This is a genomic window from Streptomyces sp. NPDC059499, assembly GCF_042749285.1.
Lineage (GTDB): Bacteria > Actinomycetota > Actinomycetes > Streptomycetales > Streptomycetaceae > Streptomyces.
The window spans coordinates 1-56,442 of record NZ_JBHYTT010000002.1; the positions used below are offsets into that span (position 1 = coordinate 1).

53 protein-coding genes (1 of these 53 only partly in view) are annotated in these 56,442 nt (G+C 71.0%); 19 read left to right on the forward strand and 34 right to left on the reverse strand.

What is annotated here, in order from left to right:
- Positions 1-285: 285 nt before the first annotated feature.
- Positions 286-1,299, reverse strand: a complete 1,014-nt coding sequence (locus ACFW9O_RS05220; protein WP_384605280.1) for a GlxA family transcriptional regulator — start codon at positions 1,297-1,299, stop codon at positions 286-288.
- A gap of 73 nt (positions 1,300-1,372) precedes the next feature.
- Between ACFW9O_RS05220 and ACFW9O_RS05225 the strand changes: the two genes are divergently transcribed.
- Entirely contained in the window at positions 1,373-1,957 is a 585-nt protein-coding gene (locus tag ACFW9O_RS05225) for a cysteine hydrolase family protein (protein WP_384605282.1), read from the forward strand.
- A gap of 44 nt (positions 1,958-2,001) precedes the next feature.
- Here the strand turns inward: ACFW9O_RS05225 and proC are convergent, their stop codons facing one another.
- Genes proC through ACFW9O_RS05240 form a run of 3 tightly spaced genes read right to left on the reverse strand, consistent with a single transcriptional unit; the run spans position 2,002 to position 4,446 of the window.
- Positions 2,002-2,811: a pyrroline-5-carboxylate reductase gene (proC, locus tag ACFW9O_RS05230; RefSeq protein WP_351179221.1), complete on the reverse strand. Its 810-nt coding sequence runs from the start codon at positions 2,809-2,811 to the stop codon at positions 2,002-2,004.
- Between the two features lie 58 nt (positions 2,812-2,869).
- Positions 2,870-3,643 carry an ABC transporter permease gene (locus tag ACFW9O_RS05235; RefSeq protein WP_384605285.1) on the reverse strand — a complete coding sequence of 258 codons (774 nt, stop codon included), beginning with the start codon at positions 3,641-3,643 and terminating at the stop codon, positions 2,870-2,872.
- On the reverse strand, positions 3,640-4,446 hold the full coding sequence (locus tag ACFW9O_RS05240) for an ABC transporter ATP-binding protein (protein ID WP_384605288.1): 807 nt from the start codon (positions 4,444-4,446) through the stop codon (positions 3,640-3,642). The genes ACFW9O_RS05235 and ACFW9O_RS05240 overlap by 4 nt, the downstream gene beginning before the upstream one ends.
- Positions 4,447-4,594: 148 nt before the next feature.
- Between ACFW9O_RS05240 and ACFW9O_RS05245 the strand changes: the two genes are divergently transcribed.
- A complete protein-coding gene (locus tag ACFW9O_RS05245) occupies positions 4,595-6,049 on the forward strand; it encodes a SulP family inorganic anion transporter (RefSeq protein WP_384605291.1) in 1,455 nt (484 codons plus the stop codon).
- Here ACFW9O_RS05245 and ACFW9O_RS05250 read toward each other — a convergent pair.
- Genes ACFW9O_RS05250 through ACFW9O_RS05260 form a run of 3 tightly spaced genes read right to left on the reverse strand, consistent with a single transcriptional unit; the run spans position 6,030 to position 7,768 of the window.
- Positions 6,030-6,809: a class I SAM-dependent methyltransferase gene (locus tag ACFW9O_RS05250; protein WP_384605293.1), complete on the reverse strand. Its 780-nt coding sequence runs from the start codon at positions 6,807-6,809 to the stop codon at positions 6,030-6,032. The two genes, ACFW9O_RS05245 and ACFW9O_RS05250, sit on opposite strands and share 20 nt — an antisense overlap.
- A 52-nt stretch (positions 6,810-6,861) precedes the next feature.
- A complete protein-coding gene (locus ACFW9O_RS05255; RefSeq protein WP_384605295.1) occupies positions 6,862-7,410 on the reverse strand; it encodes a hypothetical protein in 549 nt (182 codons plus the stop codon).
- A gap of 34 nt (positions 7,411-7,444) precedes the next feature.
- On the reverse strand, positions 7,445-7,768 hold the full coding sequence (locus tag ACFW9O_RS05260) for an SH3 domain-containing protein (RefSeq protein ID WP_351179203.1): 324 nt from the start codon (positions 7,766-7,768) through the stop codon (positions 7,445-7,447).
- A 123-nt stretch (positions 7,769-7,891) separates the two neighbouring features.
- Between ACFW9O_RS05260 and ACFW9O_RS05265 the strand changes: the two genes are divergently transcribed.
- Positions 7,892-10,063 (forward strand): PQQ-binding-like beta-propeller repeat protein, encoded by a 2,172-nt coding sequence (locus ACFW9O_RS05265; protein ID WP_384605299.1) that lies wholly within the window; start codon positions 7,892-7,894, stop codon positions 10,061-10,063.
- Between the two features lie 31 nt (positions 10,064-10,094).
- Here ACFW9O_RS05265 and ilvD read toward each other — a convergent pair whose 3' ends face one another.
- The 4 genes from ilvD to ACFW9O_RS05285 all read right to left on the reverse strand — a co-directional run bounded on the left by ilvD (position 10,095) and on the right by ACFW9O_RS05285 (position 14,556).
- Positions 10,095-11,945, reverse strand: a complete 1,851-nt coding sequence (ilvD, locus tag ACFW9O_RS05270) for a dihydroxy-acid dehydratase (RefSeq protein WP_384605300.1) — start codon at positions 11,943-11,945, stop codon at positions 10,095-10,097.
- A gap of 127 nt (positions 11,946-12,072) precedes the next feature.
- Positions 12,073-12,705, reverse strand: coding sequence for a TetR family transcriptional regulator (locus ACFW9O_RS05275; RefSeq protein ID WP_384605302.1), 633 nt, complete (start codon positions 12,703-12,705; stop codon positions 12,073-12,075).
- The gene (locus ACFW9O_RS05280; protein WP_351179196.1) at positions 12,702-13,526 is read right to left on the reverse strand and encodes a sugar phosphate isomerase/epimerase; all 825 of its coding nucleotides are present in this window, start codon (positions 13,524-13,526) and stop codon (positions 12,702-12,704) included. Before ACFW9O_RS05280 ends, ACFW9O_RS05275 begins: the two co-directional genes overlap by 4 nt.
- Positions 13,527-13,608: 82 nt before the next feature.
- Positions 13,609-14,556, reverse strand: coding sequence for a Ppx/GppA family phosphatase (locus ACFW9O_RS05285; protein WP_384605304.1), 948 nt, complete (start codon positions 14,554-14,556; stop codon positions 13,609-13,611).
- Positions 14,557-14,597: 41 nt separating this feature from the next.
- Here ACFW9O_RS05285 and ACFW9O_RS05290 point away from each other — a divergent pair, with 41 nt between their 5' ends.
- A complete protein-coding gene (locus ACFW9O_RS05290; RefSeq protein ID WP_384605307.1) occupies positions 14,598-15,437 on the forward strand; it encodes a hypothetical protein in 840 nt (279 codons plus the stop codon).
- 127 nt (positions 15,438-15,564) lie between these two features.
- Here ACFW9O_RS05290 and ACFW9O_RS05295 read toward each other — a convergent pair whose 3' ends face one another.
- Complete coding sequence (locus ACFW9O_RS05295; RefSeq protein WP_384605310.1) at positions 15,565-17,358, reverse strand: hypothetical protein; 1,794 nt, start codon at positions 17,356-17,358, stop codon at positions 15,565-15,567.
- 143 nt (positions 17,359-17,501) lie between these two features.
- Between ACFW9O_RS05295 and radA the strand changes: the two genes are divergently transcribed.
- Positions 17,502-18,914, forward strand: coding sequence for a DNA repair protein RadA (gene radA / locus ACFW9O_RS05300; RefSeq protein ID WP_384605312.1), 1,413 nt, complete (start codon positions 17,502-17,504; stop codon positions 18,912-18,914).
- Between the two features lie 80 nt (positions 18,915-18,994).
- Positions 18,995-20,119 carry a DNA integrity scanning diadenylate cyclase DisA gene (gene disA, locus ACFW9O_RS05305; RefSeq protein WP_351178271.1) on the forward strand — a complete coding sequence of 375 codons (1,125 nt, stop codon included), beginning with the start codon at positions 18,995-18,997 and terminating at the stop codon, positions 20,117-20,119.
- Positions 20,120-20,172: 53 nt separating this feature from the next.
- Here disA and ACFW9O_RS05310 read toward each other — a convergent pair whose 3' ends face one another.
- Entirely contained in the window at positions 20,173-20,997 is an 825-nt protein-coding gene (locus ACFW9O_RS05310) for a hypothetical protein (RefSeq protein WP_384605315.1), read from the reverse strand.
- Positions 20,998-21,268: 271 nt separating this feature from the next.
- Here ACFW9O_RS05310 and ACFW9O_RS05315 point away from each other — a divergent pair, with 271 nt between their 5' ends.
- From ACFW9O_RS05315 to cseC, 5 genes are all read left to right on the forward strand, one after another.
- Positions 21,269-22,171 (forward strand): A/G-specific adenine glycosylase, encoded by a 903-nt coding sequence (locus ACFW9O_RS05315; RefSeq protein ID WP_329209815.1) that lies wholly within the window; start codon positions 21,269-21,271, stop codon positions 22,169-22,171.
- A 182-nt stretch (positions 22,172-22,353) separates the two neighbouring features.
- Entirely contained in the window at positions 22,354-22,938 is a 585-nt protein-coding gene (locus ACFW9O_RS05320) for a SigE family RNA polymerase sigma factor (protein WP_351178267.1), read from the forward strand.
- Entirely contained in the window at positions 22,926-23,618 is a 693-nt protein-coding gene (locus tag ACFW9O_RS05325; RefSeq protein WP_384605318.1) for a hypothetical protein, read from the forward strand. The genes ACFW9O_RS05320 and ACFW9O_RS05325 overlap by 13 nt, the downstream gene beginning before the upstream one ends.
- Positions 23,619-23,626: 8 nt before the next feature.
- The gene (cseB, locus tag ACFW9O_RS05330) at positions 23,627-24,334 is read left to right on the forward strand and encodes a two-component system response regulator CseB (protein ID WP_351178264.1); all 708 of its coding nucleotides are present in this window, start codon (positions 23,627-23,629) and stop codon (positions 24,332-24,334) included.
- Positions 24,331-25,665: a two-component system sensor histidine kinase CseC gene (cseC, locus tag ACFW9O_RS05335; protein ID WP_384605321.1), complete on the forward strand. Its 1,335-nt coding sequence runs from the start codon at positions 24,331-24,333 to the stop codon at positions 25,663-25,665. The genes cseB and cseC overlap by 4 nt, the downstream gene beginning before the upstream one ends.
- Positions 25,666-25,741: 76 nt before the next feature.
- On the opposite strand, the gene ACFW9O_RS05340 is transcribed toward cseC, so the two are convergent.
- A complete protein-coding gene (locus ACFW9O_RS05340) occupies positions 25,742-27,331 on the reverse strand; it encodes an MDR family MFS transporter (protein ID WP_384605323.1) in 1,590 nt (529 codons plus the stop codon).
- Between the two features lie 134 nt (positions 27,332-27,465).
- Here ACFW9O_RS05340 and ACFW9O_RS05345 point away from each other — a divergent pair, with 134 nt between their 5' ends.
- Positions 27,466-28,050, forward strand: coding sequence for a TetR/AcrR family transcriptional regulator (locus ACFW9O_RS05345; protein ID WP_329209808.1), 585 nt, complete (start codon positions 27,466-27,468; stop codon positions 28,048-28,050).
- A 26-nt stretch (positions 28,051-28,076) separates the two neighbouring features.
- Here the strand turns inward: ACFW9O_RS05345 and ACFW9O_RS05350 are convergent, their stop codons facing one another.
- The gene (locus tag ACFW9O_RS05350; protein WP_384605326.1) at positions 28,077-28,799 is read right to left on the reverse strand and encodes a M23 family metallopeptidase; all 723 of its coding nucleotides are present in this window, start codon (positions 28,797-28,799) and stop codon (positions 28,077-28,079) included.
- A 1,186-nt stretch (positions 28,800-29,985) separates the two neighbouring features.
- Positions 29,986-32,514, reverse strand: a complete 2,529-nt coding sequence (locus tag ACFW9O_RS05355) for an ATP-dependent Clp protease ATP-binding subunit (protein WP_351178251.1) — start codon at positions 32,512-32,514, stop codon at positions 29,986-29,988.
- Positions 32,515-32,943: 429 nt separating this feature from the next.
- On the opposite strand from ACFW9O_RS05355, the gene ACFW9O_RS05360 reads away from it, so the two are divergent.
- Positions 32,944-33,528, forward strand: coding sequence for an SCO3374 family protein (locus ACFW9O_RS05360; RefSeq protein WP_384605328.1), 585 nt, complete (start codon positions 32,944-32,946; stop codon positions 33,526-33,528).
- On the opposite strand, the gene ACFW9O_RS05365 is transcribed toward ACFW9O_RS05360, so the two are convergent.
- From ACFW9O_RS05365 to ACFW9O_RS05410, 10 genes are all read right to left on the reverse strand, one after another.
- Positions 33,507-33,842, reverse strand: coding sequence for an Lsr2 family protein (locus ACFW9O_RS05365; protein WP_351178245.1), 336 nt, complete (start codon positions 33,840-33,842; stop codon positions 33,507-33,509). The genes ACFW9O_RS05360 and ACFW9O_RS05365 overlap by 22 nt on opposite strands.
- A gap of 144 nt (positions 33,843-33,986) precedes the next feature.
- Positions 33,987-34,568 (reverse strand): amino-acid N-acetyltransferase, encoded by a 582-nt coding sequence (locus ACFW9O_RS05370; RefSeq protein WP_384605331.1) that lies wholly within the window; start codon positions 34,566-34,568, stop codon positions 33,987-33,989.
- A gap of 9 nt (positions 34,569-34,577) precedes the next feature.
- On the reverse strand, positions 34,578-35,012 hold the full coding sequence (locus tag ACFW9O_RS05375; protein WP_351178239.1) for a BlaI/MecI/CopY family transcriptional regulator: 435 nt from the start codon (positions 35,010-35,012) through the stop codon (positions 34,578-34,580).
- Positions 35,013-35,115: 103 nt separating this feature from the next.
- Positions 35,116-35,295, reverse strand: coding sequence for a hypothetical protein (locus ACFW9O_RS05380; RefSeq protein ID WP_351178236.1), 180 nt, complete (start codon positions 35,293-35,295; stop codon positions 35,116-35,118).
- A gap of 98 nt (positions 35,296-35,393) precedes the next feature.
- Positions 35,394-35,990, reverse strand: coding sequence for a hypothetical protein (locus ACFW9O_RS05385; protein WP_351165835.1), 597 nt, complete (start codon positions 35,988-35,990; stop codon positions 35,394-35,396).
- A gap of 140 nt (positions 35,991-36,130) precedes the next feature.
- The gene (locus ACFW9O_RS05390) at positions 36,131-36,928 is read right to left on the reverse strand and encodes a type III pantothenate kinase (protein WP_384605333.1); all 798 of its coding nucleotides are present in this window, start codon (positions 36,926-36,928) and stop codon (positions 36,131-36,133) included.
- The gene (gene nadC / locus ACFW9O_RS05395) at positions 36,928-37,977 is read right to left on the reverse strand and encodes a carboxylating nicotinate-nucleotide diphosphorylase (RefSeq protein ID WP_351165819.1); all 1,050 of its coding nucleotides are present in this window, start codon (positions 37,975-37,977) and stop codon (positions 36,928-36,930) included. The genes ACFW9O_RS05390 and nadC overlap by 1 nt, the downstream gene beginning before the upstream one ends.
- Positions 37,978-38,065: 88 nt before the next feature.
- Positions 38,066-39,934: an L-aspartate oxidase gene (locus tag ACFW9O_RS05400; protein WP_384605335.1), complete on the reverse strand. Its 1,869-nt coding sequence runs from the start codon at positions 39,932-39,934 to the stop codon at positions 38,066-38,068.
- Complete coding sequence (gene panC / locus ACFW9O_RS05405; protein WP_384605337.1) at positions 39,931-40,944, reverse strand: pantoate--beta-alanine ligase; 1,014 nt, start codon at positions 40,942-40,944, stop codon at positions 39,931-39,933. The genes ACFW9O_RS05400 and panC overlap by 4 nt, the downstream gene beginning before the upstream one ends.
- Entirely contained in the window at positions 40,941-41,909 is a 969-nt protein-coding gene (locus ACFW9O_RS05410) for a Rossmann-like and DUF2520 domain-containing protein (RefSeq protein WP_384605340.1), read from the reverse strand. The genes panC and ACFW9O_RS05410 overlap by 4 nt, the downstream gene beginning before the upstream one ends.
- Positions 41,910-42,075: 166 nt before the next feature.
- Here ACFW9O_RS05410 and ACFW9O_RS05415 point away from each other — a divergent pair, with 166 nt between their 5' ends.
- Positions 42,076-43,221 (forward strand): threonine aldolase family protein, encoded by a 1,146-nt coding sequence (locus ACFW9O_RS05415; protein WP_384605342.1) that lies wholly within the window; start codon positions 42,076-42,078, stop codon positions 43,219-43,221.
- 51 nt (positions 43,222-43,272) lie between these two features.
- On the opposite strand, the gene ACFW9O_RS05420 is transcribed toward ACFW9O_RS05415, so the two are convergent.
- Complete coding sequence (locus ACFW9O_RS05420) at positions 43,273-43,431, reverse strand: hypothetical protein (protein WP_351165808.1); 159 nt, start codon at positions 43,429-43,431, stop codon at positions 43,273-43,275.
- Positions 43,432-43,535: 104 nt separating this feature from the next.
- Between ACFW9O_RS05420 and ACFW9O_RS05425 the strand changes: the two genes are divergently transcribed.
- The gene (locus ACFW9O_RS05425) at positions 43,536-44,648 is read left to right on the forward strand and encodes a DUF5937 family protein (RefSeq protein WP_384606600.1); all 1,113 of its coding nucleotides are present in this window, start codon (positions 43,536-43,538) and stop codon (positions 44,646-44,648) included.
- Positions 44,649-44,656: 8 nt separating this feature from the next.
- Here ACFW9O_RS05425 and ACFW9O_RS05430 read toward each other — a convergent pair whose 3' ends face one another.
- Together ACFW9O_RS05430 and ACFW9O_RS05435 are read right to left on the reverse strand one after the other, a co-directional pair.
- A complete protein-coding gene (locus ACFW9O_RS05430) occupies positions 44,657-45,334 on the reverse strand; it encodes a response regulator transcription factor (protein WP_329209783.1) in 678 nt (225 codons plus the stop codon).
- 18 nt (positions 45,335-45,352) lie between these two features.
- Positions 45,353-46,561 (reverse strand): sensor histidine kinase, encoded by a 1,209-nt coding sequence (locus tag ACFW9O_RS05435; protein WP_351165806.1) that lies wholly within the window; start codon positions 46,559-46,561, stop codon positions 45,353-45,355.
- Positions 46,562-46,657: 96 nt separating this feature from the next.
- Between ACFW9O_RS05435 and ACFW9O_RS05440 the strand changes: the two genes are divergently transcribed.
- Entirely contained in the window at positions 46,658-47,668 is a 1,011-nt protein-coding gene (locus ACFW9O_RS05440; RefSeq protein WP_384605347.1) for an SAM-dependent methyltransferase, read from the forward strand.
- Positions 47,669-47,716: 48 nt separating this feature from the next.
- Positions 47,717-48,859: an NADH-quinone oxidoreductase subunit D gene (locus ACFW9O_RS05445; protein ID WP_329209777.1), complete on the forward strand. Its 1,143-nt coding sequence runs from the start codon at positions 47,717-47,719 to the stop codon at positions 48,857-48,859.
- A 66-nt stretch (positions 48,860-48,925) separates the two neighbouring features.
- Here the strand turns inward: ACFW9O_RS05445 and ACFW9O_RS05450 are convergent, their stop codons facing one another.
- From ACFW9O_RS05450 to ACFW9O_RS05465, 4 genes are all read right to left on the reverse strand, one after another.
- Positions 48,926-49,954, reverse strand: coding sequence for a hypothetical protein (locus ACFW9O_RS05450; RefSeq protein WP_384605349.1), 1,029 nt, complete (start codon positions 49,952-49,954; stop codon positions 48,926-48,928).
- 102 nt (positions 49,955-50,056) lie between these two features.
- Complete coding sequence (locus tag ACFW9O_RS05455) at positions 50,057-51,037, reverse strand: ABC transporter substrate-binding protein (RefSeq protein ID WP_351165797.1); 981 nt, start codon at positions 51,035-51,037, stop codon at positions 50,057-50,059.
- A gap of 50 nt (positions 51,038-51,087) precedes the next feature.
- Positions 51,088-51,762: an ABC transporter permease gene (locus ACFW9O_RS05460; RefSeq protein ID WP_384605353.1), complete on the reverse strand. Its 675-nt coding sequence runs from the start codon at positions 51,760-51,762 to the stop codon at positions 51,088-51,090.
- A gap of 3 nt (positions 51,763-51,765) precedes the next feature.
- Entirely contained in the window at positions 51,766-52,488 is a 723-nt protein-coding gene (locus ACFW9O_RS05465) for an ABC transporter permease (protein WP_384605356.1), read from the reverse strand.
- A gap of 130 nt (positions 52,489-52,618) precedes the next feature.
- Between ACFW9O_RS05465 and ACFW9O_RS05470 the strand changes: the two genes are divergently transcribed.
- Positions 52,619-53,800, forward strand: a complete 1,182-nt coding sequence (locus ACFW9O_RS05470; protein ID WP_384605359.1) for a betaine/proline/choline family ABC transporter ATP-binding protein — start codon at positions 52,619-52,621, stop codon at positions 53,798-53,800.
- 42 nt (positions 53,801-53,842) lie between these two features.
- Here the strand turns inward: ACFW9O_RS05470 and ACFW9O_RS05475 are convergent, their stop codons facing one another.
- Complete coding sequence (locus tag ACFW9O_RS05475) at positions 53,843-54,964, reverse strand: alpha/beta hydrolase (protein ID WP_384605361.1); 1,122 nt, start codon at positions 54,962-54,964, stop codon at positions 53,843-53,845.
- Positions 54,965-55,107: 143 nt separating this feature from the next.
- Here ACFW9O_RS05475 and ACFW9O_RS05480 point away from each other — a divergent pair, with 143 nt between their 5' ends.
- A protein-coding gene (locus ACFW9O_RS05480; RefSeq protein ID WP_384605365.1) for a phosphatidylglycerol lysyltransferase domain-containing protein crosses the window boundary here: on the forward strand, positions 55,108-56,442 show its 5' portion. 501 nt of this gene lie beyond the right edge of the window; only the first 1,335 of its 1,836 coding nucleotides appear in the window; its start codon is at positions 55,108-55,110; the stop codon falls past the right edge of the window.

The window sequence follows — 56,442 nt, forward strand, 5'->3', positions numbered from 1 at the left end:
GTTTCCCTTTCCGGCGAGTCCGACTCTATCAGATCCTTTCGGGCCTGATTCCCAGTCAGTGGGGCTTGTCTTCCCGGCTGTTGGGCCGTTCCGACGAGTGAGACTTTAGCGGAATCCAGGGCCCCGACGCTAATCGGGTCATCGTTCCTTCGAACGTGGATTCCTCATTCCGAACGTGCACACAGAAAACGTGCGACACAGGTCGCCGGTTTCTTGTGGTCACTACGGAATGGCTGTCCGGGGACCGACCGGGGTCGGCGCTCACGTCGGACAACTCGGAGCACACTACGGAGCCGTACGGGTGGTGTCAACCTCCGGCTCGGCCCCTGCGTCGCGGAAGGCCGTCCGGTAGCCGCGTGGGCTGGTGGAGAGGTGCGCCGCGAAGCGCTGGCGCATGGTGACCTCGCTGCCGAACCCCGTGCGGCGGGCCACCTCCGGGAGAGGGAGGTCCGTGCGTTCGAGGAGTTTCTGGGCTGCGGCGATGCGTTGCGCGATCAGCCAGCGCAGCGGGGTGGTCCCGGTCGTGGCCTGGAAGTGACGGGCGAAGGTGCGTGCGGACATGCCGGCTCGGGCCGCGAGGGTGGCCACGGTGTGCGGTTCCGCCAGATGGGCCAGCGCATGGGCCCGCACCGAGGCGAGCGTGTCGGCGTCCCGGTCGGACTCCGGGGTGGGGTGCTCGATGAACTGGGCCTGGGTTCCTGTCCGGAAGGGGGCCGTGACCATCGAACGGGCGATCGTCGCCGCGGCTTCGGCGCCATGGGTGATGCGGACCAGATGAAGGCAGAGGTCGATGCCGGCCGCCGTGCCCGCCGAGGTCCAGATGTTCCCGTCGTGGAGGAAGAGGGCGTCCGGCACCACGGTGACCTGGGGGTGATGGGCATGGAGGAGGTCGGTGAGGTTCCAGTGGGTGACGGCCTGGCGGCCGTCGAGCAGCCCCGCCTGCGCAAGCGTGAAGGCACCGCCGCAGAGCGCGGCGATGGGTGTGCCCCGCGTATGGGCACCGCGCAGGGCTTCGAGCACCGCGGTCGGGGCCGGGGTGAGGTGGTCGTCGAGACCGGGCACCACGATCAGGTCGCACCGGGACAGCCAGGTCAGCGTCCGGTCCGGGGTGAGGGACAGACCGCCGCGGAGCGGAATGGGCTCAGGGGCGGCGGCGGTGCGGCGCAGCTCGAAGGCGGGGACACCACGGTCGGTGCGGTCCACACCCCAGACCTCGGTGATGACGGAGACGTCGAATGCCCGGACTCCCGGGAACGAGACCAGGGCGATGCGGGCGGGGTGGTTCGGCGACGCGGTCACCTTGGCAGTAAAGCATCGATCGATGGCTTTCCCGGCTCTGGGAGACGGTCGCCCGTGGGCCGAGAGTGGAGGCATGGAGATCGCAGGGAACGCAGCGCTGATCGTGGTGGACGTACAACAGGGCTTCGAGCAGGAGGCGTACTGGGGACCGCGGAACAATCCGGATGCCGACAGGAACATCGCGGAGCTGATCGATGCCTGGCAGGCGAGTGGCCGGCCCGTCGTGTTCGTGCGGCATGACTCGACCCAGCCGGGCTCGCCCCTGCGGGCGGGCCAATCGGGCAATGCGTTCAAGGAGTACGTGGAGGAGCGTCGCGGAAAGGGGACCGGGGCGGAGTTGTTCCTGACGAAATCGGTGAACTCCGCCTTCTACGGGACACGGGACCTGGATGCATGGCTGCGGGAGGCAGGGGTACGGCAGATCGTGGTGGCCGGAATTCAGACGAACATGTGCGCCGAGACGACAGCGCGCATGGGCGGCAATCTCGGGTACGAGGTGTTCTTCGCCTTCGACGCGACGTACACCTTCGACACGGTGGGGCCGTGGGGCTGGGCCCTGGGCGCGGATGAGCTGGCGCGGGCCACCGCCGTGACGTTGCACGGCGGTGGGTTCGCGAGCGTGGTGCGCACTGCGGAGCTGGTCGCTGCGGTGCAGTAGGCCGGTGACGCGGGTGAGGTGGGTGGGCGGTGGGGTGGCCGGTCTCAGCCGTTGCCGGAGGCGAGCTCGCGGCTGCGGTCGCGGGCCGCTTCGAGTGCGGCGATGAGGGCGGCTCGTACGCCGTGGTTCTCCAGTTCCCTGATGGCGCTGATGGTGGTGCCGGCCGGGCTGGTGACGGCCTCGCGGAGCTTGACCGGGTGTTCTCCGCTGTCCCGGAGCATGATCGCGGCGCCGATGGCGGCCTGGACGATCAGGTCGTGGGCCTGGGCGCGGGGCAGGCCGAGCAGGATGCCCGCGTCGGTCATGGCCTCGACGAGGAAGTAGAAGTACGCGGGGCCGGAGCCGGAGAGCGCGGTGGCGGCGTCCTGCTGGGACTCCGGGACGCGGAGGGTCTTGCCGACGCCTCCGAAGATCGCCTCGGCGTGGGCGAGGTGTCCGGGGGTGGCGTGGCTGCCCGCGGAGATCACGGACATGCCCTCGTCCACGACGACGGGGGTGTTCGGCATGACGCGTACGACCGGGGTGCCCTCGGTGAGGCGCTCCTCGATGAACGCGGTCGGGATGCCGGCGGCCGCGGTGATGACGAGACGGTCGGCGGTGACGTGCGGGGCGAGTTCGTCGAGGAGCTTGCCCATGTCCTGCGGCTTGACCGCGAGGATGAGGATGTCCGCGCTCTTGGCTGCTTCGGCGTTGGTGACGGACTCGACGCCGTAGCGGGTGCGGAGCTCTTCGGCGCGCTCGGAGCGCCGTGTGGTCACCAGGAGATCGGCGGCGCGCCAGCCCGCCCGGATCATGCCGCTGAGCAGAGCCTCGCCGATCTTTCCTGTACCGAGGACTGCGACTGTCTGGGTCATGCGGTTTCACCCTCCGGGTGGCGGTTCTCGTCGTTGCCGCCATCCTCGCACCGGGTGCTCAGGGCGTGCGGCGGCGGAGGGTGGCCGCACCCAGGCAGAGGACGAGCAGGGCGCAGCCCGCGACGATCACGATGTCGCGGAGGAAGTCGGCGGTGACGTCGGTGTGGGTGAGGACCTCGTTCATCCCGTCGACGGCGTACGACATCGGCATGACGTTCGAGACGGCTTCCAGGACGGGGTGCATCTGGTCGCGCGGGGTGAACAGTCCGCACAGGAGCAGCTGGGGGAAGATCACGGCCGGCATGAACTGGACCGCCTGGAACTCGGAGGCGGCGAAGGCCGACACGAACAGGCCGAGCGCCGTGCCGAGCAGCGCGTCGAGCAGGGCGACCAGGAGCAGCAGCCAGGGCGATCCGACGACGTCCAGGCCGAGCACCCACACGGAGAGTGCCGTGGCCAGCACGGACTGGACGACGGCGACCGCGCCGAAGGCGAGTGCGTAGCCGGCGATCAGGTCTCCCTTGCCCAGGGGCATCGCGAGGAGACGTTCGAGGGTGCCCGATGTGCGTTCGCGCAGCGTGGCGATCGAGGTCACCAGGAACATCGTGATGAGCGGGAAGATGCCGAGCAGCGAGGCGCCGATGGCGTCGAAGGTCTGCGGGCTGCCGTCGAAGACGTAGCGCAGCAGCGTGATCATCAGGACCGGGACGATCAGCAGCAGCGCGACGGTGCGGGGATCGTGCCGGAGCTGGCGCAGGACGCGGGCGGCGGTGGCCAGGGTGCGGGCGGGGCTCAGCGGCTGCGGGTTGGGCGCCGGGGCTGTGGTGCTCATCGGGTCGTCTCCTGGCGGGTGGCGGTGGCGGCTTCGTCCACGAGGTGGAGGAAGGCCTCCTCGACGGTGGCGGAGCCGGTACGGGTGCGCAGGCCTTCGGGTGTGTCGGAGGCGAGGATCTCGCCCGCGCGCATGAGGAGCAGCCGGTGGCAGCGCTCGGCCTCGTCCATGACGTGGGAGGAGACGAGGATCGTGGTGCCCCGGTCGGCGGCGAGGGTGTGGAAGAGGTTCCAGAGGTCCCGGCGGAGTACGGGGTCGAGACCCACGGTCGGTTCGTCCAGGACCAGGAGTTCGGGTGTGCCGAGCAGGGCGACCGCGAGGGAGACGCGGCTGAGCTGGCCACCGGAGAGGTTCCCGGCCAGGGCGTCGGCGTGGGTGGTGAGGTCGACGTCCTGGATGGCGCGGGTGACGGCTTCCCCGCGGGCGTCCCGGTGGCTGCGTCCCGGCTGGAGGACGGCCGCGAAGTAGTCCAGGTTCTGCCGGACGGTGAGGTCGGTGTAGACGGACGGGGCCTGGGTGACGTAGCCGATGCGGGGGCGCAGCGCGGGGTGCCCCGCGGGGCGGCCGAGGACGTCGAGGGTGCCGGTGACCTTGGCCTGGGTGCCGACGACGGAGCGCATGAGTGTGGATTTCCCGCAGCCCGAGGGGCCGAGGAGTCCGGTGATCCGGCCGGGCTCGACGGCGAAGTCGAGGCTTCGGAGGACGGTGCGGTCGCCTCGTTCGACGGTGAGGGCGCGGGCTTCGACGGCGGGTGCGGCTGTGGGCGCGCGCCCGGCTCCCGCGGCGGACAGAGAATTCATCATGTGATGAATTTTTGTCCCGTCGGAGGTCCTGCGTCAAGGGATCGGCGTGGCGTGCCCGCCACTCGGCCCGGGGCGTGATCGGAATGAGTAGTTCCATCCCGTTACCTCACCGCCCACTGCCGCCCACTGCCGACGGAGGCACCTTCTCTTGCGTGGCATCCCGGTCTCTCGCGCCGACTTCACCGCTTCACTCGTCGTCTTTCTCGTTGCCCTGCCCCTGTGCGTGGGCGTGGCCGTCGCCTCGGGCGTGCCGGCCGAGCTCGGACTGATCACCGGGATCGTCGGGGGAATCGTCGCGGGGCTGCTCCCGGGCAGCAGCCTGCAGGTCAGCGGTCCCGCGGCCGGACTGACCGTGCTGGTGTACGAGGCGGTCGCGCTCTACGGGATCGGCGCCCTCGGGGTACTGGTCCTCACCGCCGGCGCACTGCAGGTGGCCCTCGGCGTCATGCGGCTCGGACGGTGGTTCCGTGCCGTGTCCGTCGCCGTGGTGCACGGGATGCTCGCCGGGATCGGACTGGTCCTGATCTCCGGTCAGGTGTATGTGCTCGCCGACGCGACGGCTCCCGCCTCCATGGGGCAGAAGATCGCCGGGCTGCCCGGCCTGCTGCTCGGCGAGGGGGTGTCCGGTCCGGCCGTCGCGCTGGGGGTGGGGACCGTCGTCGTACTGACGCTCTGGCCGAAGTGGCGGCGGGCGGCGCGTGTGGTGCCCGCGCCGCTGGTGGCGGTGGGGCTCGCGGCCGGGACCGCCGCGGTGTTCGGTCTGCAGGTGCGCCGACTGGAGGTGAACGGTCTGCTCGATGCCGTACAGCCGCCGGGGATCGCCGACTGGGCGCGGCTTCTCGAGGCCGGGGTCCTGGGCACGGTCCTCGCGTTCGCGCTGATCGCCTCGGCGGAGTCACTGTTCAGCGCGGCGGCGGTGGACCGGCTGCACAGCGGGAAGCGGACGGACTACGACAAGGAGCTGATCGCGCAGGGCACGGGCAACGCGGTGTGCGGGGTGCTGGGCGCCCTGCCGATGACCGCCGTGATCGTGCGCAGCGTCGCCAACGTGCAGGCCGGCGCGCGGACGAAGGCGTCCCGGATCCTGCACGGCGTGTGGCTGCTGCTCTTCGCCGCGGCCCTGCCGATCGCGCTCGGGATCATTCCGGTGGCGGCCCTCGCGGGCGTACTCGTCCACGCCGGCTACAAACTCATTCCCGTACGGACGCTGGTGCCGCTGTGGCGTGAGCATCGCGGTGAGGCGGTGGTGCTGGCGGTGACGGCCGGGACCATCGTGGCGACGAGCCTGTTCGAGGGGGTCGTGGTCGGACTGGTGCTGGCCGTCGCCAAGACCGCCTGGGACATCAGCCATGTGCATGTGGAGGTGGAGGAGGGCGTCGGCGGTGTACTGCGGGCCCGGGTGGCGGGCAATGCCACGTTCCTGCGACTGCCGAAGCTGCTGGACGCACTGGACGCCCTGCCGCACGACCGGGTGGTCGAGCTGGATCTGAGCGGGCTCCGGCACACCGACCACGCGAGCGCGGCCGCTCTGGAGGGATGGGCCGAGGCCCACCAGGCGCGGCGGGACCAGGAGACCGGCACGGTCAGCGGATCGCCACGATGAGGTCGGCGACGTAGCGCTCCTCGACCGTGCCGTCCGGGAAGAGCCCTGCGAGGTGGCCCCGCTCCGCGGCGAGGAAACGGCGGGTTGCCTGCTCGCCCGCCGCGCCGAGCACGAGGAACGCGGAATGGCTGGCGAGGTTGGCGAGGTGGGTGTCGACCGGCACCTTCCGGGACCAGGGGAGCAGACGCTGCGCGAAGCTGCTGCCGGCCGGCCCGGGCAGCTCCCGGAAGCGGCTGCCGGGGACCGGGGACGCGGGGGACGAGCCGTGGGCGCTGTTCCCGGCGCCGAGGTGGCGGCGCAGACGGGTGTCCTGGTCGGCGATCCAGGGGACGGAGTGGTCGGAGACGTTCCACCACAGCGCCAGTGCGCCTCCGGGACGCAGGACGCGGAACGCCTCGGGCATCGAGCGTTCCTGGTCCGTCCAGTGCCAGGACTGTGCGTAGGTGATCAGGTCGGCCGACGCGGTGGCCAGGGGGAGGCGGTTGCCGTCGCCCCGCACGATCGCCACGGACGGAAGCGTCCGGCGCAGTTCGGCCGCCATGCCGGGGCCCGGCTCCACGGCCGTGACCCTGGCCCCCCGGGCATGGAGCAGCCGGGTGGCGATGCCCGTTCCGGCGCCGACGTCGACGGTGCGGGCGCCTCGCAGGGGACGGCCCGCCAGCTCCTCGACGGCGTCGAAGAGGGCGGGCGGGTAGTCGGGGCGGGCCGCCGCGTACTGGGCGGCGGCACGGTCGAACGAGAGGGCGCGTGTAGAGGACATGAGTTCATCGTGCCTCCGCCCCGGCGTACGCGGGAGCGGTTCTCCGCAGGCCCTACTTCCGGCCGGTGCGCTTGCCCTTGGCGCTCCTGCGGGCCGCCGGGTTGCCCGTGCGGGTCGAGCGGCGCTTCACGTACTGGGCGAGCGCCGTCTCGTACTCCGTGCGCCGGAGCTTCTCGCCCGGCGCCTCCAGGAGCGAGCGGAAGAAGTACGCGAGGAGCGAGCCGATGAAGCCGATGGACTTGAGGCCGCGCAGGCTGTCCTCGCGGGACGGGTCGGCGGGACGGCGGCCGAACCCGTCCCAGGTCCTGCGGAAGGCGATGGCGCTGCACACCGCGAACATCAGGACCACGAGCATGCCGACGAGGCTGCCGACCTCGGCGATCTCCAGGCCCTGGTACGCGAAGCGCAGGACGAAGCACGAGGCGACGGCTGCCGCGAGCGAGCCGACGGCGGCGCCGGCCCGCCGCAGCCCGTAGCCCCCGTCGTGGTCGACCCAGGTCGTACCGAAGAAACGAAGGGGCTCGGGCTGCGGTCCCGGCGTGCTGCCGCCGGACGTCGTGCTGCCTGAGGGCGTGCCGGATGCTTCGCTGTTCTCGCTCACGGAATCGATTATCCCCGGGCGAGAGCTGTGCGTGTCAGTCGCAGCGCGGGGCGATGTAGCCGTCACTGCCCGTGTGCACGTACGCGTCGGACACGAACTCGCCGCTGGCGATGTTGTCCCAGAGGTTCGTCGTCCCGTACGGACCGCTGACCCGCTCCCCCGGCTTCTGGCAGTAGACCGGGACGCTCATCCCGTACGGCAGCGTCCTGACGATCCCGTACTGCGTGCCGGGGCCCTTGCGGACGTTGACGCGGTAGCCGGGAGCGATGGGATATCTGACGACGCTCGCGGCGAGCGTCGTCACCCCCTGGTCGTCCGCCGCCGCACTGTCGGTGATGCTGTTCTCTCCAACGCCCATGAGGGCCTCCCCCGTTGAAAACGATGCGTACGACGCGCAGGCTAACAAGCCCCACCCTTCTCGCACGCACTATCGACTAGGCTCCGTGCGTCGCGCTTGCGGACGAACACACGGGGGTGGGCGGTGCCGCCGCTGCGAGGTACCGGATCGCATCCGGAAGCGGAACAACCTGAGTACGCCGGGGGGTACCGGCTCGAGGCATGTCTCGGTGCGGGCGGCATGGGTGTGGTGCACCTGGCGCGCTCCGCCTCCGGGCTGCAGCTCGCGGTCAAGGTGGTGCACCGGCAGCACGCGGCGGACCCCGAGTTCCGGGCACGGTTCCGGCAGGAGGTCGCGGCGGCCCGCCGGGTCAGCGGCGCGTTCACCGCGCCGGTCGTGGATGCCGACCCGGCAGCCGAACTGCCCTGGATGGCCACTCTCTACGTGCCCGGCCCGACGCTCTCCGCGCAGGTGAAGCGGAACGGGCCGATGAGTCCGGCCGAGCTGCGCAGGCTCACGGCGGGGCTGGCCGAGGCGCTGCGTGACATCCATCGGGCCGGTGTCATTCACCGCGATCTCAAGCCGAGCAACGTGATGCTCCCCGACTCCGGCCCCAAGGTCATCGACTTCGGGATCTCCCGGCCGTACGACAGTGATCTGCGCACCGAGACGGGAAAGCTGATCGGCTCGCCCCCGTACATGGCGCCCGAGCAGTTCCAGCGGCCGCGCGAGGTCGGCCCCGCCGCGGACGTGTTCGCGCTGGGTGCGGTGCTGGTCCACGCGGCGACCGGCCGGGGGCCCTTCGACTCGGACAGCCCGTACATCGTGGCCTATCAGGTGGTGCACGACGAGGCCGATCTGGCCGGGGTGCCCGCCGATCTGGCTCCGCTCGTCGGTCGGTGCCTGGCGAAGGATCCCGCGGAGCGTCCCACCCCGGACGAGATCATGGCGGCGCTGCATCCCCCGTCGTACGAGGCCACGGCGTTCGTACCGGCACAGCGGCGGCCGCCCTCCGTCAGGTCCGTGGCGGGGACAGGCGCGAGGGAGCCCGCACAGGAGGAGACGGCGACCCACATACGGGCGGCGGAGCCGCCTGCCCGGGCGAAGGGCGGGCGGAGGACGGGGCGACGGCTCGCGGTGGCCGCGGGAGTGCTCGCCCTGGTCGCCGGCTGCGTGTGGGCGGCCGGCGCGTGGGACGGCTCCGGGACTCCGGCAACGCACAAGGCCGAGGGGAAGAGGAAGAGCGCGCCGGCCTTCGTACCGTGGCAGACACCGCTGCCTTCCTCGCAGGGCTCGACGCCCTCGTGCGCCCCCTCGGGGACGGGCGCGGGCTCCGCCCTGTACTGCGTGGCCGCGGGCTTCGGCACGGCGCGGCTGGACCCGTCGGACGGCCGGTTGATCTGGTCGCACCGGGACGCCTCGCCGGAGGCCCCCGAACTGGGAGCGGCGGCCGGCGGACCGGCGTACACCGCCGTGCCGGGCGGAACGCTCCGGGCCTACGACCCAGGCCGTGGCACACCGCTCTGGGACGCGGACCTCTCCGCGGACCTCGACGTCCCCTTCCCTGCCGGTGACACGCTGCTGATGGCCGGGCGGGACGGCACCGCGCGGGGCCTCGACGCCACGACCGGCGCGTCCCTCTGGCGGCACACCGTCCCCGGCCACCGGCAGCCGGGCTACGCGCTGTACGAGAGCGGGACGGGACTCGCGTACGTCTTCGAGAACTCGGCGCACGGGACCACCACGCTCGTCACGGCGCTCGAGGCGGAGACCGGGCGCACCGCCTGGCAACGCCGGCTGGACGGGACCCTCACACCCGCCGGGGCATCCGACGGGGTGCTCGTCCTCACGTCCATGAACGAGAGCGCCCAGATCACCGGGCTGGTGCGCTACGACCCGGTGCGGCGGAGCGCCACCCGGACGGCGCTGCCCTTCCGGATGAACGAACCGGAGGTCGTTCTCGACGGCGACACCGCGTATCTGCTGGAACGCGGCGGCACGCTGCTGGCCGTCGGAGTCCGTCCGGGCGGCGGGAAGGCGGAACGGTGGCGCCTGGAGACGGCCGTCGGGCTCACGTCCTCGCCCGTCCTCGGGGAGGGCGACCGGCTGTACTTCTCCGCGGCCGACGGGCGGCTGCTCGCCGTCGACACGGGACACGGCACGCTGCTCGGCCAGACCCGTCCGCGGCTGAGGGCGGGGAAGCTCAGCCACGCCTCGTCGCTGCCCGCTCCGGTGGTCCTCGGCACGGCCGTGTACGGAACCTCCCCGGACGGTTCCGTTTTCGCCGTGGACGCGAACGACCCCGCCCTCTGGTGATACCGGGGGCGGGGTCGGCCGTGCGGTGGTGTCAGCCGAGCTTGGAGACGTCGCGGACGGCGCCGCGGTCCGCGCTCGTCGCCATGGCCGCATAGGCCCGCAGCGCCGCCGAGACCTTGCGGTCGCGGTTCTTCGGCGCGTACACGCCGTTCAGGGCCGCTCGGCGGGTGGCCAGCTCGGCGTCGGGGACGAGGAGCTCGATCGAACGGTTCGGGATGTCGATCCTGATCCGGTCGCCGTCCTCGACGAGCGCGATCGTGCCGCCGGACGCCGCCTCCGGCGAGGCGTGCCCGATGGACAGGCCCGAGGTACCGCCGGAGAAGCGGCCGTCGGTGACGAGGGCGCAGGTCTTGCCGAGGCCGCGGCCCTTCAGGAACGACGTGGGGTAGAGCATCTCCTGCATGCCCGGGCCGCCGCGCGGGCCCTCGTAGCGGATGACGACGACGTCGCCGTGCGTGATCTCCTTGCGGAGGATCTTGTCCACCGCGTCGTCCTGGGACTCGCAGACCACGGCCGGGCCCTCGAAGGTCCAGATCGACTCGTCCACACCGGCTGTCTTGACGACACATCCGTCGACCGCGAGGTTGCCCTTGAGGACCGCGAGGCCGCCGTCCTTCGAGTACGCGTGCTCCACGGAGCGGATGCAGCCGCCCTCGGCGTCGAGGTCGAGGGTGTCCCAGCGCTCGGACTGCGAGAAGGCGAGCGCGGAGCGGACGCAGCCGGGGGCCGCGTGCCACAGCTCGATCGCGTCGGGGGACGGGGAGCCACCCCGCACGTCCCAGGACTTCAGCCAGTCCGCGAGGGAGTCGGAGTGGACGGAGTGGACGTCTTCGTTGAGGAGGCCGCCGCGGTAGAGCTCACCGAGGATGGCGGGGATGCCGCCGGCCCGGTGGATGTCCTCCATGTAGTACGTACCGCCGGGCGCGACGTTCGGCGCGACCTTCGCGAGGCAGGGCACGCGGCGCGAGATCTCGTCCATCTCCGGGAGGCCGAAGTCGAGCTCGGCCTCCTGGGCGGCGGCCAGCAGGTGCAGGATCGTGTTGGTGGAGCCGCCCATGGCGATGTCCAGGGCCATGGCGTTCTCGAAGGCCGCTCGCGAGGCGATGTTCCGCGGGAGGACCGTCTCGTCGTCCTGCTCGTAGTGGCGCTTGGTGATCTCGACGATCGTGCGGCCGGCGTCCTCGTACAGCGCCTTGCGGGCGGTGTGCGTGGCGAGGACCGAGCCGTTGCCGGGCAGGGCCAGGCCGATCGCCTCGGCGAGGCAGTTCATCGAGTTGGCGGTGAACATGCCGGAACAACTGCCACAGGTCGGACAGGCGTTCTCCTCGATGCGGAGGATGTCCTCGTCCGAGATCTTGTCGTTCACCGCGTCGGAGATCGCGTCGACCAGGTCGAGGCTGCGGACCGTGCCGTCGACGAGGGTGGCCTTGCCGGCCTCCATCGGACCGCCGGAGACGAAGATCGTGGGGATGTTGAGGCGGAGAGCCGCCATCAGCATGCCGGGGGTGATCTTGTCGCAGTTCGAGATGCAGATCAGCGCGTCGGCGCAGTGGGCCTCGACCATGTACTCGACGCTGTCCGCGATGAGGTCGCGGGAGGGCAGGCTGTAGAGCATGCCGCCGTGGCCCATCGCGATGCCGTCGTCCACCGCGATCGTGTTGAACTCGCGGGGCACCGCGCCCGCGGCCTGGATCGCCTCGGAGACGATCCGGCCGACGGGGGCGAGGTGGGTGTGGCCGGGGACGAACTCGGTGAAGGAGTTGGCGACCGCGATGATCGGCTTGCCGATGTCCTCACTGGCTACGCCGGACGCCCGCATAAGGGCGCGCGCGCCCGCCATGTTGCGGCCGTGGGTGACAGTGCGGGACCTCAGGTGGGGCATCGCCGATCGCTCCTTCGACAGATATGGACTGTCTCCGAGCGTACGCCCCGCTCCAGGATCTGGACAGCGTGTCCGGATTCCGGGACACGGTGCCCAGTGTCCGGGCAGGTGCGGCACCCGCCCCGCCCTACGGGATGTCCTGCCCCGTGAGGTAGCGCTGGAGCGTCGGGGCGACCATGGCGATGATCTTCTCCGGGTCCGTCGACGCCAGTGGTTCCGCCCGGATCACGTAGCGCAGGATCGCGATCCCGATCATGTGCGAGGCGGCCAGTTCGGCGCGGAAGGTCGGGTCGGGTACGTCCAGGTCCCCCGCGATCCGCTCCAGCAGCCGTCGCAGCACGAATCCGCGCAGGACCTTCGCGGCCGCCTCGTGCGTGAGCGCGGAGCGCAGGATGGCCAGCATCGGCGCGCGGGACACCGGGTTCTCCCAGACTCCGATGAAGTACCGGGCCAGCCGCTCGCCGACGCCGTCCATGGGACCGCCGAGGATCTCGGGGATGACGAGCGCGGGCTCGAAGGAGACCTCGATCGCCGCCGCGAAGACCTCGTCCTTCGTACCGAAGTAGTGGTGGACCAGGGCCGCGTCGACGCCCGCCGCCTTGGCGATACCGCGCATCGAGGCCTTGTCGTAGCCGCGCTCGGCGAATTCGGAACGGGCCGCCTCGAGGATCCGCGTCCTGGCGTCGGGGCCGGCGGTCTTCGCCGTACGGGAGGGGCGGCCCCGGCGGCGGGGAGCCGGTCCGTCCGCGCCCGGAGTCATGAGCGGGGTGCCTGCGCGGAGGACGCCAGGTGGAGCCGGGTGAAGGCGAGCGCCTCCGCGAGGTCGGCCTCGCGTTCGGCCGCTGACATGGCGCGGCGCGTGTTGACCTCGATGACGACGTGACCGTCGAACGCGGTACGGGCGAGGCGCTCCAGCAGTTCCGCGCAGGGCTGGTCGCCCCGGCCGGGCACCAGGTGCTCGTCCTTCGCGGAGCCCTTGCCGTCGGCGAGGTGGACGTGGGCGAGGCGGTCGCCCATCCGGTCCACCATCGCCAGGCTGTCCGTCCGTGCCGTCGCGGTGTGCGAGAGGTCCACGGTGAAGTGCCGGTAGTCGTCCTGGGTGACGTCCCAGTCGGGGGCGTACGCGAGCATCTCGCGGTCCCTGTAGCGCCACGGATACATGTTCTCCACCGCGAACCGCACATCGGTCTCGTCCGCCATGCGCCAGATTCCGCTGACGAAGTCGCGTGCGTAGTTGCGCTGCCAACGGAACGGCGGGTGCACCACCACCGTCGACGCCCCGAGCTTCTCCGCCGCCGCTCTGGCCCGCTGGAGCTTGACCCACGGGTCGGTGGACCAGACCCGCTGCGTGATCAGCAGGCAGGGCGCGTGCACGGCGAGGATCGGGACCTGGTGGTAGTCCGAAAGCCGCTTGAGGGCCTCGATGTCCTGGCTGACCGGGTCGGTCCAGACCATGACCTCGACACCGTCGTAACCCAGGCGCGCAGCGATCTCGAAGGCCGTCGCCGTCGACTCCGGATAGACCGAAGCCGTCGACAGGGCGACCTTCGCATCCGGGATGCGCACCACTGGTTCTGCCACGGAGACAGGGTACGGGCAGCGGTAGGCCTCCAAGAGGGACCCCGGCTGAAAGTGAGAAGGGCCATGACCGCCTGGCCGGGGATCAGTCGAGTGCCACCTGGCCGGTCGGGAGGTGGTCCAGGCGGCGCAGGATGACTCCCTCACGCAGCGCCCAGGGGCAGATCTCCAGCTCCTCGACCCCGAACAGGTCCATGGCCCCTTCGGCGACCAACGCCCCTGCCAGCAGCTGTGCGGCCCTCCCCTCGGCCACCCCGGGCAGGTTCCCCCGCTGCTCGACGGTCATCGCCGCCAGCTTCGGCACCCACTCCTCCAGCGCCTTGCGGGTGAGGACGCGCTGTACGTACAGGCCCTCGGCGGAGCGCGCGGCGCCCGCGATCCTGGCGAGCTGCTTGAAGGTCTTGGAGGTCCCGACGACATGATCCGGCGGGCCCAGCCGGGTGAACTCTCCGACCGTGCGGGCGATGCCGGCCCGGACGTGCCGGCGCAGCATCCGTACGTCCGTCGCGGCCGGCGGATCACCGGGCAGCCAGCTCGCCGTGAGGCGCCCGGCGCCGAGGGGCAGCGAGACGGCGGCGTCGGGCTCCTCGTCCATCCCGTACCCGACCTCCAGCGAACCGCCGCCGATGTCCAGCACCAGCAGCTTCCCCGCCGACCAGCCGAACCAGCGGCGGGCGGCCAGGAAGGTCAGCCGGGCCTCCTCCTCACCGCTGAGTACGGCGAGGGCGATGCCCGTCTCCTCCCGCACCCGGGCCAGCACCTGGTCCGCGTTGCTCGCCTCGCGCACGGCGGACGTGGCGAACGCGAGTACGTCCTCGCAGCCCTTGTCCTCGGCGGCCCGCAGCGCGTCGGTGACCGTCGACACGAGCCGGTCGACACCCTCGGGGCCGATCGCCCCGTCCATGTCGAGGAGTTCGGCCAGCCGCAGCTCCGCCTTGTGCGAGTGTGCGGGCAGCGGGCGGGCGCCGGGGTGCGCGTCGACCACCAGCAGATGAACCGTGTTCGACCCCACGTCGAGGACTCCGAGTCTCATACCCGGAACGCTACTGCTCCGGTCGGTCTTACTCTTGGCCCGTGCCAAAGACGAAAAAGGCGAAGCCGGACAAAGTCACGAAGAAGCAGAAGATGAAGCAGGAGATGCAGCAGCCGGAAGCAAAGGGGCCCGGCGGGCCCGATGAGAAGGGGCTCGACTTCGCGCGGGCCTGGGTCGAGTTTCCCGACCCCGCCGACGACGAGCAGATCTTCCGTTGCGATCTGACCTGGCTGACGTCCAGGTGGACCTGCATCTTCGGCAGCGGCTGCCAGGGCATCCAGGCGGGCCGCGCGGACGACGGGTGCTGCACGCTGGGCGCGCACTTCTCGGACGAGGACGACGAGAAGCGGGTGGCCGGACACGTCGAGCGGCTCACTCCCGACCTGTGGCAGTTCCACGACGTCGGCACGGAGTCGGGCTGGGTCGGTGTCGACGAGGACGGCGAACGCCAGACGCGGCGCTGGGAGGGCTCCTGCATCTTCCAGAACCGTCCCGGGTTCGCGGGCGGCGCGGGCTGCTCGCTGCACATCCTGGCGCTGCGGGAGGGCAAGGAGCCGCTGGAGACCAAGCCCGACGTGTGCTGGCAGCTGCCGGTCCGGCGTACCTACGACTGGATCGACCGGCCCGACGACACGCGCGTGCTCCAGGTCTCGATCGGGGAGTACGACCGTCGGGGCTGGGGTCCGGGCGGCCACGATCTGCACTGGTGGTGCACCTCGGCGACGTCGGCGCACGGGGCCGGGGATCCGGTCTACGTGACCTACCGTCCGGAGCTCGTCGAGCTGATGGGCAAGCAGGCGTACGAGCGGCTGGTCGAGCTGTGCGAGGAGCGGCTGTCGTCGCTGCTGCCGATGGCACCGCATCCGGCTGATCCGGTCTGATCGGGTCTGATGCGGCCGATCCGCCCCGGAGGCGCGTGATCCGGCCGCGCGGCTCCGGCCCGGGGTGATCGCGGCCCGGTGCGCGGTGGACAAACGTTCCGCCGCCCACCGGGCCGTGTGCTGTCCGTCAGTCCGTCGGCTCGGGGCTTCCTCCCGGATCCGTGGTCGCACCGGACGGGCCGGGTGTGGGCGACGGAGGGTCGGTGGCGGGCGGCGTCGGATCCGGGGAGTCCGTCGGGTCCGGGGTCGGATCCGACGGGGCGGGCGTCGGCTCCGTGGGGTCCGGGGTCGGGTCGGGCGACGGCGAGGACGGCGACGGCTCGGGGGAACCGGAGGGCGGAGCCGGGTCCGGGCTTCCCGGTGGCGGCACCGTGGCGCCGTACCCGCTGATCGCGACCTCGGCACCCGACGGGGCGAGCACGATGCGCGCGCTCCACGCTCCCGCCGGTTCCGCCGCGTGATTCACGAGGGCGTGGATGGTGACGCTCCGGCCCGGGGCGATCGTGCCGGAGGAGCGGCTGAGGTACAGCCACGGCACGTCCGCCCGGGCCGACCAGGCGACGGCTCGGGTGCCGGTCGCGGTCAGGGTGATCGTCGTACGGCCGCCGGACGAGCGGGCCGCGACCCTGAGCGCCCCGGGTCCGTGCCGGCCGCCGCCGGCACTGATCACCTCGGCCGAGACGTCCGGCCTCCGGCCCGCGTCGGTGAAACGGCCGTCGGCGTCGGGGCGGGCGTTGCCCGCGTTCTCGTAGTGGTCGTACGGATCGCCTTCGAGCCCGGCTCCCCCGTCCACCTCCGTCGCGGTCACCGAGGAGGAGCCGTCGCGGCCCTCGCCGGTCAGCGGTGCGCCCCGGTAGGCGGCCCACAGCGCGATGACGGGGGCGGCGACGACGGTCGCGACGACCGTCGTCGTCACGACCCGGGCACGCAGCCGGTCCCGGCGCGCGGCATGGTCCTTCGGGTCGAGGGGGAAGCCCGTCCGGCCGAAGCGCGGGGTGCCCGACCGGGACCGCCTCGCGTGGACCAGGGCGACGCGCACCGAGGGGCGCGGCGCCTCCAGGACCGTCAGCGCGGTGCCCGGGGTGACCGCGCCGGGCCACGGTCCTGCCGCCCCCGCCCGTTCTGCGGCGCGGCGGCACCGGGGGCAGTCGTCGACGTGCCGGACGAGCTCGCGGCGCAGGGCCGCGGAGAGCAGGACCCGGTGGGTGCCGGTGAGCCGGGCGACGGTGGGGCAGTTCCCCGTCTCGACCACCGCGAGTGCGGCACGGGTGCGCTCCACCTCGCAGGCCGCGGCGGCCAGGAGCTCCCGCGCGGTGGCGGGTTCGAGGCCGAGGACGGCGGCCACCGCCCGCGGGGTGAGACGGTGACGAACGGCGAGCTCCAGCGCCTCGCGCTGTTCGGGTGTGGTGCCCGCGGCCTCCGGCCAGGCGAGCCGGGCGAGTTCGCGCCGGCGCGCTTCGGCGGCGGGGGACTCCGCGTGGCCCGGGGCGGCCGCTTCCTCCGGGGTGACGCCGGCGGCAGGTAACGGGGGCGGCCGGGTGGCCGTCCGGCGGTGGGCCTGGCGGCCCCGCTTCTGCTCCGTGAGCGTGCGCAGGCACATCCACCTGGCCAGGGCATACAGCCAGGATTTACGTTCCTCCTCGGCCGCGGGACACCGGCCCTCCTGACGCTCCGCGATCGCGAGGACGGCGCCGAGCGCCTCGGTGGCCGCCTCGTGGTCGCACAGCACGGAGAGGCAGTAGGTGAACAGGCCGTCGAGATACGGCTCGTAACGTGCGGACGTTCGATGCGCTGCCGGGCGGATCCCACGACGGTGCGCCCGGGGTGCGCCGGTGGTGTGTACGGGTGTCTCCAGCCTGCTGCTCGTCACCTGGCGACCGTAGGCAGACGAAGGTGCGCCCTTAGCACCCCTTCCGCACATTTAATCCTTACGGGTGAATGTATCCCCCGAAAGGGGACAGCAATCCCGTATTCCAACGGAAATACCGCATCGTGCACATGTTCGTCACCCGTGACTCCGGTCGACTGGTCGGCACTGTCGGACCACCCCTATACGGTGACGCCATGGCTGCCCGTACGAAATCCGCGAAGGACCGGCCGTCCTACCGCTGCACCGAATGCGGCTGGACGACCGCCAAGTGGCTCGGCCGCTGCCCCGAATGCCAGGCCTGGGGGACGGTCGAGGAGTTCGGCGGCGCCCCTGCCGTGCGCACCACGGCAGCGGGCCGCGTCTCCACCGCCGCTCTGCCCATCGGGCAGGTCGACAGCCGCCAGGCCACGGCGCGCTCGACCGGCGTGAGTGAGCTGGACCGGGTGCTCGGGGGCGGGCTCGTGCCGGGAGCCGTCGTGCTGCTCGCGGGCGAACCGGGCGTCGGGAAGTCGACGCTGCTGCTGGACGTGGCGGCGAAGGCCGCGAGCGACGAACACCGCACGCTGTACGTCACAGCGGAGGAATCCGCGAGCCAGGTGCGGATGCGGGCCGACCGGATCAGGGCCATCAACGATCACCTGTACCTGGCCGCGGAGACCGACCTGTCGGCCGTCCTCGGGCATCTGGACGCGGTCAAGCCGTCCCTCCTCGTCCTCGACTCCGTACAGACCGTCGCCTCGCCGGAGATCGAGGGCGCACCCGGTGGCATGGCGCAGGTCCGAGAGGTCGCGGGCGCCCTCATCCGGGCCTCGAAGGAGCGCGGCATGTCGACGCTCCTGGTCGGCCATGTCACCAAGGACGGCGCGATCGCGGGGCCTCGGCTCCTGGAGCACCTCGTCGACGTCGTGCTGTCCTTCGAGGGCGACCGGCACGCCCGCCTCCGTCTGGTACGGGGCGTCAAGAACAGGTACGGGGCCACGGACGAGGTCGGCTGCTTCGAGCTGCACGACGAGGGCATCACCGGACTCGCCGATCCGTCCGGCCTCTTCCTCACCCGGCGCGACGAGCCGGTTCCCGGCACCTGCCTGACCGTCACCCTGGAGGGCAAGCGCCCTCTCGTCGCGGAGGTCCAGGCGCTGACCGTCGATTCGCAGATCCCCTCGCCCCGGCGCACGACCTCGGGCCTGGAGACCTCTCGCGTCTCGATGATGCTGGCGGTTCTCGAGCAGCGCGGCAGAATCAGCGCGCTCGGCAAGCGGGACATCTACAGCGCGACGGTCGGCGGCGTGAAGCTCACCGAGCCCGCCGCGGACCTCGCGATCGCGCTGGCCCTGGCCAGTGCGGCAAGCGACACCCCCCTCCCGAAGAACCTCGTCGCGATCGGCGAAGTGGGCCTCGCCGGGGAGGTCAGAAGGGTTACGGGGGTCCAGCGCAGGCTCGCCGAGGCGTACCGTCTCGGGTTCAAGCACGCCCTGGTCCCGAGGGACCCGGGGCAGGTCCCCGCCGGTATGAAGGTCACGGAAGTCGCCGACATGGGTGATGCTCTGAGAGTCCTCCCGCGCAGGTCTCGCTCGGACGGACCACAGGAGGACGGCGCACGCCGGTAGACTTTGCCCTGGTCTCGCCCGCCCGTACGAACGCCATGAGGGACGCAAGGGCACCGCAAACCTGTGACCGGAGGAGTGCAGTGGCAGCCAACGACCGGGCAGCATCGCCCGGAAAGTCCGGCCAAGGCACCGGCAACGAGGCGCTGATGCGCGCCTCGTTGAGCGCAGTGGCGCCCGGTATGGCCCTGCGGGACGGCCTGGAGCGCATTCTCCGGGGCAACACCGGCGGGCTGATCGTCCTCGGCATGGACAAAACCGTCGAATCCATGTGTACCGGTGGATTCGTGCTGGATGTGGAGTTCACCGCGACGCGGCTGCGCGAGCTGGCCAAGCTGGACGGCGCGCTGATCCTCGACAAGGACATGACCAAGATCCTGCGGGCCGGAGTGCAGCTCGTCCCGGACGCCTCCATCCCCACCGAGGAGACCGGCACCCGCCACCGCACGGCGGACCGGGTCTCCAAAGCGTGTGTGTACCCGGTCGTCTCCGTCTCCCAGTCGATGCACCTCATCGCGCTGTACGTGGACGGAGAGCGAAGGGTCCTGGAGGAGTCCTCCGCGATCCTGTCCCGTGCCAACCAGGCGCTCGCCACGCTGGAGCGGTACAAGCTCCGGCTCGACGAGGTCGCCGGGACGCTCTCCGCGCTGGAGATCGAGGACCTGGTGACCGTCCGGGACGTGACGGCGGTCGCGCAACGGCTGGAAATGGTGCGCAGGATCGCCACCGAGATCGCCGAGTACGTGGTGGAGCTGGGCACCGACGGCAGGCTCCTGTCGCTCCAGCTGGACGAGTTGATCGCGGGCGTGGAGCCCGAGCGGGAGCTGGTCGTACGGGACTACGTGCCCGAACCGACCGCGAAGCGGTCCCGTACGGTCGCGGAGGCGCTGACCGAGCTGGACGCGCTCTCGCACACGGAGCTGCTCGAACTTCCGGTGGTGGCGCGGGCGCTGGGCTACAGCGGTTCGCCCGAGACGCTGGACTCCGCGGTCTCGCCGCGGGGCTTCAGGCTGCTGGCGAAGGTGCCGCGGCTGCCGGGGGCGATCATCGAGCGGCTGGTGGAGCACTTCGGCGGCCTGCAGAAGCTGCTCGCCGCGAGCGTCGACGACCTCCAGACGGTGGACGGGGTCGGCGAGGCGCGGGCCCGGAGCGTACGGGAGGGGCTCTCGCGACTGGCGGAGTCCTCGATCCTGGAGCGGTACGTCTAGTTCGGACCCGGCGGCCGGCCAGGTCCCTGCCGGGCAGGCTCCGGTCCTGCCGGTCAGTCCTTGGCGAGGACGAACGAGGCGCGCTGCAGCGGCTCGCCCGGCGCCTTCGCCTCGAGCAGATACGTACCGGGGGCGGCCTTGCCGGGGGGCGGAGTCGCGCACTGGGGCGCGCTCTTCTTCCGGTCCCATTCCACGGTGTGAACGATGGTCGCCCCTGCCGGGACCTTCAGGAACACCGCGCCGCCCGACGGGCAGTCCTTGGAGGACCACACCTGTTCGTCGTTGCCGCCGGCTTCGGTGATGGTGAGCACCGCGCTCTTCGGCCCGAAGTCGGCCTTGCAGGCGCTGCCGGAGGTGTTCTTGGCGGTCAGCCGGAACGCCGGCTTGTCGTCGGGGCCGTAGCTGTTCTCCGTACGGAGACTCAACTGCAGCACGGAGGGTGCGCAGTTGGGGAGCGAGGAGCCGGCCGGCACCTGTTCGCCCGTGGTCCCGCCGCCGCCCGTTCCCGTGCCGCCCGCCGCCGAGCCGTCGGACCCGCCCGCGCCCGATCCGGCGTCGCCACCCGTGCCGCCGTCGCCGTCGCTTCCGTCGGAGCCCGCGTCGGCGGCACCGTCCCCGCTCCCACCGGAGTCCGACTCGTCGCGTCCGCCCGGCTGTTGGCTGATTGCCGGTCCTGATCCGGAGGGTCCCGGGGTGATGGACGGGGCCGGATCCGAGTCGCCGGGCTTCGCGTCGTCCTTCGTCCCGCCGCCGCCACCCGAGGTGACGGCCCATGCGACCAGTGCCGCGAGCAGCGCGATCACCATCGCCGCAACTGCCCTCCGCCGCCAGTAGATGCTGGAGGGAAGCGGCCCGACCGGATTGCGCATAGATCCCACGGCGCAAACTGTACGAGAGATCCGGGCCGACTCCGGCCCCACCCGCCGCTCTGATCCTCAAGTTTTCCGGATCATCATCACGCAGGGGCCGTTCCCGGCCACTTCCGGCCACTTTGTGCCGCGCGGAACCGTCCCGGGACGTCCTCGAAGGCTCTGGAAGGACCAGAAGGGTCAGAACGGGTGGCAATATCACTCCCTGAGCCCTCAGCCGGGCCGACACCCCCGTGGCCGTGCCCCATGTCCTGCCTTCCGTGCCAGGATCGTAGGTGCGATGACTGCCACGACTTCGACACACACGCCCCCCGCCTCCCTCCACACCCCCGTCATCGGGTGGTTCGAGCAGCACGCCCGCGATCTGCCCTGGCGCCGCCCCGAAGCGGGCGCCTGGGGTGTGATGGTGAGCGAGTTCATGCTGCAGCAGACTCCCGTGAACCGGGTCCTCCCGGTGTACGAGCAATGGATGGCCCGCTGGCCGCGCCCCGCCGACCTGGCCGCCGACGCGCCGGGTGAAGCGGTCCGCGCCTGGGGCCGGCTCGGCTACCCGCGACGCGCCCTGCGCCTGCACGGGGCCGCGCAGGCGATAACGGAACGCCATGGCGGTGACGTACCCAGCGAGCACAACCAGCTGCTCGCGCTGCCCGGGATCGGCGAGTACACGGCGGCGGCCGTGGCCTCGTTCGCGTACGGGCAGCGTCATGCCGTGCTCGACACGAACGTCCGCCGGGTGTTCGCCCGCGCCGCCTCCGGCATCCAGTACCCGCCGAACGCGACCACGGCGGCCGAGCGCAAGCTCGCCCGCGCACTGCTCCCCGAGGAGGACGAGCGCGCGGCCCGCTGGGCCGCGGCCACGATGGAACTCGGCGCACTCGTGTGCACCGCGAAGAACGAGGACTGCACGCGCTGCCCGATCGCCGGACAGTGCGCCTGGCGGCTGGCCGGCAAGCCCGCGCACCAGGGACCGCCGCGCCGCGGCCAGACCTACGCCGGTACGGACCGGCAGGTACGGGGCCGGCTGCTCGCCGTTCTGCGTGAGGCGGTGACGCCCGTGCCGCAGTCCGCGCTGGACGCGGTGTGGGAGGAACCGGTGCAGCGCGCGCGGGCCCTCGACGGACTCGTCGCCGACGGACTGGTCGAACCCCTTCCGGGCGGCCAGTACCGGCTGCCCCTGACCTGACTCCCTCCGGCGGACCGGGCTGTCCAGCGGCTGTTACACAACCGATGGACAGCCGTGCGTCCGCGTACGGCTCCTCCGCACACCCTCGTGACAACGCCTCCGTAGCGTCTGCGACGTCAGCGAACGGGATCACCCGCTGACCAGCGGTACCACGGGGATTCACGGGGACGGAGGCGGTTGTTATGGCGCAGGGCGAGGTGCTCGAATTCGAGGAGTACGTGCGCACCAGGCAGGACGCACTGCTGCGCAGTGCCCGCCGGCTGGTTCCGGACCCGGTGGATGCGCAGGACCTGCTGCAGACCGCCCTGGTCCGCACCCTCGGCCGGTGGGACGGGATCGCCGACAAGTCGCTCGCCGACGCCTATCTGCGCCGCGTCATGATCAATACGCGTACGGAGTGGTGGCGGGCCCGGAAGCTCGACGAGGTACCCACCGAGCAGCTCCCCGACGCGAGCGTCGACGACGGTTCCGAGCAGCGTGCCGACCGTGCGCTGCTCATCGACGTCCTGGGTGTCCTGGCTCCCAAGCAGCGCAGCGTCGTCGTGCTGCGACACTGGGAGCAGATGAGTACCGAGGAGACGGCCGCGGCGCTCGGCATGTCGGCCGGTACGGTGAAGAGCACGCTGCACCGCGCCCTGGCCAGACTGCGCCAGGAGCTGGAGGACCGTGCCGCCCGGAGCCGCGAGGCCGAGGGAACACCGGCGCGGATACCGGCGCAGCAGGACAGGCGTCATGACGAGCGGGGGCGGGAGCGGTGCGCGGCCTGACAGGCAGCGGTACGGCGGCCGGCCGGGGCAGTGGGCTCCGGGCCGGTCTGGCGGCGGGAGGTACGGCCATGGCCGGGCTCGCCGCCTTCGGGCTGTTCTGCGCCGGCTGTTCCACCGGCGGCACGGGCACCCGGGACGAGGGGCCCGCGGGCACCCAGCCGGTGGCTCAGGTGACGCCCTCGAACGTGCTGCCCACCGGCACGGCGAAGCCCGCCGCACCGGTCGACGCCGTGCAGCTGGTCAAGCGTGACCCCGAGGTGAGCCGACGGATCAGCAGCGATCTGAGGCCCTGCACCGGTGACGAGTACCCGGTGGACACCTCGTACGGCTCACTCACCGACGGTCCCGCACCCGACGTCGTGGTCAACGTGATGACCTGCGGCGATTCGGTGGGGGTCGGCACCTACGCCTATCGGCAGCGCCCGGACGGTACGTACGAGAACGTCTTCGCCGCCGAGATACCCGCGGTCTACGGCACCATCGACCGCGGTGACCTGGTGGTGACGACCCAGGTGTACGGCTCGAAGGACTCGGTCGCCTACCCGTCGGGCGAGGACGTGATCACCTACCGCTGGTCGGCCGGCCGGTTCACCGAGACCGACCGGGTGCACAACGACTTCAACCGGGCCGTCGGCAACGGGGACGGAGAACTTCCCGCCCCGCCGACGACGCAGAACTGAGAGCCCGCATGGCCGAGACCCACGTCCTCTTCGTCGAGGACGACGACGTGATCCGCGAGGCCACCCAGCTCGCGCTGGAGCGGGTCGGCTTCACGGTCACCGCGATGCCCGACGGTCTGCTGGGCCTGGAGGCCTTCCGGGCGGACCGGCCGGACATCGCCCTGCTCGATGTGATGGTGCCGGGACTGGACGGGGTGAGCCTGTGCCGCCGCATCCGCGACGAGTCGACCGTTCCCGTGATCATGCTGTCCGCGCGGGCCGACTCGATCGACGTGGTCCTCGGCCTGGAGGCCGGGGCCGACGACTACGTCACCAAACCCTTCGACGGGGCGGTACTGGTCGCCCGGATCCGCGCCGTTCTACGCCGGTTCGGCCACGCCTCGGGCGGGCAGGGCGGCGCCACGGCCGCCGAGCCGTCGCACGGGACGGGCGGGGCGCTGGTCTTCGGTGATCTGGAGATCGACACCGAAGGCATGGAGGTACGCCGGGGCGGCGCGCAGGTGGGCCTGACGCCGACCGAGATGCGGCTGCTGCTGGAGTTCTCCTCCGCCCCCGGCACCGTGCTGTCCCGGGACAAGCTCCTGGAGCGGGTCTGGGACTACGGCTGGGGCGGCGACACACGGGTCGTGGACGTCCATGTGCAGCGGCTGCGCACCAAGATCGGGCAGGACAGGATCGAGACGGTCCGCGGCTTCGGCTACAAGTTCCGCGCATGAGGCGGCTCGCTCTGCGGACCGGTGTCCGCTGGAAGATCAGCATCGCGATCGCCGCTGTCGGCGCACTCATCGCGGTGGCCCTGAGTCTCGTCGTCCACAACGCCGCGCGCGTCTCGATGCTGGAGAACGCCCGCGAGGTACAGCTGGAACGGCTGCTGTTCGCCCAGAGGCTGTACGAGGCGTCGAACACACAGAAGCCGTCGCCCAAGTTCGGCGCCAAACTCAACGACCCGGCGATGCCCTCCAGCCTGCGGGACCAGGTCCGGAACAACCGGCGCGCCACCCACGTCGACGAGTACGCGGGAGGAGTACCTGACGTCTGGGCGGCCGTACCGCTGGCCAACGGTGACGTCCTCTCGCTGCACACCCGCTTCGCCGACCGCAACGCCACGATCATGGGCGACCTCGACCGCGCCCTCGTCATCGGCTCGGTCTCGGTCGTCTTCGGCGGGTGCGCCCTGGGGGTGCTCATCGGCGGCCAGCTCTCACGCAGACTGCGCAAGGCCGCGGCAGCGGCGGGCAAGGTGGCCCAGGGCAACACGGATGTACGGGTACGGGAGGCGGTCGGCGGCGTCGTACGGGACGAGACCGATGAGCTGGCCCGCGCGGTCGACGCCCTCACGGACGCCCTGAACGAACGGATCGAGGCGGAACGCCGGGTCACGGCGGACATCGCCCATGAGCTGCGCACCCCGGTGACGGGACTGCTCACGGCGGCCGAACTGCTGCCGCCGGGTCGCCCGACCGAGCTCGTACGGGACCGGGCACAGGCGATGCGGACCCTGGTCGAGGACGTGCTGGAGGTCGCCCGGCTGGACAGCGCCTCGGAGCGGGCCGAGCTGCAGGAACTGCCGCTCGGCGAGTTCGTGAGCCGCCGGGTCGCCCTGCTGGATCCGGGGATCACGGTCCAGGTGGTGCACGAGTCCTGGGTGTCCACGGATCCGCGGCGCCTGGAACGCATCCTGGGCAATCTGCTGGGGAACGCCGCCAAACACGGGGCGGGCCCGGTCGAGGTCACCGTCGAGGGCAGGGTCCTGCGGGTCCGCGATCACGGGCCCGGTTTCCCGGAGGCGCTGCTGCGGGACGGGCCGAGCCGGTTCCGTACCGGGAGCAGTGACCGGGCCGGCCACGGGCACGGGCTGGGGCTGACGATCGCCGCCGGACAGGCGCGGGTCCTCGGTGCCCGGCTCACCTTCCGCAACGCGGCGCCCGCCGGGGCGGCGGACGGTGCGGGCGGGGCCGTCGCCGTGCTGTGGCTGCCCGAACACGCGCCGACGAACACCGGGAGCTTCCCGGTCCTGCAGCAGTCCGGGCAGCAGACACAGGACTGACGGGTGGGCTGCCGTCTCGGACGCGTGTGGGCCCCGGAGGCGTCACGCATCCGGGGCCCACACGCCGTACAGCTGCTCAGACGGTCTGCGACTCCTTGGCCGCCGACGGCCGCGGCCGTGCCGCGTCGTCGACCGGAGCGGCCTCCGGCTTCTCCGTACCCCGCAGCGGGACCTCCTTGACGAACAGTGCCGCCAACAGGGCCAGCACCGCGATCGAGCCGCCCAGCAGGAAGGCGATGTGCGTTCCCGAGGACACCGCGAACTCGTACGCCTCACGCATCTCGACCGGCAGCTTCGCCAGGCTCGCCGCATTCAGCTGGGCGGAGGTCTCGGTGGCTCCACCGCCGCCGCGGGCCGCCATCTCGTCCTGGACCCGCCCGGTGAACAGGGCACCCATGATCGCCACTCCGAAGGAGCTGCCGAGCGTGCGGAAGAGGGTGGTCGCGGAGGAGGCGACGCCCATGTCCTTGAGCTCCACGCTGTTCTGCGCGACGAGCATGGTGATCTGCATCAGGAAGCCCATGCCGGCGCCGAGCACCGCCATGTAGACACCGGAGGTGAAGCGCGTGGTGCCGGTGTCCATGGTCGACAGGAGGAACAGGCCCGCGACCATCAGGATGCTGCCCACGATCGGGAACACCTTGTACTTACCGGTACTGGTGGTGACCCGGCCGGCGATCAGCGAGACGATCATCATCGCGATCAGCATCGGCAGGAGCAGCAGTCCGGAGTTCGTCGCGGAGGCCCCCTGCACCGACTGCTGGAACAGCGGCAGGAAGAGCACCGCACCGAACATCACGAAACCGGCGACGAAGCCGACGATCGACATGAGCGTGAAGTTGCGGTTGCGGAAGATGTGCAACGGGATGATCGGCTCCGCCGCCTTCGTCTCGACGAAGACGAAGCCGACGAGGGAGGCCACGCCGAGGGCGATGAGCTCCATGATCACGGCCGAGCCCCAGGCGTACTCCGAACCGCCCCAGGTGGTGACCAGCACGATCGCGGTGATGCCGACGGTGAGCAGCGCCGCGCCCAGGTAGTCGACCTTCGCCTTCGTGCGCTCCTTCTTGGGCAGGTGCAGCACCGTGGTGACCATGGCCAGCGCGACCGCGCCCAGCGGCAGGTTGATGTAGAAGCTCCAGCGCCAGCCGAGGTGGTCGGTGATGGTGCCGCCGACGAGCGGCCCGCCGATCATGGCGATCGCCATCACGCCCGCCATCATGCCCTGGTACTTGCCTCGCTCACGGGGCGGCACCAGATCGCCGATGATCGCCATGACGCCCACCATCAGACCGCCGGCGCCGAGGCCCTGGATCGCCCGGAACCCGATGAGCTGGCCCATGTCCTGGGCCATTCCGCTCAGCACCGAACCGATCAGGAAGATCACGATGGACGTCAGGAAGATGCCCTTGCGTCCGTACATGTCGCCGAGCTTGCCCCAGATGGGCGTGGAGGCCGCCGTGGCCAGCGTGTAGGCCGTGACCACCCAGGCCAGATGCTCCATGCCGCCCAGGTCGCCGACGATCGTCGGCATCGCGGTGCCGACGATCAGGTTGTCGAGCATGGCCAGCAGCATCGCGATCATCAGGGCGAGAACGACCACCCGGACGCTGCGTGGCTGTGACTCCGCTTTCCCGGCCGACGCCGCTTTCTTCAGATCCGCCATGTCCCGTACTCCCCTGATCCCCTGCTGTCCGGTCCGCCACCGGGGCACTTACTTGCCGCCCGGCTAGTTGGCTACACTGAGGGAAGGTAGACCCCTAACTAGCCGGTCGTCAAGTAAGTTCTTGGGAGAGTCGCATGGGCAGCAGGCCGCAGCCGCGCCGGGGCAACACCCGGCAGCGCATCCAGGACGTGGCCCTCGACCTCTTCGCCGAACAGGGCTACGAGAAGACCTCTCTCCGCGAGATCGCCGAGCAGCTGGACGTCACCAAGGCGGCGCTGTACTACCACTTCAAGACCAAGGAAGACATCCTCAACAGCATCTTCGAGGACCTGAACCAGCCCGTCGAGGAGCTTCTCGCCTGGGGCAAGGAACAGCCGCGCACCCTGGAGACGAAGAAGGAGATCCTGGTCCGCTACAGCGAGGCACTCAACCGCGCCGCCCCGCTCTTCCGCTTCATGCAGGAGAACCAGGCGACCGTGCGCGATCTGAGCATCGGCCACACGATCAAGCACCGGGTCATCGCCCTGGTGGACCTGATCAAGGAACCCGACGCCCCGCTCACCGACCAGGTGCGCTGCTTCACCGCACTCTTCGCGATGCACGCGGGGATGCTCGCGCTCAGAGACGCCGAAGGCGACCCCGAGGAGAAGCGCAAGGCTGCTCTCGAGGTCGCCATCGAACTGGTGACCAAGGCCCACGACCCGGGGCCTGCCGCTTAGCCGCTACCGGCATCGCGGGCACTCCATCAGATGTGGACGTGCTCGGCCTTCAGGTAGGAGACCGGGTTGATCGCCGAACCGTAGTTCGGGGTGGTCCGGATCTCGAAGTGCAGGTGCGGGCCGCTGGAGTTTCCGGTGTTGCCGGAAAGGGCGATCTTCTCGCCGGTCTTCACGCGGTCGCCGACGTTCACCTCGATCTTGGAGAGGTGCGCGTACTGCGAGTACTTGCCGTTGGAGTGCTTGATCACGATGGCATTGCCGTACGCGGGACCGTCGCCGCCGCCGTTCGGGCCGGCCTTGACGACCCGGCCGGAGTGCGCGGCCTCGACCTTGGTGCCGATCGGCACCGCGAAGTCCTGGCCGGAGTGCTTGCTGGCCCAGCGGTCGCCGCCGGTGCCGTAGGTCGCGCTCAGCACGTAGTGGTTGACCGGGGCCTCCCACGACGCGGCCTTCTTCTTCGCGGCTGCGGCCTTCTTCTTGGCCGCGGCCTTCTTGTCGGCCTTCTTCTCGACCGAAGCCTTCTTGGCGGCCTCGGCGGCCTTGCCCTGGGCGGTCGCCTGCTGGGCAACGGACTGGGCCGTGGCCGCACCGGCGAGAGCCGCGGTGCCCGCAGTGCCCGTCGTACCGGACGCGAACGCCGCGCCCGCACCGAACACCATCGACGCACCCAGGCCTGCGGCCACGACGGCGCCACTGACGCGGGACATGGACGGGCGGCGGGAGTGCTGGAACGTAACGCGCTTCGACATACGGGGAGAACCTCCGGGGTGCTGGGACCCGGCACTCGGACCGGGCTTGCTCCACCTTGGTAACCCGGATCGCCCAGAACACTCAAACCCCCCATCTACGAAGAAAAGCCGTAGACAGGCCCTGCGGAAATCCCCTCGCGACCCGCCCGGGAGTGCCCACTCAAACCGTCCTAAACATGCTGAAATCAGGATCTGAGATCAGGTTTAAGCCCAGCCCTAAAGGCCCCTTTGCGGACATTGGGCGGTGATACGGGCAGATTCGCCCCCTCCGCCGAAGGTCCCGGCCGCTCCGAGGACGAAGGTCCCTTGAGCGATCAAGGACTTTGCTCCTACCGCTCCTAGTAGGCCCAAATCGGCTGTGCGCCTTGTCACCGCCGGTGGGACCTTCGGCCTTCCGTTTTGGGACCTTCGCGGCGGGGTATGGCGAGGCACTTTTGAGGGGTCCCAGCCGCGTTTCAGGGCCAGGAACCGTGGAACCGGGCGCCCACTGCGCGGGGAACGACGCTCAGCACCCGAAGCCGGCCCCCCGACACGCGGGAAAGGGGCTACCCGCTACCCGCGCGTCCCGGCCCCCGCTGCCCGGGGAAGGGCCACCCGGTACCCGCGCGCCCCAGCCCCGGCCCCGGGAAAGCCACCGACGCCCACTCCTGCCGTCCAGCCCCGGGGACGGCCGCCCGCCATGTGGGGGGAGCCGCCCAGTAGCCCGGGAGCGGCGCCCGACACGTGGAAACACCCGCGGTCCGCCCCCGCCGCCTGGGAAAGGGCCACTCAGTACCCCGGGAGCCGTGCCCGGCACGTGGGAACGGCGGCCCATCACCCACGGCCCTGCCACCTCCGGGCCCGCGGTGCCCGGCCGCCCATCGTGCGGGGAACGGCCACCCTGCACCCGCGTGCCCGGCCGCCGGGCTCAAAGGACGGGGGCACCCACTGCCCCTCGGCCCGGGGCGGTCATGGCCCTCCGGTGGGCAGGCGTACGTGGGCCCGGGGGCGGAGCCCCACCTGGTCCGGCGCACCCCAAGGCCCCAGGGCCCCGGGGCCCGACTCACGCCCGCACAAGTGGGCCCGACACGTGTACCGCCCGCCGAACCCAGCCGCCCGGCCACGTGGCCACACGCAGAAAGGGGCTGCCCCGGACCGTTGACCGGTCCGGGGCAGCCCCTTCTACGTGCTCAGGCGCTACGCGCCCTTACGCTTCCTTCGTCAGGTTCGGGCCGGCGCCACCGGCCGCCTGCTCGATCGGCGGGACGTCGGGCAGTGCCGACTTCTCCTCGCCACGGAACGAGAACTTCTTCTCGTCCCCCTCACCCTCGGTGTCCACGACCACGATGTGACCGGGGCGCAGCTCTCCGAAGAGGATCTTCTCGGAGAGGATGTCCTCGATCTCGCGCTGGATCGTCCGGCGCAGCGGCCGGGCGCCCATCACGGGGTCGTAGCCCTTCTTCGCCAGCAGCGACTTGGCGTTCGGGCTGAGCTCGAGGCCCATGTCGCGGTCCTTGAGGCGCTCATCCACCTTGTCGATCATGAGATCGACGATCTGGATGATGTCCTCCTCGGTCAGCTGGTGGAAGACGACCGTGTCATCGACACGGTTGAGGAACTCGGGCCGGAAGTGCTGCTTGAGCTCTTCGTTGACCTTGACCTTCATCCGCTCGTAGTTCGTCTTCACGTCGCCCTGGGCGGCGAAGCCCAGGTTGAAGCCCTTGGAGATGTCCCGGGTCCCGAGGTTGGTCGTCATGATGATGACCGTGTTCTTGAAGTCCACGACCCGGCCCTGGGAGTCGGTCAGACGACCGTCTTCCAGAATCTGGAGCAGGGAATTGAAGATATCGGGGTGGGCCTTCTCGACCTCGTCGAAGAGAACGACGGAGAACGGCTTGCGGCGCACCTTCTCGGTGAGCTGGCCGCCCTCCTCGTAACCCACGTAACCGGGGGGCGAACCGAAGAGGCGGGAAACCGTGTGCTTCTCGCTGAACTCCGACATGTCGAGGGAGATCAGCGCGTCCTCGTCACCGAAGAGGAATTCGGCGAGCGTCTTGGAGAGCTCGGTCTTACCGACACCGGACGGGCCGGCGAAGATGAACGAGCCACCGGGGCGCTTCGGGTCCTTCAGACCTGCTCGCGTACGGCGGATCGCCTGCGAGAGGGCCTTGATGGCGTCCTTCTGGCCGATGACGCGCTTGTGGAGCTCGTCCTCCATGCGCAGCAGACGCGAGGACTCCTCCTCCGTCAGCTTGAAGACCGGGATACCGGTGGCGGTGGCCAGGACTTCGGCGATGAGCTCGCCGTCGACCTCGGCGACGACGTCCATGTCGCCGGCCTTCCACTCCTTCTCCCGCTTGGCCTTCGCCGCCAGCAGTTGCTTCTCCTTGTCCCGGAGGGACGCTGCCTTCTCGAAGTCCTGGGAGTCGATCGCCGACTCCTTGTCGCGGCGCACGCCCGCGATCTTCTCGTCGAACTCGCGGAGGTCCGGCGGCGCGGTCATCCGGCGGATGCGCATCCGGGAACCGGCCTCGTCGATCAGGTCGATCGCCTTGTCCGGCAGGAAGCGGTCCGAGATGTAGCGGTCGGCCAGGGTGGCGGCCTGCACCAGCGCCTCGTCCGTGATGGAGACCCTGTGGTGGGCCTCGTAACGGTCGCGCAGACCCTTGAGGATCTCGATGGTGTGCGGCAGCGACGGCTCCGCGACCTGGATGGGCTGGAAGCGGCGCTCGAGCGCGGCGTCCTTCTCCAGGTGCTTGCGGTACTCGTCGAGCGTGGTCGCACCGATGGTCTGGAGCTCGCCTCGCGCCAGCATGGGCTTGAGGATGCTCGCCGCGTCGATCGCGCCCTCGGCGGCGCCCGCACCCACCAGGGTGTGGAGCTCGTCGATGAACAGGATGATGTCGCCGCGGGTGCGGATCTCCTTGAGGACCTTCTTCAGGCGCTCCTCGAAGTCACCGCGGTAGCGGGAGCCTGCGACCAGCGCACCGAGGTCGAGGGTGTAGAGGTGCTTGTCCTTGAGGGTCTCGGGCACCTCGCCCTTGACGATGGCCTGCGCCAGGCCCTCGACGACCGCCGTCTTGCCGACGCCGGGCTCGCCGATGAGGACCGGGTTGTTCTTGGTCCGGCGGGACAGCACCTGCATGACCCGCTCGATCTCCTTCTCGCGCCCGATGACCGGGTCGAGCTTGGACTCACGAGCGGCCTGGGTGAGGTTCCGGCCGAACTGGTCGAGCACCAGGGACGTGGAGGGCGTGCCCTCCGCGGGGCCGCCTGCAGTGGCCGCCTCCTTGCCTCCCGAGTACCCGGAGAGCAGCTGGATGACCTGCTGCCGCACCCGGTTCAGGTCGGCGCCCAGCTTCACGAGGACCTGGGCTGCGACGCCCTCGCCCTCACGGATCAGGCCGAGCAGGATGTGCTCGGTGCCGATGTAGTTGTGGCCGAGCTGGAGGGCCTCACGGAGCGAGAGCTCCAGGACCTTCTTCGCCCGGGGCGTGAAGGGGATGTGCCCGGACGGGGCCTGCTGGCCCTGACCGATGATCTCCTCCACCTGCTGGCGGACCGCCTCGAGCGAAATCCCGAGGCTCTCCAGGGCCTTAGCGGCGACACCCTCACCCTCGTGGATCAGGCCCAGGAGGATGTGCTCGGTGCCGATGTAGTTGTGGTTGAGCATCCGGGCTTCTTCCTGAGCCAGGACGACAACCCGCCGCGCGCGGTCGGTGAACCTCTCGAACATCGTTAATCGCTCCTCAGAGCGGTCAGGCAGTTAGGGGTAGGTCCCCTCCCTGTCCTTCCGCAGCTTAGTCCCGCAAGCGGGGACCGCTCATTTCAACTGCCGACACCCGTCGATGGCCTCCTGCCCCGAACGCCGACAACTGCTCCAACCCGATGGTGCGAGACGATGTTCCCGCAGGCCAGGCAGATAGCCCTTTCGCCAGTACGCCGATGGCGAACGTGAGACGTTTTTGCCTGCGTGTCGCCCCTTCTCACTAGGGATGTCTTACCCGCACTCACTGACAGTCCATGCGGCGCACCCCCGTTCCCTCCGCTACGGGCGAACAACTTCACGCTGCCGAATGCTCCCGTACGCCCCCATCACGGACACGAAGAGCAGTCGATCATGAACTGTGCGTAACCCCGGACGCGGTTCGGCGGTTCATCGGTCATGGCTCCCATCGTCCCGCCTCCCCGCTCGTCGCCCGAGGCCGACGCCTGCGCACGGTGGTACGCGACGGAGCTCGACTGGGCCACGGAGGGAACGGCACCCGTGCGGTTGCTGACCGGGCTGCGCTTCGACGTGCTGGAGCTGCCTGCCGCGGCGGGTCACGCGGCACTGCGCCGGGTGGGGCGCACCGGCCCCGTGGCGCTGGCCGGCCGGCGGATGCGGGTGCTGGTGGCCACCGGGACCGCGGACGAGTTGCCGGGGCTGCTCGACTGGCTGGAGTGGAGCGGTATCGCTCTCGACCTGGCCGCCATCGGAACGGGCGGACACATCGACGCCCCTGCGCCGCCCGGTGGGGCGGGGGGCTCGCCGGGGGCCGCGTTCTGGCTGCGGCCCCCCGAACCGCGCCAGGAGGTGGAGCCGCGGCTCCCGGCTCTGGCCGGCCTCGGGAGCAGGGGTGGGGATGCTCCCGATCTCGTACGACTGGTGGACGCGGCAGCGACGGAATGCCACCGGGTCCGGCTCACGCAGGCCCGGACGCACTTGTTGACCCATCGGCCGACAGGTCAGCCGTTGGCCTTCTCGTAAGCCTCGCGGATCTCGGCGGGAACGCGGCCGCGGTCATTCACATTGTGGCCGTTCTCGCGGGCCCACTTACGGATCTCCGCGGTGTCCTTGTTGCCACCCGTAACGGCGCGGCCCTTGCCGCGGCCGGTCGCTGCGCGACCACCCGTGCGACGGCCACTCCGGGCGTAGGGCTCAAGAAGACCACGGAGCTTGTCCGCGTTGCTCGTCGTGAGGTCGATCTCGTACGTCTTGCCATCAAGAGCGAACGTGACGGTCTCGTCCGCCTCGCCACCGTCGAGGTCATCAACAAGAAGGACCTGAACCTTCTGTGCCACCGGATTTCCTTTCATCGAAAATGCAGTACGCGGAAAGGAAACCGCTTTTCCCCGGAAAACACAAACCCCTGGGAGACGTTCAGTAGCACAAGAACACGGGAAACGTGCGCGATTCGGACATAGGGTTCCGATGTCTAGTCCCGGTCACAGGTGCAGAAGCATCCGACTGTTGCCCAAGGTGTTCGGCTTCACTCGTTCGAGACCGAGGAACTCGGCGACACCCTCGTCATAGGAACGCAGCAGCTCGCTGTAGACATCTCCGTCGACCGGCGTCTCTCCGATCTCGGTGAAGCCGTGCTTCGCGAAGAAGTCGACTTCGAAGGTGAGACAGAAAACCTTGCGCACACCGAGCCAGCGTGCGGTCTGCAAGAGCTTGTCCAGAACTTGGTGACCTACTCCGGCGCCCTTGATGCCGTGGTCGACGGCGAGAGTACGCACTTCGGCGAGGTCTTCCCACATCACGTGCAGCGCACCGCAGCCGATGACGCGGGCGTCCTCATCACGTTCGGCGACCCAGAACTCCTGGATGTCCTCGTAAAGCGTGACCGTCGCTTTGTCGAGCAGGATGCCTTCGGCGACGTATCCGTCAAGCAGGCCGCGGACGGATGCCACATCGCTCGTCCTGGCACGGCGGACGGTGATGGCGAGTTTCCCTACCGACGGGTCGGTAGGAAAATCTGTATGCGGCTCGGTTTGCGGCGCGGTTTGCGGCAGCTCTGAGGACATGCCCCGACGCTATCGCCCGATCTCCGGCGGTGCTTCATCGGCCGGGACCGCGTCATCGGGCGGGGCCGCGGAGGGTTCGGGGAAGACCGGCGAGACCATGCGCACCGCATCCTGGAGAGACTCGCGCTGCTCGGCGGACATCATGCCGAAGAAGGCGACCAGAGCGGCGGCCGGGTTGTCGCTGAGGGACCATGCTTCGTTCATCAGTGCGGCCGAGTACGCGGCGCGGGTGGAGACCGCCGTATATCGATATGCCCGGCCATCGACTTCTCGGCGCACCCAGCCCTTCTGATGGAGATTGTCCATTACCGTCATCACGGTCGTGTATGCGATGGACCTCTCCTGCTGAAGGTCCTCGAGAACTTCCCGCACGGTGACCGGACGGTTCCATTGCCAGACCCGTGTCATCACGGCGTCTTCCAGCTCTCCCAATTGGCGAGGCACAGCGTCACCTTAGTGCTAGATGTCTGGAATGGGCCATTTTATCGAGACGGCAAAAGGGCGCACAGCTCCTCAGGAGCCGTACGCCCTTCTCAGCCCGTCCGGATCAGACGCCGTCGGCCCTCGGGGCCTGCTGCAGCGATTCGGCGCGGGCGGCCGCGGCATCCACGGCCGCGTCCTCCTTGGCCTTGTTCGGACCGCCCTGACTTTTGACGATCGTCACGACAAGACCGATGAAGAAGGCGGCCATCACCACGGGGGGCACGAGCGCGGATACGTAGTCCATGCCGCCCAGGGTAGCGAGCCCGGCATTCCGGTCTCTCCCGGGCACCCCCAGGGTCTTTCGTTCGGATCGCGCCGGCCCCCGCGGGCCGGCGCGAGGCCTTAGGACACGGCGCGTTCCTCGGGCGGGGGTGCGGGCGCCGGGCGGCGCCGGGGCGGGAAGACCTCGGACGGCTTGGGCATGGGGCGCTCGCCGGGGGCCGCGGGGCGGGACGGCGTCGCGGGCCGGGCCGGGACCTTGGGACGTTCGGGCTCCTTGGCCGCCGCGAGGCCGCCGGGCAGGGCGAGCAGTCGGCTGCGCGGCGCGGGCGCCGTCGCGGGCACGGCACGTCCGGCGAGGCGGGCCCGCACCGAGCGTTCCGCAAGCACCTGACAGCGCTCCAGGAGCGCCGCCGCGACCGGTCCGGCACGAAGTGCGCGCAGGGCCGCCAGATCGTCGGGACGGGGGTCGTAGCCGGCGGCGAGGGCATCCTGCAGGAGCTCCAGGTAGCCACTGAGGGAGCCGGGGAGCGCGTCGCGGTACCGGGCGAGATCGGCGAGGAGGAACGCGCGCAGTCTGCCTGCCTCGCTCACCGCCTCGTCCACCGCGCCGGCGAGCCGCAGGCAGTCCTGGACATCGTCTTCCGGCAGGGACGTGGGGTGGAGGGCATGGGCGAGAGCACGTCGGAGCACCCGCAGCTCGTCCGCACTGAACGCCATGCCGCCGCGTGATCCGTAGGGCGTGGGCATGACGCGACAATACGTGCTAAATGGACAAAATCCGCTTAACTGGCCGCCCGGCGGCGCGCCGTCCTCCGCGCCGCCGCCGGGCCGTTCCCGCAGGTGACCGCGGGCGCGCCCTACATCCGGGCGATGTTGCGCTCGTACACGAGACGGAGGCCGATGAGCGTGAGCCAGGGTTCGTGCTCGTCGATGACCGAGGACTCCCCCAACACCATCGGAGCAAGGCCGCCGGTCGCGATGACGGTGACGTCGTCGGGGTCGGTCGCCAGCTCCTTCTTCATGCGCTCGACGACGCCGTCGATCTGGCCCGCGAAGCCGTACACGATGCCGGACTGCATCGCTTCGACGGTGTTCTTCCCGATCACGCTGCGCGGCCTGGCCAGCTCGATCTTGCGGAGCTGGGCGCCCTTGACGCCGAGCGCCTCCACCGAGATCTCGATACCGGGTGCGATCACACCGCCCGTGTACTCACCGCGGGCGGACACCGCGTCGAAGGTGGTGGCCGTACCGAGGTCGACGACGATCGCGGGACCGCCGTAGAGCTCGACGGCGGCGACGGCGTTGACGATGCGGTCGGCGCCGACCTCCTTCGGGTTGTCCGTCAGTACGGGCACACCCGTCTTGACCCCCGGCTCCACGAGGACCGCGGGGACATCGCCGTAGTAGCGGCGGGTGACCTCGCGCAGCTCGTGCAGGACGGCGGGCACCGTCGAGCAGATCGCGATGCCCTCGATCCCGTCGCCCAGCTCCACGCCGAGCAGCGGGTGCATGCCCATCAGCCCCTGGAGCAGCACGGCGAGCTCGTCGGCGGTGCGGCGGGCGTCGGTGGAGATCCGCCAGTGCTCGACGATCTCCTCGCCGTCGAAGAGGCCGAGGACCGTGTGGGAGTTGCCGACGTCGATGGTGAGCAGCATCAGGCGCCGGCCCCGTCGGTGGGTACCTCGGTGTCACGGAAGTCCAGGCCGATGTCGAGGATCGGCGAGGAGTGCGTGAGCGCGCCGACGGCCAGGTAGTCGACGCCCGCCTCCGCGTAGGCGCGGGCGGAGCCGAGGGCGAGCCGGCCCGAGGACTCCAGCACCGCACGGCCGCCGACGAGGGCAACCGCCTCGGCGGTCGCCGACGGGGTGAAGTTGTCCAGCAGGATCAGGTCGGCACCCGCGTCAAGCACCTCGGTGACCTGCTCCAGCGTGTCGACCTCGACCTCGATGGCGAGCTCGGGGAACGCCTCCCTGACCCGCTTGAACGCCTCGGCGACTCCGCCGGCCGCGATGACGTGGTTGTCCTTGACGAGGGCCGCGTCCACGAGCGACATGCGGTGGTTGACGCCGCCGCCGCAGCGGACCGCGTACTTCTCCAGGGCGCGGAGTCCGGGAGTCGTCTTGCGGGTGTCGCGGACCTTGGTCTTCGTACCTTCGAGCACATCGGCCCAGGCCCGGGTCGCCGTCGCGATCCCGGAGAGCCTGCACAGCAGGTTGAGCGCGCTGCGCTCGCCGGTGAGCAGGTCACGGGTGCGGGTGGTGACGGTGAGCAGCTTCTGTCCGGGCGCGACGCGGTCGCCGTCCTCGACATGGCGCTCGACCTCGAACTCGTCCGTGCAGACGATGGACAGGACGGCCTCGGCAACGCGCAGACCTGCGACGACGCCTGCCTCGCGGGCGGTGAAGTCACCGGTGGCCACGGCCTCCTCGGAGACGGTCGCCACGGTCGTGACGTCCACCCCTCCGTCGAGGTCCTCCTCGATCGCGACATGGGCGATGTCCTCCACCTGGACGGGGTCCAAGCCCGCGTCGGCGAGCAACTGGGCCAGAGCGGGGTCGAGCCCGCACTCCAGACCGTCCGGGTCGTAGCCGTCGTCGCAGCCGCAGCCGTCGCCGCAGCCGCCCCCGGACGCGGCGGGCGCGCCGATGTGGATCAGCGGTACGTCCACGGGTGTCGGGCGCGGGTTCTCTTCGGGCGTGCTCACGGTTACGGCTCCTCGGGGGCGTCGGCGGGTGGTTCGGGGTACTGCTCGGTGTTGCTGCGCGATCCGGGCGGCGGCGTGCTGTCGCCGCTCAGTCTGCTGAATCCTCGGGGCGTACGGGCGGGAATGCGGCGCTGTCCGTACGACGGACGACGAGCCGCCGGTCCGGGGCGATCCGGACGACGAGGTGACGGCGCCAGTCGGCGTCGTCCCGGTCGGGCCGGTCCTCGCGCCAGTGGCAGCCGCGGGTCTCCTCGCGCTCCCGGGCGGCAGCGACCAGAACCCGTGAGACCAGGAGCAGATTGGTGGCCTCCCACGCCTCGACGCCGGGTACGGCGTCCTTGGCGCCGGTCGCTGCGGTGTCAGCCGCGGTGGCCGCGGTCCGCTGGAGGGAATCCAGCTCCTCGGCGGCGCGGGCGAGGCTGTCGGCGGAGCGGATGACTCCGGCGCCCCTCGTCATGATCCGCTGGATCTCCGTCCGGGACTCGGCGGTGAGCAGCGGGGCGGGCTCCGGCGCGGGCCGGTGGGCGCCGGGGACGGCTGCCCCGTTCCCGGCCGGCTGCGTCAGGTCCTGATCCCGGTCCCTGCCCTCGCCCTGTGCACCGGACACGGCCTGGGCCGGGTCCTCGGCCGGGTCCTGGGTCCGGTCCTGGGTCCGGTCCTCGGTCCGGTCCTCGGTCCGGTCCTCGGTCCGGTCCTCGGTCCGGTCCTCGGTCCGGTCCGTCACGATGTCCGCCGCGATGCGTTCGGCGAAGACCAGGCCCTCCAGGAGGGAGTTGGACGCCAGCCGGTTCGCGCCGTGCACTCCCGTGCAGGCGACCTCTCCGCAGGCGTACAGACCGGGAACCGTCGTACGGCCCCGGAGGTCGGTGCGGACGCCGCCCGACGCGTAGTGCGCGGCCGGGGCCACCGGGATCGGCTCCGTCACCGGGTCGATGCCGTGGGCCCTGCAGGCGGCCAGGATCGTCGGGAAGCGGTGCTCCCACATCTCGGCACCGAAGTGACGCGCGTCGAGATACATGTGCTGGGTGCCCAGGAGGTGCATCTGGCGGGTGATGGCCTTGGCGACGATGTCGCGCGGGGCCAGCTCCGCCAGCTCGTGCTGCCCCAGCATGAAGCGCGTGCCGGAGGCGTCGACGAGATGGGCGCCCTCACCCCGTACCGCTTCCGACACCAGCGGCTGCTGGCCCTCGGAGTCGGAGCCGAGAAACAGGACGGTCGGGTGGAATTGGACGAACTCCAGGTCGGAAACCTCCGCGCCGGCCCGCAGAGCGAGGGCCACCCCGTCGCCGGTGGAGACCGGCGGATTGGTGGTGGCCGAGAAGACCTGGCCCATGCCGCCGGTCGCGAGGACCACCGCAGGAGCGCGGACCGCGCCGACTCCGTCGTGCTGGCCCTCGCCCATGACGTGCAGGGTGACGCCGGCGGTACGGCCTTCGGCATCGGTGAGCAGGTCCAGGACCAGTGCGTTCTCGACGGTGTGCAGGGCTGCCGAGCGGACCGCTTCGACCAGGGCGCGGGAGATCTCGGCGCCCGTGGCGTCTCCACCCGCGTGCGCGATGCGGCGCCGGTGGTGGCCGCCCTCGCGGGTCAGGGCGATGGCGCCGGTGTCGGTGGTGTCGAAGTGCGCGCCGGTTTCGATCAGCCGGCGTACGGCGTCGGGACCCTCGGTCACCAGGGTCCGCACCGCGGTCTCGTCGCACAGGCCCGCGCCGGCGACCAGGGTGTCGTCGAGGTGCTGCTCGGGGGTGTCGCCCTCGCCGAGAGCCGCGGCGATGCCGCCCTGCGCCCAGCGGGTGGAGCCGTCGTCGAGGCGGGCCTTGGTGACGACGACGGTGGCGAGACCGGCTGCGGCACAGCGTAGGGCGGTGGTGAGACCGGCCACGCCGGAGCCCACCACGACGACGTCCGCGTCGATGGCCCAGCCGGGGGCGGGGGCGGTCAGCCGTATTCCGGTCACGTCAGGGCTCCGAGGGTCAGCGGGATGTTGTCGATCAGACGGGTGGCACCCACCCGTGCGGCGACGGCGAGGATCGCCTCGCCGCTGTCGCGGCCGTCGGGGATCTCGGTGAAGTCGGCCGGGTCCACGAGCGCCAGGTAGTCCAGCTCGAGCGGCACCGCGTCCTCGGCCGCCTCGGCGAGGACGGTCTGGGCCGCTGCCCGTACCGCGGCCGGTCCGACCGTCGGCCGGGCCAGCGCCACGGCCTGGGTGTCGGCGGCCGCACGGGCCTCTCCGAGCTTCGTGAGCGCCGCGGCCCGGCCCTCCCGCTCGGGGACGGTCTGTGCGCGGGCGTGCAACGCCTGCTGGGCGGCCAGCCGGTCGCGGGCCGCGAACAAGGCCCTGGGGAGGGCCAGCGCCGTGCGGCGTTCGTCGGCGGAGAGGAAGCGGTTGCGGCTGGAGAGCGCGAGGCCGTCGGGGTCGCGGACCGTGGGAACGGCGACGATGTCGACGCCGAAGTTGAGGTCGCGCACCATGCGGCGGATGAGCGCCAGCTGCTGGGCGTCCTTCTGCCCGTAGAACGCCGCGTCGGGCCGCGTGAGGTGGAGGAGCTTGGCGACGACGGTGAGCATGCCGTCGAAGTGCCCGGGGCGCGAGGCACCCTCGAGGCGCTCGCCCATGGGGCCTGCGGTGATCCGGACCTGGGGGTCACCGCCCGGGTACACCTCGTCGACGGAGGGCGCGAAGACGGCGTCCGCACCGGCGGCCGCGGCCATGGCGAGGTCGGCGTCCAGGGTGCGGGGGTAGCGGTCGAGATCGGCGGCCTCACCGAACTGGAGCGGGTTGACGAACACGGTCACGACGACCTGTCCACCGGGTCCCGCGGCGGCCCGTGCCGTACGGATCAGGGTGGCGTGGCCGTCGTGGAGCGCGCCCATCGTCATGACGACGGCGCGCTGCGCACCGGCCGGCCGGTGCAGGGCGTCCAGTTCCGCGGCGGTGCGCAGAAGCGTGGCGGGTGCGGTGCTCATCGTCCCTCCCCCGGCCCGGTCTCGTCCGTGCCGTTCACACCGGTGGTGGTGTTCGCGCTGTCCGACAGGACATCGAGGAGGTCCTCAGCGAACTCCGGCTTGAGCAGACCGTGGGCCAGCGCCCGGTCGGCCGTGGTGCGGGCCATCGCGAGATATCCGGCCACCGCCTGCGGGGCGTGCCTGCGCAGCTCGGCGATGTGCGCGGCCACCGTGCCCGCGTCGCCCCGGGCCACGGGGCCGGTCAGCGCGGCGTCCCCGGAGCGCAGGGCGTTGTCGAGGGCGGCTCCGAGCAGTGGGCCGAGCATCCGGTCGGGTGCGGACACTCCGGCCTTCTGCAGCAGCTCCATCGACTGGGCGACCAGGGTGACCAGGTGGTTCGCTCCGAGGGCGAGCGCCGCGTGATAGAGCGGACGGGACTCCTCCGCGATCCATTCGGGCTCACCGCCCATCTCGATGACGAGCGCCTCGGCGGCGAGCCTGAGCTCCTCGGGGGCGGTGACCCCGAAGGAGCAGCCGGCCAGCCGCTGGACGTCGACGGAGCTGCCGGTGAAGGTCATGGCCGGATGCAGGGCGAGCGGGAGCGCCCCCGCGCGCAGTGCGGGGTCGAGCACCTTCGTCCCGTATCTCCCGGACGTGTGGACGATCAGCTGGCCGGGCCGCACGGCGCCGGTCTCCGCGAGTCCTTCGACCAGGCCGGGCAGCGCGTCGTCGGGGACAGTCAGCAGCACGAGCTCGGCGCGCGCGAGGACCTCGGCCGGCGTGACCAGGGGGACGTCGGGGAGCAGGGCGGCGGCCCGGCGCACGGATGCGTCGGAGACGCCCGACACCGCGACCGGGCGGTGCCCGGCGAGCTGCAGCGAGGCGGCGAGGGCGGGGCCGACCCGTCCCGCGCCGACGACGCCGATGGTGAGACGGGCGGGGCGGTCCCTCGCGTCGAGGGATTCCTTGGAAACAGATGCGTTCACGCGGCGATGGCCTTCCGTTCCAGTCCGCGGGGGGTACCGGACGATTTCTCTGCATGCTACGCCAGCGTTTCGCCACACCCCCCGGCTGTCCACAGCCTGTGGGTAACTCTGGGCCGCGACCGAAAACGGGGTGGGCTGTGTCAGCGGTCCGGGTGATGATCGTCCCATGGCAGTCACCGATGAGCAGAAGCAGCGGCACCGCAGGCTGACCGCGTGGAAGCGGTCCGGAAGGGTGCTCGCCCGGGCGTCCGCCGACCACACCCTGGGCGAGCGGCTGGCCGCGCTGGCCGCCGACGCCGGGTCGGTCCACGACCTGGACGAGTGGACGGATGTGTACGGCGACGGGGTCGTCGCCGAGGTGGAGCGGCGTACCGCGGATCTGCTGGGCATGGAAGCCGCGGCGTTCTTCCCGACCGGGACGATGGCCCAGCAGGTCGCGCTGCGCTGCTGGGCGGGGCGTACGGGGAATCCGGTCGTGGCGCTCCATCCGCTCTCCCACCCCGAGGTGCACGAGGGGGGCGCCCTCACCTCCGTGAGCGGGCTGCGCACGGTGCATCCGACGTCCGCCCCGCGACTGCCCACTGCGGACGAGATCCGGGACTTCCCCGAGCCTTTCGGCACCCTCGCGCTGGAGCTCCCGCTGCGCGACGCCGGCTTCGTCCTGCCCTCCTGGGAGGAGCTGGAGGCCGTCGTGGCCGCCGCGCGGGAGCGGGACGCGGTCGTGCATCTGGACGGAGCCCGGCTGTGGGAGTGCGAACCCCACTTCGGGCGCGGTCTGCCGGAGATCGCGGCGCTCGCCGACAGCGTGTACGTGTCGTTCTACAAGTCCCTGGACGGATTGTCCGGGGCGGTGCTCGCCGGCCCCGAATCGCTGGTCGACGAGGCCCGGACCTGGCGCCACCGGTACGGCGGCCAGGTCTTCCAGCAGTACCCGGCGGCGCTCTCCGCGCTGCTGGGTCTGGAGCGGGAGCTGCCGAGGCTGCCCGAGTACGTGGCGCACGCGAAGGTCGTCGCAGGCGCTCTGGCGGAGGGTTTCGCGGACAGCGCGGCACCCTGGTTCCGGGTGTATCCGGAACCGCCGCACACCCACCAGTTCCAGGTGTGGCTGCCGTACGGGACACAGGAGCTGGACGAGGCCTCGGTGCGGCAGGCCGAGGAGACGGGCGTGACGTTGTTCCGCCGGTGGCTGGCGGGACCCGCGGGGCCGCCCGGAGTCTCGTACACCGAGGTCACGGTGGCTGCGCCGGGGCTGGAGTGGACGGCGGGGGACGTGCGGGAGGCGGTGGCGGAGTTCGTGCGGCGGCTTGGGTAGGGCGTGGACGGCCCGGTGGCCGGGCCGGCTCGATCGCCGGCGGGGCACTCCTCAGGCGCCGCGCCGGTCCTGTCCCTCGGTCCAGGCGTGGAAGCGTCTGCGCAGTTCCCGCAGGACCTCCCGGTCGTGGCGGCCGGGCGGCGGGGGCGGGGGCTCACCGTGCTGCGCCGCACGATAGCTGTCGAGCATGTGCTGCTGAACGATGTCCATGCATCCAGCGTGAACCCGTTCCCGGCACCCCGCGCGTCGATTGACGGCCCCCGTCAACCGGCGCCCGGCTCCGTCCGCGTACCCCGCACTATGGACGGGTGAGCGTGCACATAGACATCGCGGGCCTGCCCCCCGAACACATCCGTTTCGAGACCTCCCCCCTCGCCGAGCTGGGGCTCGCCCTGCACGCGCTCTCCGAGCCCGGGCACCACCCGGGCCACCACGGCTGGGCGACCGCGACCTCCGCGGCTCTCGAGCCCGACCTCGCCGACCGGCTGCACGAGGCCGACTTCCTCTGGCGCAACACCTTCTCCGACGTCTTCCTCCCGTTCGCCGGTGTCCGTGGCGGCGACGGCCGGACCGGTTCGAGCCTGGCCGAGGACCTGGACATCCTCGACAGGATGGATGACGAGCGGTTCGTCTCCGCGGCCCTGGAGTTCACGTGCGCGAGCCTGTACGGGACGGGCGCGCCCTCCCCGCTCTCCAGCGCCACGATGCGGGCCCGCGCGCTGGACATGGCGGCGGCCAGGGGGCCCCAGCAGCTGGAGTTCACCCAGCAGCTGCTCGCCGCACCGGGCTCCGTACGCACCTGGGTGCGCCGCCTCTTCGAGGACTGCGACCAGGCCTTCTTCGCGGACACCTGGCAGCGGGTCCAGGTCCAGCTGGCCGCCGACGCACGGCACAAGACCGAGCTGCTGCGGCGCAAGCGCCTCGACGAGGTGTTCCGCGCGGTCTCGCCCGCCCTGTCGCTCGACGAGGACGCGAGCAGGCTGATCGTCGACAAGCTGACCTTCGGCCGGACGAACGCCGCCGACCCGGCCGTCGGGACGGGGCTCACCCTCATCCCGACCAGCTTCGGCTGGCCCCATCTGATGGTGCTCCACGCCCCGGGCTGGCGGCCGGTGATCCACTACCCGGTGCACCGCCCCGAGCTGCCCTCCCCCGCCTCCGTGGAGCTGCTCCAGCTGCGGATGGGGGCCCTGGCCCACCCGATGCGGATGCGCCTGTGCCGCAACCTCGCCCGTTCCCCGTACACCACCGGTGAACTCGCCGACGCGCACGGCATCACGGCGCCCGAGGTCTCACGGCACCTGGCGGTGCTCAAGAAGGCCGGCCTGATCACCACGCGCAGGCGCGGCCGGTACGTACTGCACGCGCTGGACCTGACCGTGGTGGCCCGGCTCGGCAGCGACTTCCTGGAAGGCGTGCTGCGCTAGAGCGCCGCTCAGGCGCCCGACCCGCCGCCTGCCCTGACCAGGCCCGTCTCGTACGCGAGGACGACCACCTGGACGCGGTCGCGCAGGCTCAGCTTGGTGAGGATGCGGCCCACGTGGGTCTTCACCGTCGCCTCGGACAGCACCAGACGGGCCGCGATCTCGCCGTTCGACAGCCCCTGGGCGACCAGCATCATCACTTCCCGCTCGCGCTCGGTCAGCTTCTCGATGTGCTTGTGCTGCGGCTCCTTGCCGCTGCTGGGCAGCATCGGGGAGAACTGGTCGAGGAGCCTGCGGGTGGTGGACGGGGCGACCACGGCGTCGCCGCTGTGCACGGACCGGATCGCCGCGAGCAGTTCGCCGGGCGGCACGTCCTTGAGCATGAAGCCGCTCGCGCCCGCCTTCAGGCCGGAGAACGCGTACTCGTCCAGGTCGAACGTGGTCAGGATGAGGACCTTGGGCGGATCGGTCTGCGCGCAGATGCGCCGGGTCGCCTCGACCCCGTCCAGCCGCGGCATGCGCACGTCCATCAGCACCACGTCGACGGTCGTGGACCGCAGGACCTCGATCGCCTCCGCCCCGTCACCCGCCTCGGCGACGACCTCCATGTCCGGCTGGGCGGCGAGCACCATCCGGAAGCCCGTGCGCAGCAGCATCTGGTCGTCGACGAGCATTACGCGGATCGTCATGAGGGTCCTGTCCTTGTGTCACTGGTTGGCGGGCTTGAGCGGGAGCAGTGCGCTGATCCGGAAGCCGCCGCCCGGGCGCGGTCCCGCGTCCAGCGTGCCGCCGACCATGCCGACCCGCTCCCGCATACCGATCATTCCGTGTCCGGCGCCGTCGGCCCCGCCGTCCTCGTACAGCTCGTGCGCGGCACCCCGGCCGTCGTCCTCGACCAGCAGCCCGAGGCCGTCGTCGAAGTAGACCAGCCGCACGCTGGCCCCGGCGTCCGGGCCGCCGTGCTTGCGCGTGTTGGTGAGGGCCTCCTGGACGATCCGGTACGCGGTCAGCTCGACACCGGTCGGCAGCGGACGCGGAGTGCCCTCGATCTTGAAGTCCACCGCGAGGCCCGTGCGCCTCACCTGGTCGACCAGGTCCTCGATCTGCTCGACGTCGGGCTGGGGCACGTACTCGCCGCTCTCCCGGGTGTCGCCGGTACGCAGCACCCCGAGCAGCCGCCGCATCTCGGCGAGGGCCTGACGGCCGGTGCTGGAGATGGTCTCCAGGGCCTGCCGGGCCTGGTCGGGAGCGGCGTCCATGACATAGGCGGCGCCGTCGGCCTGAACCACCATCACCGAGACGTTGTGCGCGACGACGTCGTGCAGCTCCCGGGCGATACGGGCCCGTTCCGCGGCCACGGCGACCTTCGACTGCGCCTCGCGCTCGCGCTCCAGCCGGGCGGCGCGCTCCTCCAGCTGGCTGAAGTAGGCCCGCCGGGTACGCATCGAGTCGCCGAGCACCCAGGCGAGGACGAACGGCACGGTCAGGACGACGACGACGAAGGCCGACTGCACCCAGCTGTCCGACGGGGAATCCTCCGGCCAGCGCAGCTGCGCGAGCCCAGCGGCGCCGAGACTGCACGCCAGGGCGAGCCGGGAGGCCCAGCGCTCCCCCACGGTGGACACGGTGTAGATGATCACCAGCATGGCGAAGTCCGCGACGCCCGGACGCACGTCGAGCAGCAGCTGCGCGATGCCCATCACGATCGTGAGCAGCAGCATCTTCTCCGGTGCGCGGCGGCGCAGCGCGACCACGGTGCACAGGCCGACCGCGATCGGCACGGCCGCGACGCGTTCCCTGCCGTCACCGGTCTGCTCAGCCACGATGGACATGCCGGAGAGCCCGAGGAGGAAGACAGCCCAGAAGGTGTCGACGCCCGTCGGGTGTCTGCGGATGAAATCGTAGAGGCGCTGCACGTAACCCAGCGTAGGTACAGGTGATCGGTACACGGGTCAGCCGAAGGGCCGATCCAGGTCCTGGGACCGTACTCCCCAAGGTGGAGACTTGCCTACGTGACGGATGACTGGTGCGGATGGCGGGATGCGGCGGAGACCGCTTTGTACGGGGACGGGGGCTTCTACCGGCGCCCCGAGGGGCCGGCGGGCCATTTCCGTACGTCGGTGCACGCGTCCCCGCTGTTCGCCTCCGCCGTCGCCCGGCTGCTCGTCGGCACGGCGCGCGAGCTGGGAACGGATTGTGTGGACCTGGTGGATGTGGGAGCGGGCCGGGGTGAGCTGCTGACCGGCGTGCTGACGGCGCTGCGGTCCGGGTCCGCGGGTCCCGGACTCGTCGTACGGGCCCACGCCGTGGAGCTCGCCCCACGGCCGGCGGGCCTGGACCCGGGCATCGAGTGGAGTGCCGAGCTGCCGCAGGGCACGAGGGGGCTGCTGTTCGCCAACGAATGGCTGGACAACGTCCCGGCGGACATCGCAGAAGCCGACGCCGGCGGAAGGGCCCGTTACGTCCTCGTCCGGGCCGACGGCACGGAACGGCTGGGCGATCCGGTGACCGGGGCGGACGCGGAGTGGCTGGCCCGCTGGTGGCCGCTGACCGTGCCCGGTGCCCGTGCGGAGATCGGACGGCCACGCGACGAGGCCTGGGCCCGGGCGGTCGCCTCGATGGCCGAGGGGGTCGCGGTGGCGGTGGACTACGCGCATGTACGGAGGGCGAGGCCGCCGTTCGGAACACTGACCGGCTTCCGGTCCGGCCGCGAGGTGCGGCCCGTGCCCGACGGGAGCTGCGACCTGACCTCGCACGTGGCGCTGGACGCGTGCGCGGAGGCGGCGGCAGCCGACGGCGCGGTGGCCGAACTGCTGGATCAGCGGACGGCGCTGAAGGAGCTGGGGATCAGCGGCGAACGCCCGCCGCTCGCACGGGCGTCGACGGATCCGGCCGGCTATGTGCGGGCACTCGCGGCGGCCGGTGAGGCCGCTGAACTCACCGCGCGGGGCGGGCTCGGCGACTTCGGGTGGCTGCGGCACCGGACGGCGCCGGGGCTTCGCCCCGCACCCCGGCCGGTCTGAGGGACCTGGGGCCGGGTCCCCGGAACGGGAAGGGGGATACTGTCCCGCATGACGGAGACGACGGTCGGCATCGGCGGCGCGGCAGAGAGCACCGACATGGTGCTCAACATCGGTCCGCAGCACCCCTCCACACACGGTGTGCTCCGGCTGAGGCTCGTCCTGGACGGTGAACGGATCCAGCACGCCGAACCCGTCATCGGCTACATGCACCGCGGCGCGGAGAAGCTCTTCGAGGCCCGCGACTACCGGCAGATCATCATGCTCGCCAACCGCCACGACTGGCTGTCGGCCTTCTCCAACGAGCTCGGCGTCGTGATGGCCGTCGAGCGCATGCTGGGCATGGAGGTCCCTGAGCGCGCCGTCTGGACGAGGACGCTGCTGGCCGAACTGAACCGGGTCCTGAACCACCTGATGTTCCTGGGCTCCTACCCCCTCGAACTCGGCGGGATCACCCCGGTCTTCTACGCGTTCCGGGAACGCGAGGAGCTCCAGGCCGTGATGGAGGAGGTCTCCGGCGGCCGGATGCACTACATGTTCAACCGGGTCGGCGGCCTCAAGGAGGACCTTCCCGCGGGCTGGCTGGGCCGGGCCAGGGAAGCCGTCGCCTCGGTCCGCTCCCGGATGGACGTGTACGACCGGCTGGTGCTCGGCAACGAGATCTTCCGTGGCCGCACCAGGGGAGTGGGCGTGCTGTCCGCCGAGGCCGTGCACGCCTACGGGGTGTCCGGCCCGATCGCCCGCGCGTCCGGGGTCGACTTCGATCTGCGGCGCGACGAGCCCTACCTCGCGTACGGGGAGCTGCAGGACACCCTCAAGGTCGTCACCCGGACCGAGGGCGACTGCCTGGCCCGCTTCGAGTGCCTCCTGGAGCAGACGCACAACGCACTGGACCTGGCGGACGCCTGCCTGGACCGGATGGCGGACCTGGCACCGGGGCCCATCAACCAGCGGTTGCCCAAGGTCCTGAAGGCGCCCGAGGGGCACACCTACGCGTGGACCGAGAACCCGCTCGGCATCAACGGTTACTACCTGGTGTCCAAGGGTGAGAAGACCCCGTACCGGCTGAAGCTCCGCTCCGCCTCGTTCAACAACATCCAGGCACTCACCGAACTGCTGCCCGGCACCCTCGTCGCCGACATGGTCGCGATCCTGGGGTCGCTCTTCTTCGTCGTCGGGGACATCGACAAGTAGCCGGCGGGCGGCCACCCGCCACCCTGCCCGCTGCGGCTCCGGCTACGGCTACGGCTACGGCTACGGCTACGAGGAGATCGCGCTGCGCAGCCGGGCGACGTCCAGCTGCTCGGTCTCGTCGTGCGCGGTCAGGTCGATGACCTTTCCTACGGCCCGGTTCTCGGCGGTGCGCGTACGGTGCGCGGCCAGGGCCTCCTCGCCCACGACGTCCGCGAGGTCCTCGTTCTGCACGGACTCGATCGCGGCGTTCGCCTTCTGCGTACCGAAGAAGTCGAAGCTGCCCTGCGGGACGAGGTGGCGCCGCCCGCCCGAGTACGGGACGACGGCCGAAGCGACGGGTACGGAGCGCGGCGCCCGCACGGGCCCGGCGGGCAGCTGAGGTGCGGGGAGGGCGGCCGAAGGGCGGCGGTGCTGGTCACCCGCTCCGGCGGCCGCCGCGTGCTTCCCCTTCGGGCCCTCGCCCTCCGAGTCCCGCTCCGCGGCACGCTCGGCCAGGTCGCGCTGCCTGGCCAGCTCGGCCGTACGGCGGGCTTCCTGGAGCGCGGCGTTGCGCGTCAGTCCCTGCAGGGCCTGGGCGGCGCGCAGGTAGGCGGCCGGGGTCGGGGTCGACCGGGCGGTGGGAAGCTCGCGGGGTATCGCCGCCGCTTCGATGGCGAGCTGCCTGCGGCCCTCCAGGGCACCGGCCCGCTCGGTCTCGGCGTTCGCGTACCGGCGCAGCAGCGCGGCGTGTTCGCCCCGCAGGCCGGCGAGCTCCACCCGCTTGCGGCGCAGTTTCGTCTCCAGGCGGAGGCGCAGTTCCCGTGATTCCTCGAGGTCGGCCTCGAGCTCGGCTATGCGCTCCTCGGTCTTCCACTCGTCGCTGACGCGGGCCCGGTTCAGCTCCGCGACGCGCAACCCTGCCGCCCGGTCCCAGCTGCGCATCAGATAGGCGCCGCTGAGAGCGGCGCCCGCTGTCGCGGCCACCAGGACGCGCAGCGCCACGGGATCCGCGAGGAGCCAGGCTCCGGCGGCGCAGACGACCGACGCTCCGGCCACCACGGAAGGCGGCAGGATTTTGTGGAGGGGTGGCGAATGGCGGTGACGTCCACGTGGCATGGCCCGAAATTTACCGTGCGCACGGGTCACTTGGGAGGCCGCCCGGCAATCTGTTCCCGCCCGGTTACCTTGCGGCCCCCCGAATGACTGTTCCGCGGCCGTCTACTTCTTGATCAGACCCTTCGACTGCAGATACTCCTTGGCCGCATCTGCGGGCTTGGCGCGCTCCGCGTCGACCTTGCGGTTCAGTTCGGCGAGGTCCTCCGTGGTGAGGACATCGGTGAGCTTCCCGAGCGCCGCGGCGATCTCCGGGGCACCCGCGTCCTTGGCGTTGAGCACCGGCAGGACGTTGTCGGCGTTCTGGAGCTTCTTGTCGTCCTCCAGGAAAACCAGCCCGTACGCGTCCAGCACCGCGTCCGTGGTGGTCGTGAGGACAAGCTGGTCCTTGCCGTCCTTGACCGCCTGCTTGGACTGCGGTGTCCCGACTCCCTTGGGGTCGATCCCGGTGACGTCGATGCCGTACGTCTTCTTCAGTCCCGGTGCGCAGAACGGGCGGATCTCGCACTCGTCGCCCGCTGCGATCTTCACCTTGATCTTCGACCGGCCGAGGTCGGAAAGCGTCGTGAGGTTGTTCTTCTCGGCGAATTCCTTCGACACCGCGAAGGCGTTCTGATCGACCGCCTTGCCGACCGGGAGAACCTTGAGCCCGAGCGGGCCGGCGAGCTTCTCCAGGGCTGCGACGGTCGCCGCCGCGTCCCCTGATGCGACCGGCTTCTTCTCCGCCTCCGCCGCACCGTTGACCTTGGCGTTGAGGAATTCGGCGATGGTCGCCGCGTATTCCGGGACGACGTCGATCTCGCCCTTCTCCAGCGACGGCTCGTACAGTTCGCGGTTCTTCACCGTGGTGATCGAGGTGCTGTATCCGGCATCGCCCAGGAGCTGTGCGTACAGCTCGGCGAGCACCTTGGACTCGGTGAAGGAAGCGGCGCCCACGACGAGCGAGCCCTTCTTGGAGTCCGCGCCCGCCCCGGTGCCGGAGCCGCTCTTCTCCTTCTCCAGGCTGTCGCCGCCGCACGCGGCGAGCGACCCGGCCAGCGCGACCACTCCGATGACCGCACTCGCTATGCGCGAGGTCCTGCTCATGTTGTTCTCCATCCGGGAAAAGGGGTGTGCACAGTCCGAAAAGCGCGCGTTCATGCCGTCCGGCGGCGGCGCAGGGGCGACAGCAGCCGGTCCAGCGCCACGAGTGCCCCCTCCACCACCAGGGCGAGCAGGGCGACGAGTACGGCGCCCGCGAATACCTGCGCCGTGTCGTAGGTGTTGAATCCTGCGGTGATGATCCGGCCCAGGCCGCCCAGGCCGACCATCGCCGCGATCGAGGCGGTGGCGACCACCTGGACCGCGGCGGACCGCAGTCCGGTCATGATCATCGGGTAGGCCAGCGGGAGCTCGACCCGCACGAAGAGCTGCACACCGGACATGCCCATGCCCCGGGCGGCCTCGATCACCGACCGGTCCACTTCCCTCATCCCGACATAGGCGTTGGTCAGCAGGGGCGGCACGGCGAACAGCACCAGCGCGATGACGGTGGGGACATAACCGGAGTTGCGCAGCGGCGTCATCATGAAGAGGGCGAGGACCGCGAACACCGGGATCGCCCGGCCCACGTTGGAGATGTTGACCGCGAGCGCACCCCCCTTGCCCAGGTGCCCCAGGTACAGCGCGACCGGCAGGGCGATGGCGCAGGCGGCCACCAGGGCCACACCGCTCACGTAGAGGTGCTCACCCAGCCGGTGCGTCGCCCCGTTCTCCCCGGACCAGTTGGCTCCGGTGACGAGCCAGGTCCAGGCGTCCCCGATGACTCCCATGGGTCAGCCCGCCTCCGTCTTCGCTATGCCCGCGGGCCCGGTCGCCGCAGTGGCGGGCGTCCGTACACGGGTCCAGGGGGTCAGCAGACGTTGCAGGCCGAGCAGCAGCAGATCCGCAGCCACCGCGAGCAGCACGCAGAGCACGGAGGCCGTGAGCACCTGGGCCTTGAAGAAGCTGGGCAGCGCGTCCTCGATGAGATTGCCGAGGCCGCCCTTGCCGACGAGGGACCCCACCGTGGTCAGCGCGACCGTCGACACCGTGGCGATCCGCAGACCGGCCATCAACGCGGGCAGCGCGAGGGGAAGTTCCACTTCCCACAGAAGCCGGCCGGGGCCGTAGCCCATGCCCTGCGCCGCCTCCTTCGCCTCCTGGGGCACCGCTTCAAGCCCTGCCAGGATGTTCCGTACGAGAATGGTCAGCGAATAGAGCACCAGGCCGGTGACCACGAGGGCCGCGGACAGTCCGAACAGCGGCAGCAGCAGCGAGAACATCGCCAGCGACGGCACCGTGTAGAGCACCGTGGTCAGGCCGAGCACCGGTCCGGCGAAATGCCGGCCGCGGCGTGCGAGAAGCGCGAGCGGAAATGCGACCACGAGGCCGATCAGGACGGAAGCCACCGTGATCCAGATGTGCTGGACGGTCGCGTCGGTCAACTCCTGGCTGCGGGAGCGCAGATACTCGCCGCAGATCCAGTCGTTCGCCACCAGGCAGTTCTGCTCGGCCATCCGTCCCCACCTCCTGTGTGCCGCCGTGGACTCGATCTCTGGCGACCCTATCCCTGAGCACCGACAATCGCCGAGGCTGTCGTATTCCAGCAACATGTCCTTCACAGAACCCGCGTCACAATGGGGAATCATGATCCGTTTCGAGCACGTCACCAAGCGGTACGCGGACGGCACCACCGCCGTCGACGACCTTTCCTTCGAGGTCGCCGAGGGTGAACTGGTCACGCTCGTCGGACCTTCCGGCTGCGGCAAGACGACCACGATGAAGATGGTGAACCGTCTGATCGAACCGACAGAGGGCCGGATATTCCTCGACGGGGACGACATATCCGCCATCGACCCGGTACAACTGCGCCGCCGCATCGGCTATGTGATCCAGCAGGTCGGGCTCTTTCCGCACAAGACGGTCCTGGAGAACACCGCAACCGTCCCCCATCTCCTCGGCTGGAACCGGGGAAAGGGGCGGGAGCGGGCCGCCGAACTCCTCGATCTCGTCGGACTCGACCCTTCCGTTTATGGCGGGCGCTATCCCGAGCAGTTGTCCGGCGGTCAGCGCCAACGGGTCGGTGTCGCCCGGGCGCTGGCAGCCGACCCGCCGGTTCTGCTGATGGACGAACCATTCGGCGCAGTCGACCCCGTCGTACGGGAAAGGCTCCAGAACGAATTCCTGAAACTGCAGGCACAGGTACGCAAGACCGTGTTGTTCGTCACGCACGACATCGAGGAGGCCGTCCGGCTCGGCGACCGTATCGCCGTGTACGGGCAGGGCCGTATCGAGCAGTTCGACTCACCGGCCACCGTGCTCGGGGCACCCGCGACGCCGTACGTCGCTGATTTCGTCGGGGCGGACCGCGGCCTGAAACGGCTCTCGGTCACCCCCATCGAGGAGAGCGACCTGGACCAGCCGCCGGTCGTCCATCTCGACGATCCGCTGGCGAAGGCGACCGCGCGGCTGCGGGCCGAGGGCGCCCGCTGGGCGGTCGTGCTGGACGGCGAGGACAACCTGCACGGCTGGATCCCCGCGGGCGACGTCACGCCGGCCGACGCGGCGGGGACGGTCCGCGAGCACGCCCGCCGCATGGAGGCCTGGCTTCCGCTCGGCGCCCCGCTCAAGCAGGCGTTCGCCACGATGCTCCAGCACGACGCGGGCTGGATCGCGGTCATCGACAAGGAGAGCACCGGCCGCTTCCTGGGCGTTCTCACCCCGGCCCGCCTCCACGAGGCGCTGCGCCGCTCGATCGACGCGGACGCCCAGGACCTTCCGCGTGCCGAGGTCGCGGTGGAGACCGTCGCGACGGTCGCTTCACCATGAGCCACGGGGTGGCGGCCCCGTGCGGAGCCGGGAGCGCCGGGGTCAGGTCGCGCTGAGCCTGCCGCTCATCCACTCCAGGGCCGGAGGGATCTCCCGCCGCCACGTGGTGAAGTTGTGGCCGCCGCTGTCGAGCACGATCGAGGACACCCTGGCCGGGGCCTTCACCCGGTCGATGAACTCCTGGGTGCCCCGGAGGTTCCCCTCGCCCTGCCGGGACGTCGTGACCAGGAAGGACGAGGCGGCCGGCGGCCGGTGATCCAGGCTCCACAGCAGATCGGCACGGTTGCGCGCCTTCCGGTCGCCGTGGAAGAGGTCGCCGGTCGTCGGGTCCTCGGCCGCCCTGTAGTAGGCCGACAGCCCGGCACTCGCGGCGAAGCGCTCCGGGTGGTGCAGGCCGAGCTTCAGCGCGCAGTAGCCCCCGGTCGAGTTGCCGATGACACCCCAGTTGCGGGCTCGGCCGCCGACCCGGTACGCCCGGGAGACCGCCTGCGGCAGGTCCTCGGCGAAGAAGGTCTCGGTCTGCGGGCCGCCCGCGATGTCCACGCACTCGGTGTCCCGTGGCGGCGCCACCGTCGGCCGCAGCATCACCAGGACCATCGGCTGCGCCCTGCCCGCCCTGACCCCTTCATGAGCGGTCTGCGGGTAGCGCAGGCCCTCGACCAGGTTCTCGGCGGTGCCCGGGTAGCCGGTCAGTACGACGACCGCGGGGAACGTCCGCCGGGCGTGACCCGGCTGGAAGTACTCCGGGGGCAGATAGACGTACGCCGGACTGTCGATCCGCGAAGCCCGCCCGGAGACGACGACCTTGTCGATCCGGCCCGCCACCGCGGGCCTGCCGCCTCCCGGCACATCGGGCCGCTGGGTGCCGACCCGGGCCACGGTCCCAGCCGCGGGCTCACCGGCGCCGTGGTCGGTGACCGTTCCCAGGTCCTGCTTCTGCCCGAACAGGTCGGCCCAGGAGCCGTAGAAGAGGAAGGAGTTGTTGGCCAGGAGGCCGGCCGAGACGAAAAGGGTCAGCTGGGTGGCCAGCAGCAGACCGATCCGGCCCGCCACCGCGGAGGCCGTGCGGGCGGCGAGCCGGGGCCAGAGCCGGATCGTGGCCGCGAACAGCCCGACGGCCAGTGATACCGCCACAACCAGAACGGCGTTGCTGGTGAGACCCATGAGTGAAGGTGAGCTTTCTGTACGGGAAATTTCCGGAAAGGGGATGAACCCGCTCCGCGGAAGCCTCGTCCTAGAGGGCGCACATCGTCCGTAGGGGCTTCGGCCGACGGACTCAGGAATCTCTCGCGGAGCCACGGGAAGCGATGTCTGTCACGGTAGATGGGGACAAATCAGGAACGGTTCCGTGTACGGCACGCGGACGCAGGTTCCTGCGCGGACCGCGACCCGCGTCCGTACCGGCACTGGTGGGAAGCGCCTGCGCGGCGGTCGGACTGATCGATGTCGCCGCCGGGGTCTTCCCCCGGTTCCGGCACAGCCGGATGCACACCTTCGCCGAGGTGCTCCCCGGCGCCCTCGGACCGTTCGCCGCAGCGCTCTCGCTCAGCTCGGGCGTTTTGTTGCTCCTGCTCGCCCACGGCATCAAACGGCACAAGCGGCGCGCCTGGCGGGCAGCCGTCGTCCTGCTGCCCGCGGGTGCCGTGGCGCAGTTCGTCTACCGCCACTCCCTGATCGGGGTGCTCGTCTCCCTCGCGCTGTGCTTCCTGCTGGTACGGCACCGGAGCCAGTTCGCCGCCCTGCCCGACCCGAGGAGCCGCTGGAGGGCGCTGGCCAACTTCGTCCTCCTCGGTGCGGGTTCGCTCGCGCTCGGCCTGGTCGTCGTCAGCGTGCACCCCGGCCGGGTCGTGGGGAACCCGTCCATCGCCGACCGGCTCCAGCACGTGCTCTACGGCCTGTTCGGCCTGGAGGGGCCCGTGGACTACGCGGGAACGACCTCATGGACGGTGGCGTACTCCCTGGGCGCTCTCGGCCTGCTGACCGCCGTCACCACGATCTACTTCGCCTTCCGCCCCGAACATCCGGCCGCCCGCCTCACCGAGGACGACGAGGCACGGCTGCGCGCCCTGCTGGCCAAGCACGGAGGCCGCGACTCGCTGGGGCACTTCGCGCTCCGGCGTGACAAGGGTGTCGTGTTCTCCCCCAGCGGCAAGGCCGCCGTCTGCTACCGCGTCGTGTCCGGGGTGATGCTCGCCGGAGGCGATCCGATCGGCGACGTGGAGGCCTGGCCGGGTGCCATCGAGCGCTTCATGGACGAGGCCCGGGCGCATTCATGGACCCCGGCGGTGATGGGCTGCAGTGAGACCGGCGGCGAGGTGTGGACCCGGGAGACCGGGTTGAGCGCTCTGGAGATCGGCGACGAGGCGGTGGTGGATGTCGCGGATTTCTCCCTCGCCGGGCGTGCGATGCGCAACGTACGCCAGATGGTGAAACGCATCGAGCGCAACGGTTACGAGACACGCGTCCGGCGCGTCCGCGACATCGGTGACACCGAGCTCGACCGCATCCGCAGGGCTGCCGCCGACTGGCGCGGCACCGACACGGAGCGCGGCTTCTCCATGGCGCTGGGCCGGATCGGCGACCGGGCGGACGGCGACTGCGTCATCGCCACCGCCCATCTGGCCGAAACCGGTGCGGGGGAA

Bases quoted from the DNA above. Each gene is read 5' to 3' on its own strand.
- ACFW9O_RS05385 (WP_351165835.1), bottom strand. From the start codon at position 35,990: ATGGCGTTCAGTGCGGACGAGCTGCGGGTGCTCCGACGTGCTCTCGCC.
- ACFW9O_RS05465 (WP_384605356.1), bottom strand. From the start codon at position 52,488: ATGGCCGAGCAGAACTGCCTGGTGGCGAACGACTGGATCTGCGGCGAG.
- cseC (WP_384605321.1), top strand. From the start codon at position 24,331: ATGAGGCGGCTCGCTCTGCGGACCGGTGTCCGCTGGAAGATCAGCATC.
- ACFW9O_RS05350 (WP_384605326.1), bottom strand. From the start codon at position 28,799: ATGTCGAAGCGCGTTACGTTCCAGCACTCCCGCCGCCCGTCCATGTCC.
- ACFW9O_RS05415 (WP_384605342.1), top strand. From the start codon at position 42,076: ATGGCAGTCACCGATGAGCAGAAGCAGCGGCACCGCAGGCTGACCGCG.
- ACFW9O_RS05240 (WP_384605288.1), bottom strand. From the start codon at position 4,446: ATGATGAATTCTCTGTCCGCCGCGGGAGCCGGGCGCGCGCCCACAGCC.
- ACFW9O_RS05430 (WP_329209783.1), bottom strand. From the start codon at position 45,334: ATGACGATCCGCGTAATGCTCGTCGACGACCAGATGCTGCTGCGCACG.
- ACFW9O_RS05455 (WP_351165797.1), bottom strand. From the start codon at position 51,037: ATGAGCAGGACCTCGCGCATAGCGAGTGCGGTCATCGGAGTGGTCGCG.
- ACFW9O_RS05450 (WP_384605349.1), bottom strand. From the start codon at position 49,954: ATGCCACGTGGACGTCACCGCCATTCGCCACCCCTCCACAAAATCCTG.
- ACFW9O_RS05250 (WP_384605293.1), bottom strand. From the start codon at position 6,809: ATGTCCTCTACACGCGCCCTCTCGTTCGACCGTGCCGCCGCCCAGTAC.
- ACFW9O_RS05275 (WP_384605302.1), bottom strand. From the start codon at position 12,705: ATGACTCCGGGCGCGGACGGACCGGCTCCCCGCCGCCGGGGCCGCCCC.
- ACFW9O_RS05320 (WP_351178267.1), top strand. From the start codon at position 22,354: ATGGCGCAGGGCGAGGTGCTCGAATTCGAGGAGTACGTGCGCACCAGG.
- cseB (WP_351178264.1), top strand. From the start codon at position 23,627: ATGGCCGAGACCCACGTCCTCTTCGTCGAGGACGACGACGTGATCCGC.
- ACFW9O_RS05390 (WP_384605333.1), bottom strand. From the start codon at position 36,928: ATGCTGCTCACCATCGACGTCGGCAACTCCCACACGGTCCTCGGCCTC.
- ACFW9O_RS05235 (WP_384605285.1), bottom strand. From the start codon at position 3,643: ATGAGCACCACAGCCCCGGCGCCCAACCCGCAGCCGCTGAGCCCCGCC.
- ACFW9O_RS05470 (WP_384605359.1), top strand. From the start codon at position 52,619: ATGATCCGTTTCGAGCACGTCACCAAGCGGTACGCGGACGGCACCACC.
- ACFW9O_RS05360 (WP_384605328.1), top strand. From the start codon at position 32,944: ATGGCTCCCATCGTCCCGCCTCCCCGCTCGTCGCCCGAGGCCGACGCC.
- ACFW9O_RS05260 (WP_351179203.1), bottom strand. From the start codon at position 7,768: ATGGGCGTTGGAGAGAACAGCATCACCGACAGTGCGGCGGCGGACGAC.
- ACFW9O_RS05380 (WP_351178236.1), bottom strand. From the start codon at position 35,295: ATGGACTACGTATCCGCGCTCGTGCCCCCCGTGGTGATGGCCGCCTTC.
- proC (WP_351179221.1), bottom strand. From the start codon at position 2,811: ATGACCCAGACAGTCGCAGTCCTCGGTACAGGAAAGATCGGCGAGGCT.
- ACFW9O_RS05315 (WP_329209815.1), top strand. From the start codon at position 21,269: ATGACTGCCACGACTTCGACACACACGCCCCCCGCCTCCCTCCACACC.
- ACFW9O_RS05475 (WP_384605361.1), bottom strand. From the start codon at position 54,964: ATGGGTCTCACCAGCAACGCCGTTCTGGTTGTGGCGGTATCACTGGCC.
- ACFW9O_RS05460 (WP_384605353.1), bottom strand. From the start codon at position 51,762: ATGGGAGTCATCGGGGACGCCTGGACCTGGCTCGTCACCGGAGCCAAC.
- ACFW9O_RS05445 (WP_329209777.1), top strand. From the start codon at position 47,717: ATGACGGAGACGACGGTCGGCATCGGCGGCGCGGCAGAGAGCACCGAC.
- ACFW9O_RS05340 (WP_384605323.1), bottom strand. From the start codon at position 27,331: ATGGCGGATCTGAAGAAAGCGGCGTCGGCCGGGAAAGCGGAGTCACAG.
- ACFW9O_RS05370 (WP_384605331.1), bottom strand. From the start codon at position 34,568: ATGTCCTCAGAGCTGCCGCAAACCGCGCCGCAAACCGAGCCGCATACA.
- ACFW9O_RS05355 (WP_351178251.1), bottom strand. From the start codon at position 32,514: ATGTTCGAGAGGTTCACCGACCGCGCGCGGCGGGTTGTCGTCCTGGCT.
- panC (WP_384605337.1), bottom strand. From the start codon at position 40,944: ATGAGCACCGCACCCGCCACGCTTCTGCGCACCGCCGCGGAACTGGAC.
- ACFW9O_RS05225 (WP_384605282.1), top strand. From the start codon at position 1,373: ATGGAGATCGCAGGGAACGCAGCGCTGATCGTGGTGGACGTACAACAG.
- ACFW9O_RS05420 (WP_351165808.1), bottom strand. From the start codon at position 43,431: ATGGACATCGTTCAGCAGCACATGCTCGACAGCTATCGTGCGGCGCAG.
- ACFW9O_RS05285 (WP_384605304.1), bottom strand. From the start codon at position 14,556: ATGAGACTCGGAGTCCTCGACGTGGGGTCGAACACGGTTCATCTGCTG.
- ACFW9O_RS05295 (WP_384605310.1), bottom strand. From the start codon at position 17,358: ATGTGCGGAAGGGGTGCTAAGGGCGCACCTTCGTCTGCCTACGGTCGC.
- ACFW9O_RS05345 (WP_329209808.1), top strand. From the start codon at position 27,466: ATGGGCAGCAGGCCGCAGCCGCGCCGGGGCAACACCCGGCAGCGCATC.
- ilvD (WP_384605300.1), bottom strand. From the start codon at position 11,945: ATGCCCCACCTGAGGTCCCGCACTGTCACCCACGGCCGCAACATGGCG.
- radA (WP_384605312.1), top strand. From the start codon at position 17,502: ATGGCTGCCCGTACGAAATCCGCGAAGGACCGGCCGTCCTACCGCTGC.